At 63.9% G+C, this 57,513-nt stretch carries 51 protein-coding genes and 1 tRNA gene (2 of these 52 only partly in view); 34 read left to right on the top strand and 18 right to left on the bottom strand.

Annotation, left to right across the window (positions count from 1 at the left end; translation table 11 throughout):
• Positions 1-2,175: the 5' portion of a patatin-like protein gene (locus B2V17_RS11890; protein WP_292997929.1), read on the bottom strand. 171 nt of this gene lie to the left of the window's left edge; only the first 2,175 of its 2,346 coding nucleotides appear in the window; it begins with the start codon at positions 2,173-2,175; the stop codon falls past the left edge of the window.
• A 71-nt stretch (positions 2,176-2,246) separates the two neighbouring features.
• On the opposite strand from B2V17_RS11890, the gene radA reads away from it, so the two are divergent.
• The 6 genes from radA (at position 2,247) to phaR (ending at position 7,944) form a co-directional block, all read left to right on the top strand.
• Positions 2,247-3,614, top strand: coding sequence for a DNA repair protein RadA (gene radA, locus B2V17_RS11885; RefSeq protein ID WP_292997927.1), 1,368 nt, complete (start codon positions 2,247-2,249; stop codon positions 3,612-3,614).
• Between the two features lie 12 nt (positions 3,615-3,626).
• Positions 3,627-4,184: a CvpA family protein gene (locus B2V17_RS11880; RefSeq protein WP_292997925.1), complete on the top strand. Its 558-nt coding sequence runs from the start codon at positions 3,627-3,629 to the stop codon at positions 4,182-4,184.
• On the top strand, positions 4,181-4,600 hold the full coding sequence (locus B2V17_RS11875) for an iron-sulfur cluster assembly scaffold protein (protein WP_292997923.1): 420 nt from the start codon (positions 4,181-4,183) through the stop codon (positions 4,598-4,600). The genes B2V17_RS11880 and B2V17_RS11875 overlap by 4 nt, the downstream gene beginning before the upstream one ends.
• A 53-nt stretch (positions 4,601-4,653) precedes the next feature.
• Positions 4,654-6,276 carry an MFS transporter gene (locus B2V17_RS11870; protein ID WP_292997921.1) on the top strand — a complete coding sequence of 541 codons (1,623 nt, stop codon included), beginning with the start codon at positions 4,654-4,656 and terminating at the stop codon, positions 6,274-6,276.
• Complete coding sequence (alr, locus tag B2V17_RS11865) at positions 6,263-7,300, top strand: alanine racemase (RefSeq protein WP_292997919.1); 1,038 nt, start codon at positions 6,263-6,265, stop codon at positions 7,298-7,300. Before B2V17_RS11870 ends, alr begins: the two co-directional genes overlap by 14 nt.
• A gap of 86 nt (positions 7,301-7,386) precedes the next feature.
• Complete coding sequence (gene phaR, locus B2V17_RS11860; protein ID WP_292997917.1) at positions 7,387-7,944, top strand: polyhydroxyalkanoate synthesis repressor PhaR; 558 nt, start codon at positions 7,387-7,389, stop codon at positions 7,942-7,944.
• 3 nt (positions 7,945-7,947) lie between these two features.
• Here phaR and B2V17_RS11855 read toward each other — a convergent pair whose 3' ends face one another.
• Positions 7,948-8,523 (bottom strand): hypothetical protein, encoded by a 576-nt coding sequence (locus tag B2V17_RS11855; protein WP_292997915.1) that lies wholly within the window; start codon positions 8,521-8,523, stop codon positions 7,948-7,950.
• Complete coding sequence (locus B2V17_RS11850; protein WP_292997913.1) at positions 8,520-9,272, bottom strand: hypothetical protein; 753 nt, start codon at positions 9,270-9,272, stop codon at positions 8,520-8,522. The genes B2V17_RS11855 and B2V17_RS11850 overlap by 4 nt, the downstream gene beginning before the upstream one ends.
• Before the next feature lie 95 nt (positions 9,273-9,367).
• Between B2V17_RS11850 and B2V17_RS11845 the strand changes: the two genes are divergently transcribed.
• Genes B2V17_RS11845 through B2V17_RS11835 form a run of 3 tightly spaced genes read left to right on the top strand, consistent with a single transcriptional unit; the run spans position 9,368 to position 13,764 of the window.
• On the top strand, positions 9,368-10,900 hold the full coding sequence (locus tag B2V17_RS11845; protein WP_292997911.1) for an aminoacyl--tRNA ligase-related protein: 1,533 nt from the start codon (positions 9,368-9,370) through the stop codon (positions 10,898-10,900).
• A gap of 24 nt (positions 10,901-10,924) precedes the next feature.
• Positions 10,925-11,515 carry a DUF805 domain-containing protein gene (locus B2V17_RS11840; RefSeq protein ID WP_292997909.1) on the top strand — a complete coding sequence of 197 codons (591 nt, stop codon included), beginning with the start codon at positions 10,925-10,927 and terminating at the stop codon, positions 11,513-11,515.
• On the top strand, positions 11,512-13,764 hold the full coding sequence (locus B2V17_RS11835; RefSeq protein WP_292997907.1) for a ribonuclease R family protein: 2,253 nt from the start codon (positions 11,512-11,514) through the stop codon (positions 13,762-13,764). Before B2V17_RS11840 ends, B2V17_RS11835 begins: the two co-directional genes overlap by 4 nt.
• Here the strand turns inward: B2V17_RS11835 and B2V17_RS11830 are convergent.
• Positions 13,761-14,213 (bottom strand): universal stress protein, encoded by a 453-nt coding sequence (locus B2V17_RS11830; RefSeq protein ID WP_292997905.1) that lies wholly within the window; start codon positions 14,211-14,213, stop codon positions 13,761-13,763. The two genes, B2V17_RS11835 and B2V17_RS11830, sit on opposite strands and share 4 nt — an antisense overlap.
• 125 nt (positions 14,214-14,338) lie before the next feature.
• Between B2V17_RS11830 and B2V17_RS11825 the strand changes: the two genes are divergently transcribed.
• From B2V17_RS11825 to lpdA, 3 genes are read left to right on the top strand one after another with little or no spacing between them, the layout of a single operon-like run.
• Positions 14,339-15,610: a pyruvate dehydrogenase complex dihydrolipoamide acetyltransferase gene (locus B2V17_RS11825; protein WP_292997903.1), complete on the top strand. Its 1,272-nt coding sequence runs from the start codon at positions 14,339-14,341 to the stop codon at positions 15,608-15,610.
• Positions 15,611-15,630: 20 nt separating this feature from the next.
• Entirely contained in the window at positions 15,631-16,005 is a 375-nt protein-coding gene (locus tag B2V17_RS11820; RefSeq protein WP_292997901.1) for a hypothetical protein, read from the top strand.
• A gap of 8 nt (positions 16,006-16,013) precedes the next feature.
• Positions 16,014-17,426: a dihydrolipoyl dehydrogenase gene (gene lpdA, locus B2V17_RS11815; protein WP_292997899.1), complete on the top strand. Its 1,413-nt coding sequence runs from the start codon at positions 16,014-16,016 to the stop codon at positions 17,424-17,426.
• A gap of 5 nt (positions 17,427-17,431) precedes the next feature.
• Here the strand turns inward: lpdA and B2V17_RS11810 are convergent, their stop codons facing one another.
• Positions 17,432-17,758 carry a PilZ domain-containing protein gene (locus tag B2V17_RS11810; RefSeq protein WP_292997897.1) on the bottom strand — a complete coding sequence of 109 codons (327 nt, stop codon included), beginning with the start codon at positions 17,756-17,758 and terminating at the stop codon, positions 17,432-17,434.
• Positions 17,759-18,046: 288 nt separating this feature from the next.
• On the opposite strand from B2V17_RS11810, the gene B2V17_RS11805 reads away from it, so the two are divergent.
• From B2V17_RS11805 to B2V17_RS11785, 5 genes are all read left to right on the top strand, one after another.
• Positions 18,047-19,942, top strand: coding sequence for a proprotein convertase P-domain-containing protein (locus B2V17_RS11805; protein ID WP_292997895.1), 1,896 nt, complete (start codon positions 18,047-18,049; stop codon positions 19,940-19,942).
• 122 nt (positions 19,943-20,064) lie between these two features.
• Positions 20,065-20,973 (top strand): hypothetical protein, encoded by a 909-nt coding sequence (locus B2V17_RS11800; protein ID WP_292997893.1) that lies wholly within the window; start codon positions 20,065-20,067, stop codon positions 20,971-20,973.
• Between the two features lie 11 nt (positions 20,974-20,984).
• Positions 20,985-21,464 (top strand): hypothetical protein, encoded by a 480-nt coding sequence (locus B2V17_RS11795; RefSeq protein ID WP_292997891.1) that lies wholly within the window; start codon positions 20,985-20,987, stop codon positions 21,462-21,464.
• A 64-nt stretch (positions 21,465-21,528) separates the two neighbouring features.
• On the top strand, positions 21,529-22,602 hold the full coding sequence (locus tag B2V17_RS11790; RefSeq protein WP_292997889.1) for a hypothetical protein: 1,074 nt from the start codon (positions 21,529-21,531) through the stop codon (positions 22,600-22,602).
• Positions 22,603-22,664: 62 nt separating this feature from the next.
• Positions 22,665-27,704 (top strand): hypothetical protein, encoded by a 5,040-nt coding sequence (locus tag B2V17_RS11785; RefSeq protein ID WP_292997887.1) that lies wholly within the window; start codon positions 22,665-22,667, stop codon positions 27,702-27,704.
• Between the two features lie 139 nt (positions 27,705-27,843).
• Here the strand turns inward: B2V17_RS11785 and B2V17_RS11780 are convergent.
• A tRNA-Ser gene (locus B2V17_RS11780) sits at positions 27,844-27,933 on the bottom strand.
• Between the two features lie 160 nt (positions 27,934-28,093).
• Here B2V17_RS11780 and B2V17_RS11775 point away from each other — a divergent pair.
• From B2V17_RS11775 to mazG, 10 genes are read left to right on the top strand one after another with little or no spacing between them, the layout of a single operon-like run.
• On the top strand, positions 28,094-29,098 hold the full coding sequence (locus B2V17_RS11775) for a lytic murein transglycosylase (protein WP_414690809.1): 1,005 nt from the start codon (positions 28,094-28,096) through the stop codon (positions 29,096-29,098).
• Positions 29,082-30,038, top strand: coding sequence for a septal ring lytic transglycosylase RlpA family protein (locus B2V17_RS11770; protein WP_292997883.1), 957 nt, complete (start codon positions 29,082-29,084; stop codon positions 30,036-30,038). The genes B2V17_RS11775 and B2V17_RS11770 overlap by 17 nt, the downstream gene beginning before the upstream one ends.
• Before the next feature lie 46 nt (positions 30,039-30,084).
• Complete coding sequence (locus B2V17_RS11765) at positions 30,085-31,227, top strand: D-alanyl-D-alanine carboxypeptidase family protein (RefSeq protein ID WP_292997881.1); 1,143 nt, start codon at positions 30,085-30,087, stop codon at positions 31,225-31,227.
• On the top strand, positions 31,224-31,859 hold the full coding sequence (tmk, locus tag B2V17_RS11760) for a dTMP kinase (RefSeq protein ID WP_292997879.1): 636 nt from the start codon (positions 31,224-31,226) through the stop codon (positions 31,857-31,859). The genes B2V17_RS11765 and tmk overlap by 4 nt, the downstream gene beginning before the upstream one ends.
• On the top strand, positions 31,856-32,818 hold the full coding sequence (locus B2V17_RS11755) for an AAA family ATPase (protein WP_292997877.1): 963 nt from the start codon (positions 31,856-31,858) through the stop codon (positions 32,816-32,818). Before tmk ends, B2V17_RS11755 begins: the two co-directional genes overlap by 4 nt.
• A gap of 29 nt (positions 32,819-32,847) precedes the next feature.
• Complete coding sequence (metG, locus tag B2V17_RS11750; protein WP_292997875.1) at positions 32,848-34,404, top strand: methionine--tRNA ligase; 1,557 nt, start codon at positions 32,848-32,850, stop codon at positions 34,402-34,404.
• Positions 34,404-35,177: a TatD family hydrolase gene (locus B2V17_RS11745; protein ID WP_292997873.1), complete on the top strand. Its 774-nt coding sequence runs from the start codon at positions 34,404-34,406 to the stop codon at positions 35,175-35,177. Before metG ends, B2V17_RS11745 begins: the two co-directional genes overlap by 1 nt.
• Positions 35,174-35,944, top strand: a complete 771-nt coding sequence (locus B2V17_RS11740) for an MBL fold metallo-hydrolase (RefSeq protein WP_292997871.1) — start codon at positions 35,174-35,176, stop codon at positions 35,942-35,944. The genes B2V17_RS11745 and B2V17_RS11740 overlap by 4 nt, the downstream gene beginning before the upstream one ends.
• The gene (locus tag B2V17_RS11735) at positions 35,941-36,132 is read left to right on the top strand and encodes a hypothetical protein (RefSeq protein ID WP_292997869.1); all 192 of its coding nucleotides are present in this window, start codon (positions 35,941-35,943) and stop codon (positions 36,130-36,132) included. Before B2V17_RS11740 ends, B2V17_RS11735 begins: the two co-directional genes overlap by 4 nt.
• Positions 36,133-36,186: 54 nt before the next feature.
• Positions 36,187-36,981: a nucleoside triphosphate pyrophosphohydrolase gene (gene mazG, locus B2V17_RS11730; RefSeq protein ID WP_292997867.1), complete on the top strand. Its 795-nt coding sequence runs from the start codon at positions 36,187-36,189 to the stop codon at positions 36,979-36,981.
• On the opposite strand, the gene hflX is transcribed toward mazG, so the two are convergent.
• From hflX to dusB, 7 genes are all read right to left on the bottom strand, one after another.
• Positions 36,958-38,238: a GTPase HflX gene (hflX, locus tag B2V17_RS11725; RefSeq protein ID WP_292998222.1), complete on the bottom strand. Its 1,281-nt coding sequence runs from the start codon at positions 38,236-38,238 to the stop codon at positions 36,958-36,960. The two genes, mazG and hflX, sit on opposite strands and share 24 nt — an antisense overlap.
• A gap of 47 nt (positions 38,239-38,285) precedes the next feature.
• Positions 38,286-38,858, bottom strand: coding sequence for an RNA chaperone Hfq (gene hfq, locus B2V17_RS11720; protein ID WP_292997865.1), 573 nt, complete (start codon positions 38,856-38,858; stop codon positions 38,286-38,288).
• A 133-nt stretch (positions 38,859-38,991) separates the two neighbouring features.
• The gene (locus B2V17_RS11715) at positions 38,992-40,395 is read right to left on the bottom strand and encodes a sigma-54-dependent transcriptional regulator (RefSeq protein WP_292997863.1); all 1,404 of its coding nucleotides are present in this window, start codon (positions 40,393-40,395) and stop codon (positions 38,992-38,994) included.
• Positions 40,396-40,417: 22 nt separating this feature from the next.
• Complete coding sequence (locus tag B2V17_RS11710; RefSeq protein ID WP_292997861.1) at positions 40,418-42,637, bottom strand: sensor histidine kinase; 2,220 nt, start codon at positions 42,635-42,637, stop codon at positions 40,418-40,420.
• A 65-nt stretch (positions 42,638-42,702) separates the two neighbouring features.
• Entirely contained in the window at positions 42,703-44,106 is a 1,404-nt protein-coding gene (locus B2V17_RS11705; protein ID WP_292997859.1) for a sigma-54-dependent transcriptional regulator, read from the bottom strand.
• On the bottom strand, positions 44,103-45,188 hold the full coding sequence (locus B2V17_RS11700) for a two-component system sensor histidine kinase NtrB (RefSeq protein WP_292997857.1): 1,086 nt from the start codon (positions 45,186-45,188) through the stop codon (positions 44,103-44,105). Before B2V17_RS11700 ends, B2V17_RS11705 begins: the two co-directional genes overlap by 4 nt.
• Positions 45,188-46,204: a tRNA dihydrouridine synthase DusB gene (gene dusB / locus B2V17_RS11695; protein WP_292997855.1), complete on the bottom strand. Its 1,017-nt coding sequence runs from the start codon at positions 46,202-46,204 to the stop codon at positions 45,188-45,190. The genes B2V17_RS11700 and dusB overlap by 1 nt, the downstream gene beginning before the upstream one ends.
• 71 nt (positions 46,205-46,275) lie before the next feature.
• Here dusB and B2V17_RS11690 point away from each other — a divergent pair, with 71 nt between their 5' ends.
• From B2V17_RS11690 to B2V17_RS11680, 3 genes are all read left to right on the top strand, one after another.
• Positions 46,276-47,424 carry a bifunctional 2-C-methyl-D-erythritol 4-phosphate cytidylyltransferase/2-C-methyl-D-erythritol 2,4-cyclodiphosphate synthase gene (locus B2V17_RS11690; protein ID WP_292997853.1) on the top strand — a complete coding sequence of 383 codons (1,149 nt, stop codon included), beginning with the start codon at positions 46,276-46,278 and terminating at the stop codon, positions 47,422-47,424.
• A 156-nt stretch (positions 47,425-47,580) separates the two neighbouring features.
• Complete coding sequence (locus B2V17_RS11685) at positions 47,581-48,003, top strand: hypothetical protein (RefSeq protein ID WP_292997851.1); 423 nt, start codon at positions 47,581-47,583, stop codon at positions 48,001-48,003.
• Positions 48,004-48,007: 4 nt separating this feature from the next.
• Positions 48,008-48,505 carry a CinA family protein gene (locus B2V17_RS11680; RefSeq protein WP_292997849.1) on the top strand — a complete coding sequence of 166 codons (498 nt, stop codon included), beginning with the start codon at positions 48,008-48,010 and terminating at the stop codon, positions 48,503-48,505.
• On the opposite strand, the gene B2V17_RS11675 is transcribed toward B2V17_RS11680, so the two are convergent.
• Both B2V17_RS11675 and lipA read right to left on the bottom strand, forming a co-directional pair.
• Positions 48,466-48,927: a type II toxin-antitoxin system RatA family toxin gene (locus B2V17_RS11675; protein WP_292997847.1), complete on the bottom strand. Its 462-nt coding sequence runs from the start codon at positions 48,925-48,927 to the stop codon at positions 48,466-48,468. The genes B2V17_RS11680 and B2V17_RS11675 overlap by 40 nt on opposite strands.
• Positions 48,927-49,877: a lipoyl synthase gene (gene lipA / locus B2V17_RS11670; RefSeq protein ID WP_292997845.1), complete on the bottom strand. Its 951-nt coding sequence runs from the start codon at positions 49,875-49,877 to the stop codon at positions 48,927-48,929. Before lipA ends, B2V17_RS11675 begins: the two co-directional genes overlap by 1 nt.
• A 66-nt stretch (positions 49,878-49,943) precedes the next feature.
• Here lipA and B2V17_RS11665 point away from each other — a divergent pair, with 66 nt between their 5' ends.
• Positions 49,944-50,597: a carbonic anhydrase gene (locus B2V17_RS11665; RefSeq protein ID WP_292997843.1), complete on the top strand. Its 654-nt coding sequence runs from the start codon at positions 49,944-49,946 to the stop codon at positions 50,595-50,597.
• 59 nt (positions 50,598-50,656) lie between these two features.
• On the opposite strand, the gene B2V17_RS11660 is transcribed toward B2V17_RS11665, so the two are convergent.
• Positions 50,657-52,054, bottom strand: coding sequence for a hypothetical protein (locus B2V17_RS11660; RefSeq protein ID WP_292997841.1), 1,398 nt, complete (start codon positions 52,052-52,054; stop codon positions 50,657-50,659).
• A 301-nt stretch (positions 52,055-52,355) separates the two neighbouring features.
• Between B2V17_RS11660 and gyrA the strand changes: the two genes are divergently transcribed.
• The 3 genes from gyrA (at position 52,356) to B2V17_RS11645 (ending at position 56,377) form a co-directional block, all read left to right on the top strand.
• Positions 52,356-55,112, top strand: coding sequence for a DNA gyrase subunit A (gene gyrA, locus B2V17_RS11655; RefSeq protein ID WP_292997839.1), 2,757 nt, complete (start codon positions 52,356-52,358; stop codon positions 55,110-55,112).
• Positions 55,109-55,456 carry a DUF952 domain-containing protein gene (locus B2V17_RS11650; protein WP_292997837.1) on the top strand — a complete coding sequence of 116 codons (348 nt, stop codon included), beginning with the start codon at positions 55,109-55,111 and terminating at the stop codon, positions 55,454-55,456. Before gyrA ends, B2V17_RS11650 begins: the two co-directional genes overlap by 4 nt.
• Positions 55,457-55,525: 69 nt before the next feature.
• The gene (locus B2V17_RS11645) at positions 55,526-56,377 is read left to right on the top strand and encodes a TauD/TfdA dioxygenase family protein (protein ID WP_292997835.1); all 852 of its coding nucleotides are present in this window, start codon (positions 55,526-55,528) and stop codon (positions 56,375-56,377) included.
• On the opposite strand, the gene B2V17_RS11640 is transcribed toward B2V17_RS11645, so the two are convergent.
• A complete protein-coding gene (locus B2V17_RS11640; RefSeq protein WP_292997833.1) occupies positions 56,374-56,907 on the bottom strand; it encodes a hypothetical protein in 534 nt (177 codons plus the stop codon). The two genes, B2V17_RS11645 and B2V17_RS11640, sit on opposite strands and share 4 nt — an antisense overlap.
• A gap of 13 nt (positions 56,908-56,920) precedes the next feature.
• A protein-coding gene (locus B2V17_RS11635; RefSeq protein WP_292997831.1) for a tetratricopeptide repeat protein crosses the window boundary here: on the bottom strand, positions 56,921-57,513 show its 3' end. Its footprint extends 1,180 nt past the window's final position; only the last 593 of its 1,773 coding nucleotides appear in the window; the start codon falls outside the window, past its right edge — the gene reads right to left on this strand; it ends in the stop codon at positions 56,921-56,923.

The raw sequence follows: 57,513 nt of genomic DNA, 5'->3' as shown, positions 1-57,513 counted from the left end.
GGGCAGCGCCGAGGCGAGCAGGTCGATCATTCGTTCCGCGCCGTGGAGGCGGCCCCAGAGATAGTCGTTCTCGCGGTAGGCGCGGCTGAAGAAGGCGCCAAAGTTGTAGAATTCGGTCCCGCGCAGCACCTTGTGAGCGCCGCCGGGGCGGATCGAATTGCAGTCATCGGGTGAGATCCGGTCAACCTTGGCGGGTTCGAATTCGGTAAGGCCTTCACCGCGCAGCAGCGGCAAGGTGACTGTATCGTAGAACGGAAAGCCCAGGTAGGTCAGCAGGATCCGCCGCCGCAGCTCGCGCGGCAGCTTGCCCAGGCAATCGACCATCAGGGCATCAACCACCACGTCGGTCGCAGCCAGCTGGCGGCGCTGGGCAACTGCGTTCAGTACTGCGCCGGGTTCATCCATCACCCGCCGCGCGACCGATCCGAAATCGCGGCCAAGCGAGCCGCGTGCCTCACGGTCAAAATACATCGACAGGGCCTGATAGACCGTGGCCCGAGCCTGTTCCCGCGCTTCTGGTGCGGCCGCGTCGATATCTTCCCAATCTTCCGAGAGCCGCCGGGCGAGCAGGCGCAGGCGGCGGATGCGGAAGCCCAGATCGTGGTCGCGAAAAAAGTCAATTGCAGCCGGGCTCGCCCCGCCACGCGCTGCGCCGATATGGTCAAGCCCGTGCAGCGTTAGCCAGCCGAAGAGCCGGTCGGCAATCGGATCGGCGTTGGGCAGCATCAGCTCGGGCGCGGCGGCCAACACTGTCTCAGCCAGATCGGACAGGATCCCGGTAGCCTTGACCTGGCCATATGCCTGAAAGGTGAACCCGGCCTGTTCGGCGGCGGCCTGCTGGGCCTTGGCCCGCCACGCGCTGAGCCGCTTGACGCTGGGACTGTCGAAGAACAGCGTCCGCCCGAACAGCCGTTCAACCGCCTCCTCTACATCCGGACGCAGCGAATCGACGATCGCTTTCAATTTGCTGAGCTGGCGAGATGACCGCTCGATTTCTTCCAGATTGTCGCGCACCGGCTGCTCGCGCGGGATCGAAGAGAGCGAGCCGAAGATCACATGGAAAAAACCCGGCGGGCGCGGATCAGCATGGCGCTGGCCGCCGACTTCATCGGGATGGGGATCGATATAGACGAACCGGCGATCGACTTCGCGCTGGGCCGGGCGGTCGCGCAGCACCCGCATCGCCTCGGAAAAAGGGGCATTGACCAGCACCGATCCGTCGATCAGCGCCACCGCATCGGCGTCGCCGCGGTGGCTGTGCTCGGGCATGATCCGTTCGACGAAGGCAGTGCGGCTGTGCCAGGGATCGCCGTGTTCCTTGGCCAGTGCATCGATTTCGCCCAGTTGCAGCGCCGGAAAGGCTCCGGGAAAGCTGGCGGTCGCGCGGGCCGCGAAGACCAGCTCGATCGGATTGGCCAGGGGCTCCCCGCCGCTGGCCGGCGTTACCCCGTGGAACCCGATCGACAAGCGGTGCTCGCTTTCCTCGATCTTCTCCGGACTGTGGAGGTGCAGGGTCTGGGCATGGCCTTTGAAATCGGTTGCGGTGACGAACAGGTCGAGCGGGTGGCTGGCTGGCAGCAAGGGTGCGTCCGCGCCGCCCTTGCGCATTGCCCCAAGCGCTTCGCACAGCAGCCGTGAGAAGCCGAGACCGCCGAATGGGGGCTCGAACCAGCGCGATCGGATCAGGCGCGAGAGCTTGCTGCGCACTTCGCTGCGGGTTTCGGGGGCGACGCTGGCCGAAACGACGTTGCCGGGGCGCTTGAGCAGCCAGTAGACGATCGGCATCGCCCAGAACTTGGCGATCCGCGAGGCTGGGCGAGCATCGGGGTCGAGCAGCACATCAACATCAGCGCGTTCCAGCCACAGCTCGGTCAAGGGTTCGAGGCTTTGCCCCGAATGGATCGCCTGAGCCAGGAACACTCCGTTGATCCCGCCGGCGCTGGCCCCGGCGACGATATCGGGCAGAACCCGCAGGCGCAGCTTGAAGTGCCGTTCGATCCGTTCGAGCAGGGCGCGGTAGACAGCCTCGGTCCCGCCTTCGGCCGCCGCGCCACCGTGATAGGCTCGGCTGGCGCGGGCCAGCTTCCACAGCTCCTTGGTCACCCCGTGCATGTAGACCGCCAGGCTGACGCCGCCGTAGCAGACCAGGGCAATGCGAAGTTCTTTTTGACGCATGGTCCCCTCTTTCCACGCCAATAGCCTGCTGGCAATTGCGTTCTTCTTACGTTCTCTCTATGGGCAATTGCATGGCTAAACCAAAGCGACGCTACATTTGCCAGGCATGCGGCAGCGTGACGCACCGTTGGCAAGGGCAGTGCGCCGATTGCGGAGAATGGAACACGCTGGCCGAAGAAGCGCCGGCCACGGTCTTTTCGACCAAGCATGACTTGTCGAGCGGTGGGCGGGCGATTGCGTTCGAGGCACTCGACGCCCCCGGTGAGGTTCTGAAGCGGCGGACTACCGGACTGGCGGAGTTTGACCGCGCCCTTGGCGGCGGACTGGTACCGGGCTCGGCGGTCCTGATGGGCGGCGATCCCGGGATCGGCAAGAGCACACTGCTGCTGCAGGCCGCGGCGAAGATCGCGCTCGGCGGAGGCAATGCGGTCTATATCAGTGGTGAGGAAGCGGCGGGGCAGGTGCGGATGCGGGCCGACCGGCTGGGTCTGGCCAATGCGCCGATCGCGCTCGCCGCGGCAACCTCGGTCCGCGATATCCTGACCTCGCTGGCAACGATGCCGCCGCCGACGCTGCTGGTAATCGATTCGATCCAGACCATGCATTCCGACCAGATCGAAGGCGCACCGGGCACGGTCAGCCAGGTTCGCGCCTCGGCGTTCGAGCTGATCCGCTATGCCAAGGAAAACGGCGTGGCGCTGGTCCTGGTCGGCCACGTCACCAAGGACGGCTCGATCGCCGGGCCGCGCGTGCTCGAACACATGGTCGATGTGGTGATGAGCTTCGAAGGGGAGCGCAGCCACCAGTACCGGATCCTCCGCTCGATCAAGAACCGCTTCGGTCCGGTCGATGAAATCGGGGTCTTCGCGATGGAAGGGGCGGGGCTGGCCGAGGTCGGCAATCCCTCGATGCTGTTCCTCTCGGGCCGCGACACACCGGTTGCCGGCAGCGCGGTATTCCCGGCGATCGAGGGGACCCGCCCGGTGCTGATCGAGGTTCAGGCCCTGATCGTGCGCCTCGCCAGCGGGGCGACTCCGCGCCGCGCGGTGGTCGGGTGGGACAGCGGCCGGCTGGCGATGCTGCTCGCCGTGCTCGAAGCGCGCTGCGGGCTGAACTTTTCTTCGGCTGAGGTCTATCTCAACGTGGCGGGCGGATATCGCCTGACCGATCCTGCCGCCGATCTTGCGGTTGCCGCCGCGCTGGTCTCGGCGCTGGCGGACAAACCCTTGCCCTCCGACGCGGTCTGGTTCGGCGAAGTGTCGCTGGCTGGAGAGATTCGCCCGGTGGCGCATTCGCCGATCCGGCTGCGCGAATCCGCCAAGCTTGGCTTTGCCAGCGCCTTCGGTCCCGGCGAAGCGGGCGGGGCAGGCGGCGGTACGAAGTTTACCGCGCTATCGCTGCTGCCAAATCTCGTTGACCGGATCATGGGCGCAGCCTAGTTTCCCGCGAATATGACGGGTTTTGATATTGCAGTCCTGATCCTGGTCGGCCTCGGCGCGATCACCGGGTTCATGCGCGGCTTCATTCAGGAAGTCTTTGCGCTGGCCGCATGGGTGCTTGCGCTGGTCGCGATCAAGAACCTGCACACCCCATTGACCGCAGCGCTGCTGCCACACATCGAGACACAAAGCGGATCGGCCGTGCTGGCTTTCGCGATCCTGCTGCTGGTCCCCTATGCCATCGTTAAGTTGCTCTCGAACCGCCTGGGCGAAGCTAGCCGTAACTCGGTGCTCGGCCCGATCGACCGAGTATTGGGCTTCGGCTTCGGCGCTATCAAGGGTATGGTTATCGTGGTCATGGCCTTTTCGGTCTTGGCGCTTGGCTACGACACGATCTGGGGCGCGGCCGGCCGGCCGACTTGGATAACCCAGTCCCGGTCCTATCCGTTCGTCGATGCCAGCAGCCGCTACCTTGTCGGCCTGCTGTCCGAACGGCGCAAGAACGCGGCCGAGGCAGAAGCCAAGCGGCTGGGCACCGAGGCGGTCAAGACGAAGCTTTCCGGCAAGTGAGCAGCACCGCCGCGCTCTACACGCCCGAGGTACTCGGGCTGGCGACCAGTCTTGCCCGCTATCCACTCAACGACGGGCTGCCATTGCGCGGTTCATCGCGGGCGCCGGTTTGCGGTTCCACCATCGAGCTGGGCCTAGTTAGCGACGCCGAAGGGAGGATCACGCAGATTGGCCTAAAGGCGCATGCCTGCGCGATCGGGCAAGCCGCAGCGGCCCTGTTTGCCGAGGCCGCGCCTGGGCGGACCAGGGCAGAGCTGGCCGAAAGCCTGACATCGCTCGAACACTGGCTCGCCGGTCCCGATGCGCCATTTCCCGATTGGCCCGGCCTTACCGCAATCGCCGCCGCGCGCTCCTTTCCCGCCCGGCACGGTGCGATCCTGTTGCCGTGGAAGGCCGCATTGGCCGCGCTTCCCTAAGCTGCGCGGCGCGGCTAGAGCTAGGTCGACAACCAAACGGGGAGACTTGGTCCATGAGCGAAGCCGCAGCGCATCATCCTGAACCCAGCGCCAAGGAAATGCGCCTGGTGATCGGCGCATCGTCGGCCGGCACCGTGTTCGAATGGTACGATTTCTTTATCTACGGCACGCTTGGCGCGATCCTGTCGAAGACCTTTTTTCCCACTGGCAACGCCACGCTGGAAATGCTGCTGTTCTGGCTGGTCTTCGCGGTTGGCTTTGGCTTTCGCCCGCTGGGCGCGGTGCTGTTTGGCTATCTCGGCGACAAGCTTGGCCGCAAGTATACCTTCCTCGTCACCGTCACGCTGATGGGTGTCGCGACAGCCGGGGTCGGCCTGATCCCTTCGGCGGCGAGCATCGGGTGGTGGGCCCCGGCCATCGTGATCCTCCTCCGCATCCTGCAAGGATTGGCACTGGGTGGTGAATATGGCGGCGCGGCGATCTATGTCGCGGAGCATTCGCCCTTCGCCCGGCGCGGCTATCACACCAGCTATATCCAGGCGAGCGTGGTTGGCGGCTTCGTGCTGAGCCTGATCGTCGTGCTCGGCTGCAAAGCGGTGATGAGCCCAGAAACCTGGAACGCGTGGGGCTGGCGCGTGCCGTTCCTGCTCAGCCTGCTGCTGCTGGCGATCTCGCTGTGGATGCGCTTCAAGCTTTCGGAAAGCCCGGTATTCCAGGCGATGAAGGAAGAAGGCGAGATTGCCGGCAATCCTTTCGTCGAAAGCTTTACCTATCCCGGCAACAAGCGCCGGATCTTCATCGCCCTGTTCGGGATCGCCGCAGGGCTGACCGTGATCTGGTACACCGCGATGTTCTCAGGGCTCAGCTTCCTGCAGAAATCGATGCACGTCGATGATACGGTGGCGGAGATCATCGTCGGCATTTCGGCGGCACTGGGCATGGGGTTCTTCATCTACTTCGGAAAGCTGAGCGACCGGATCGGGCGTAAGAAACCCATCGTGATCGGCTATGCGCTGACCCTGCTGCTGTTGTTTCCGATCTATTGGTTCATCGGCTCGGCAGCCAAGGATCCGGCGCACACCGCTTCGATCGAATGGACCCTGCGCGGTCCGGACTGCAGCTATTCGCCCTTCGCGACCAAGCAGGAGACGCGCTGCGGCAAGCTGATGGGCGACTTTGCCGGCGCAGGCGTGCCCTATACGCTCGAAAAGAGTGACAAGCTGGAACTGGTGATCGGTGGCAGCAAGGTGATCCCGCTGGACGATATTGCGCTTGACGATGCCAAGGCCCGCAAGGCTGAGATCGAGGCGCGCGCCGGGCAGACCGTGTTCAACTTCGCCAAGCACACCCCCAGCTTTGGGCAAGGAGTGCTGATCGTCGCCGGCTTGCTGGCGCTGATGGCGCTTTCAGGGGCTACCTATGGGCCAGTTGCCGCGCTGCTGGCTGAAATGTTCCCGCCCAGGGTCCGCTATTCATCGATGTCGATCCCCTATCATATCGGCACCGGCTATTTCGGCGGGTTCCTGCCGTTCATCGCCAGCTTCATCGTCGCACGGACCGGCGATCCCTATTCCGGGCTGTGGTACACCTGGGTGGTGGTGCTGATGGCCTTGGTGGTAAGCTGGTGGGGCCTGCCAGACGGAAAGCCCAGCGACTTTGCCGATGACCCCGCCTGAGCCGCCGCTTCGCCTGATTCTCGATACCGACGCGCTGGTTCACAACTGGCGCGTACTTGACCGTCTGTCAGGCACGGCGCGGGCGGGGGCGGCGGTCAAGGCCGATGGTTATGGCCTGGGCGCGGTACGGGTGGTCAGGGCACTAGCTGCAGCCGGTTGCCGCGACTTCTTCGTGGCCTATCCCAGCGAGGCAGCCGCGCTTGAAGGGCTGGTTGATTCCGACCGCATTGCGATCCTGCACGGGCCGCAAAGCTTGGCAGAAGCGCAGTGGATTGCCGCACGTGGCTTCCGTCCGGTTATCAACTCGGTCCGCCAGGCCAGCATGTGGGCCGATGCCGGCGCCGGGCCATGCGATCTGATGGTCGATACCGGGATCAACCGGCTCGGCGTGGCCATGGCCGATCTTGCGGCACCGGCAATAACGACGCTCAATATCAGGACTGTCCATTCGCATCTGGCTTCTGCCGACGAGGACAGCCCGCTCAACGCGCAGCAATTGTCACGCTGGCGTTGGGCTTGCGCGCAAATCGGGCAGGGCGAGGTCAGCCTGGCAAATTCCGCCGGGATCATGCTCGGCAGTGACTTCCACGGTGATTTGACCCGGCCTGGGCTGGCCCTTTACGGGGGCGTTCCCAGTATCGCACTTGCGAGCGAGATCCGGCAAGTTGCGTTTCCGGAAGCGGCGATCATGCAGGTGCGCACTGTCAATGCGGGAGAGGGCATCGGCTACAATGCCACCTTTGTTGCAGAACGTGATATGCGGGTCGGCGTGGTCGCGATGGGCTATGCTGATGGCTATCTGCGCTGCTGGTCGGGCAAGGGTGTGATGCGGGCCGACGATGCGCACCTGCCGGTGCTGGGCCGGGTTTCCATGGACATGACCGTGATCGATCTCTCCGCCGCGCCGCACCTAGGTGAGGGCGACTGGGTCGGGCTGGACTATACACTTCCCGAAGCTGCACGGATCAGCGGCCTGTCCCAATATGAGCTGCTGACCCTGCTGGGCGGCCGATTTGCTCGGTAATGCTGCGCAGCATGGATTTGTTGCATTGCAACTATTGCAGGTGCTAACAAGGGCGGAAGGGGCCTTTCCCTGCGGGGTTTTGGAACATGAGCGACGCCAAGGGCGAAACCGTTGTCATCAAGAAGTACGCCAACCGGCGGCTCTACAACACCAAGTCGTCAAGCTATATTACGCTTGACCACCTCGCGAAGATGACCCGCGAAGGAGTGGATTTCAAAGTTCTCGACGCGAAGTCTGGCACCGATATCACTCACCAGATCCTGACGCAGATCATCATGGAAGAGGAAAGCACGACGGGTGAGCAGATGCTCCCGGTGAATTTCCTGCGGCAGCTGATCGGGATGTACGGCAATTCGATGCAGGGACTTGTTCCGCATTACCTGGAAGCCAGCATGGATCAGTTCCGCGCCAACCAGTCCAAGCTGCGCGAGGCGTTCGAATCAAGCCAGGCAGGCAATCCGCTGGCCAAGCTGGCGCAACAGAATCTGGCGATGTTCAAGGCCGCCGCTTCGGCCTTCGTTCCGGGCCTGGCCGATGACGGCAAGTCCGTTTCGAAGAGCGGCGGTCAGGACGATGAGATAGCCGCGCTGCGCAAGCAGATGGCGGAAATGCAGGCCAAACTCGACAAACTCGGCAAGGACTAGGCGCTAGTTCTGCTTCGAGCCCAGCAGCGATACGCCGGGTTTGAACTTCCTGCCTTTGCCGACTTTCCATTCAATCGGGTCAAGCCCGGAAGGGAATGTTGCCTGGCCGAACTTGAGCACGGCAGCTAGGCGGCACAGCCCGCCCGCGATCTCCACCACGCTGCCCTTGTCCAGCCCAACCTCGACCGCTTCGAATTCGGCCTTGAGGGTCAGCGTGAACTGGATCGGGCTGGCGGTCAGCCCCCAACCGGAAATTCCGAGGATCGGATAGAGATCGAGATCCTGTTCGAGCTTGCCGAGCCGGATGAAACGCGGCTCCCCCGTCGTTTCAGCGGCTTTGACGGCCTGTTCGATTTCCGGCGCTTTGCCCCAGCCCTTGATGAACAGCGGCATCAGGTCGATCTGCTTCAGCTTGGCATCGACCAGTGCGGCAATCCGCGGGCCAGCAAGCCCGGCCAAGGCCCGCTGCAGCCGGCCGCCGCCTTCTTCCTTCATTTCTTCGCGCGCGCTGGCCGCGGCTTCATCGAAGCGTTCCGGCGGGATCAGCGCGGCGAGTTCGATCTGACCCGGTTCGATCATGCTGGCTCTCCCAGAATTGCATTGCCGCGCGGTGGGCTGGCTTGACCCACCTCGATCCGCAGATCGAAAGTCGCCTCGGGTGCGCTGACCAGCGGGGTGGACATGGTGCCAAGGTTGCCCGGTCCGGTCTCGATTGTGCAACTCAACACCAGCTTGGGCCAGAACCAGCGGTAGAGCGCGGTGCCGATTGCCGCCGCAGCGGCGAGCAGGCCTCCGATCAGGGCCCAAGGCAGCGGACTGCGCTCTGGCGGCGGCGGAGGTGGCTCAACCAGGATGGGCGGCGGCGCTACAATTGCAGGCGGCGGCGGATCAGGTGTGTCCGGCGTTGCCGGCGCGCTTGGTAATGGTAATGGTATTGGGATCGCCGTTGCGGCGGGTTTTGAAGCAACTGGGGCCGGTTTGGCCGCTGGCTGGGGTTGCGTCGAAGCGGGGCGTGCTGTCGGGGTGGGACTTGGCCTTGGCGCGGGTGCCAACGGGGTGACCGTGGCGGGTGCGGTGGGTATCCCGGCTGCTGCAGTTGCAGTTGGTTCAGGAGTGGGTGTCGGTAAAGGCGTGGCGGTGGTTGCTGGCGGCTTCTTCTTGACCAGCTTGGATAAGGCGTCGAGCGTCTTGATGACCTGTTCCGGGGTGACCTTGGTTCCGGTCTGAGTGCTATCCGCGGGGGCGGTTCCCGCGGTATTGCGCGTAGCAACCTGAGCCTCGGCAAGCTGCACCGATGCCAGCAGCACGGCGGCTGCCCCGATTGCCAAACAGCGTTCCCCTTTCGCCATGGCGCAAGCATAACACCGATTGCGTCTGGCACAAACCTTGCCCCGCCATGCCCAAGCGGCTATCGCGCCGCCCCATGAAGCACGCCCTCTCTGTAACCCGTTCCGAAAACTTCGCCGCCTGGTACCAGGAAGTCATTTCCGAAGCCGAAATGGCCGAGGAAAGCGGCGTGCGCGGCTGCATGGTGATCCGCCCGTGGGGCTATGGCATCTGGGAACGGATTCAGAAGCTGATGGACGCGCGGATCAAGGCTGCCGGGGTCGACAACTGCTATTTTCCGCTGTTCATTCCGCTCAGCTACTTTGCCAAGGAAGCCGAACATGTCGATGGCTTCGCCAAGGAAATGGCGGTGGTCACCCACCACCGGCTGATCCAGGACAGCAAGGGCGGACTGGTGCCCGATCCCGAGGCCAAGCTGGAAGAACCGCTGATCGTGCGGCCCACTTCGGAAACCGTGATCGGCCAGGCGATGGCGCGCTGGATCCAGTCGTGGCGCGATCTGCCGCTGCTGACCAACCAGTGGGCAAACGTGGTCCGCTGGGAAATGCGCACCCGGATGTTCCTGCGGACCAGCGAATTCCTCTGGCAGGAGGGCCACACCGCCCACGCCGACCGCGACGATGCGATGGCCGAAACGCTCCGCGCGCTCGAGATGTACCGTGCCCATGCCGAAGACGAACTGGCCATGCCGGTCTTCGCTGGCGAGAAGCCTGAGAACGAACGCTTCCCCGGCGCCGTTGCGACCTATTCGATCGAAGCGATGATGCAGGATGGCAAGGCGCTGCAAGCCGGCACCAGCCATTACCTTGGCACCGGCTTCGCCGAGGCAGCGGGCATTCGTTATCAGGACCGCGAAGGTCAACAGGCGCTGTGCCACACCACCAGCTGGGGCGTTTCGACCCGGCTAATCGGCGGGGTAATCATGACTCACGGCGATGACGATGGCCTGCGCGTGCCGCCTGCGATCGCTCCGCACCAGGTGGTGATCCTGCCGATGCTGCGTGATGATGATGGCGACGAGGCGCTGCTCGCCTATTGCGAGGACCTGCGCCGCGCACTCGCCGCGCAGACCGCGCTGGGTGAGCCGATCCGCGTGCTGCTCGACAAGCGCGCCGGCAAGGCCACGCAAAAGCGCTGGGGCTGGGTCAAGAAGGGCGTGCCGCTCATTCTGGAGATCGGCGGGCGCGATGCTGCAAATGGGCAAGTCTCGGCCCTGCGCCGCGACCGGCTTTACCGCGAGGATGGCAAGGTCAATTTCGCCGGGCAGGATCGCGATGCCTTCCTCGCCGCGGCGGCCGCCGAACTCGAAGATATCCAGCGCTCGCTTTATGCAGAGGCCAAGGCCCGCCGCGATGCCAGTATTCACCGCGGGGTGACCGACATGGCCGGGCTCGAAGCCTATTTCGCCGAGGACCAGAAGTACCCGGGCTGGGTTGAACTGGGCTGGTCGCGACCCACCGGGGCCGAGCTGGAAACGGTCGTCGCCAGGCTCAAGGCGCTGAAGCTGACGATGCGCAATACGCCGCTGGACGCTGCGCCGGTTTCGGGTACCTGTCTGTTCACAGGCAAGCCTGCGGTCGAGACGATCTACGTCGCCCGGGCCTACTGACCGGCGAAGGAAGGGAACGCGGATATGTGGGGAGCCGTCAAGCACGCGCTGAGCAACCTGACCAACCCCAATGGCCGGGATGCGCGCCAGACCTTCTGGTACTGGGTGCTGGCGGTATTTGTGGTGCGCTATGCCGCCGGCATGGTCGTGTCCTTTCCGATGACGATGAAGATCATGAACATGACCATGCAGACGTTCGCTAGCGGCAAGCCTGAAGATGTCATCGCTATGCAAAGCCGGATGATGACCATGATGGCGGACGATCTTTCCCGGATAGTCTGGATCGGGGTTGCGATCGGCGTGGTCTCGATGCTGCTGGTGGTCTGCAGTACTGTCCGGCGGCTGCACGACAGCAACCTGTCGGGTTGGCTCGTGCTGGTCCCCGGAACGCTTTACGGAATCGCGCTGGCCCAGGCTCCGCGCCAGATCGAGGCTTCGGTCGCCATGCTGAAATCGATGAAGCCGGGGGCAACGCCGGACATGTCGCAGATGATGCAGTCGCAGAGCGGCCTTGGCCTGCTTTCCTGGGTGGCGATCGGCCTGGTGATCTGGATCGGTGTGCGCGACAGCGACGACGAACCCAACCGCTTCGGCGATGCACCGGTGCGGTTTTGAGCGGCGCCAAGCGCCCGCAGCCCGGCCTCCCCAGCCGCCAGCAGATCCTCGATTTCATCGCCTCCAGCGCTGATCCCGCCGGCAAGCGTGAGATCGCGCGCGCCTTCGGGCTGAAGGGGCAGGAAAAGATCCAGCTCAAGGCGCTGCTCAAGGATATGGCCGAGGAAGGCCTGATTGACGGCAACCGCACCGCCTTCCACCGGGTCGGCGGGGTCGCCAAGGTGACCGTGCTGCGGGTGATCGATACCGACGACGGCGAAGCCGTGGCGATCCCCGACAGCTGGAACCCCGATGACGCCACGCCGCCGCCGCGGTTGCGCCTGCGCGAAAAGGGCAAGGGCACCGCGCTGCGCAGCGGCGACCGTGTCCTCGCCCGGACCGAAGAAACCGCGACCGGGTGGATCGCTCACCCGATGAAGAAGCTGCCCAACCAGGCCGATCAGGTGCTGGGCGTGGTGGAGATCGATCGCAGCGGCAAGGGCTGGCTCGCCCCGGTCGACAAGCGGGTCCGCAATTCCTCGCCGATCGCCGATCTGGGCGGGGCCGAGGAAGGCCAGCTGGTCCTGGCCGAGCCCGCCGGGCGCAGTCCGCGCTCGGGCGTCAAGGTCACTGCGGTGCTGGGCGATCCGCTCGCGCCCAAGGCCTTCAGCCTGATTGCGATTCACAAACACGGCATCCCCTTTGCCTTCGATCCCGAGACGCTGGCGGAAGGCGAAGTGGCGGCGCGATTGCCGCTCAGCCCCGATCACCGCGAAGACCTGCGCCATCTGCCGATCGTCGCGATCGATCCCAGCGACGCGCGCGATCACGACGACGCGATCTGGGCCGAGCCGGACGGGCAGGGCGGTTTCCGCGCCCTGGTCGCGATTGCCGACGTCAGTTTCTACGTCCGCCCCGGCAGCAAGCTTGACCGTGAGGCTCGGCGGCGCGGCAATTCGGTCTATTTCCCTGACCGGGTCGTCCCGATGCTGCCCGAAGTGCTGAGCGCCGATGTCTGCAGCCTGCGCGCCGGCGAAGACCGCGCGGCGATGGCCTGCCACATGCAGATCTCCGCCGAGGGCAAAGTTTCCGACTGGCGCTTCACCCGCGCGCTGGTCCGCATTCATGAGGTCATCGCTTATGAAGAGGCGCAGCGCCGGATCGATGCTGACGAGGCTGCAGATAATCTGAGCAACCTGTGGGACGCCTGGCGCGCGCTGGAGAAGGCGCGCGACGCCCGCGATCCGCTCGCGCTGGAGCTGCCCGAGCGGCGCGTCGTGCTGGATGAGCAGGGCAAGATCAAAGAAATCGCGCTGCGCGAACGGCTTGATGCGCACCGGGTGGTCGAGGATTTCATGATCGCGGCCAATGTCGCGGCGGCGAAGGCGCTGGAAGCGAAGGTCAGCCCGGTCGTCTACCGGGTTCACGAGCCGCCCAGCCGCGAAAAGCTGGTCGCGCTCAAGGATTACCTTGCCACCTTCGATCGCAAGTTCGCGCTGGGCCAGGTGGTGACTCCGGGCCTGTTCAACCGGATGCTCAAGGATGTTGCCGATGAGTCTGAAAAGGCTCTGATTATGGAGGCAGTTCTGCGCAGCCAGACCCAGGCCTATTATGGTCCCCGAAATGCCGGCCACTTCGGACTGGCGCAGGGATCCTATGCCCATTTCACCTCGCCGATCCGCCGCTATGCCGACTTGCTGGTCCACCGCGCGCTGGTTGACGGGTTCGGACTGGAGCAGCCCAGACCCATCGGCGACCTGCCGCCTAGCTCAGGCCTCTCGGAACGCGATCGCGCTGATCTGACGCGTGTCTCGGAAGCGATCAGCGCGGCCGAGCGCCGGGCAATGGAGGCCGAGCGCGAGACGATCGACCGCTACGTCGCCGCCTGGCTTTCCGCGCGGGTGGGCGAAGTGTTCGAATGCCGGATTACCGGGGTTCAGCGCTTTGGCCTGTTCGCGACGATCATTGGACTGGGCGGCGATGGCCTTGTTCCGGTATCGGTACTGGGCGACGAACGGTTCTTCCATGATGAGAAGGCGCAGGCGCTGAATGGCGAGCAGAGCGGTGACCGTTTTACTTTGGGCATGATCCTACGGCTCCGCCTGGCCGAGGCCAATCCGCTGACCGGCGCCCTGAAGTTCGAGCCCGAGGCCGCCGAAGGCCGGATCGAACCGCGCGGGAAGCCGCTGCCGCTCAAAAAGAAAGGCAAACACTTTGCCAGTCCGCGCGGCCGCCCCGGCAATATCCGGCATCAGGGCAAGCGGCGCTAGCTCAGCCGTTCGAGGTCGGCGTCGTTCATCCCGCCGGGGATAATATAGACCGGGCAGGGCAATTGCCCTGACATCGCGGTGAAGTGCGCAATCAGCGGCCCCGGGCCGCCATTGGCCGCAGCGCCGAGCACCAGGGCCGAAACCTCCGGGTGTTCGGTCAGGTATTCGCGGATCACGCTGACCCCGTCGCCCTGGCGAACCGCAATCGCAGGCGCTTCGCCGGTGCCGGCCATCAGGCTGCCCGCCGCCGAAGTAACCAGCGCCTCGGCCCGGGCCCGGGCTTCCTCCTCGATCGTCGCCTGAATCCCGCTGAATGCAACGAATTGCTGGCGCGGGACCAGCGCGAGCAAGTGGACCTGTCCGCCGGTGCGCGCGGCGCGGCTCGCGGCGAAGCGTAGCGCGGTGCTCGCCTCTTCCGTTTCGTCCATGATCACCAGATAAACGCGCATCGCCGATCCCCCACCTATCCAGATATCCGATACAATCGTATTCGGCGCAAGCATCTTGCCGTTTCGCCAATTTCTGGCCAGAGACGTAACGACAACCACTCCCCAGTGAGGACCCGAAGGCAACCATGCCCATCGAAATCAAGATGCCCGCGCTCTCTCCGACGATGGAGGAGGGCACCCTCGCCAAATGGCTGGTCAAGCCGGGCGACACAGTCCGTTCTGGCGACATCATGGCCGAGATCGAGACCGACAAGGCGACGATGGAATTCGAAGCGGTCGATGAAGGCACGATCGTCTCGATCGCGGTGCCCGAGGGCAGCGAAGGGGTGAAGGTCGGCACGGTGATCGCGGTGCTGGCTGGTGAGGATGAGGATGCCGGGGCGGCGCCAGCAGCGAAAGCAACCGCGCCAGCTTCTGATTCCGCTCCTACCCCCGCTCGTGCTGAGCCTGTCGAAGCACCAAGCGCAACCGCCGCGCCAAAGGCTTCGACAAGCTCAGCCGGAGTTGGCGAAAGAGTCATCGCATCCCCGTTGGCCAAGCGGATTGCCGGGCAGAAGGGCGTCGATCTAAAGTCCATCAAGGGCAGCGGGCCCGGGGGACGGATCGTCAAGGCCGATGTCGAGGGTGCGCAGCCCGGCGCTGCCGTTCCGGCTGCAACTCCTGTCAGCGCTGCGCCTGCCGTTCAGGCACCGGTACCGGACTTCGGCATTCCTTATGAGGCCGAGAAGCTGGGCAACGTCCGCAAGGTCATCGCGCGCCGCCTGACCGAGGCCAAGCAGACCATTCCGCACATCTACCTGACGGTCGACGTCCGGCTCGATGCCCTGCTCAAACTGCGCGGCGAACTTAACAAGGCACTTGAAGCAGATGGCGTAAAGCTCTCGGTCAATGATCTTTTGATCAAGGCATTGGCCAAGGCGCTGATCCGCGTGCCGAAGTGCAACGTCTCCTTCGCTGGCGACGAACTGCGCAAGTACAGCCGCGCCGACATATCGGTCGCGGTCGCCGCGCCTTCGGGCCTGATTACCCCAATCATCTTCGACGCCGCCGTGAAGGGCGTGGCCCAGATCAGCACCGAGATGAAGGCGCTGGCCGACAAGGCCAAGGCCGGCAGGCTGCAGCCGCACGAATTCCAGGGCGGCACCGCCAGCCTCTCCAACCTCGGCATGTTCGGGATCAAGCAGTTCGACGCGGTGATCAACCCGCCCCAGGCGATGATCATGGCGGTCGGTGCGGGCGAACAGCGCCCCTACGTGGTCGACGGCGCGCTCTCGGTCGCCTCGGTGATGAGTGCCACGGGCAGCTTCGACCACCGCGCGATCGACGGCGCCGACGGAGCGCAGCTGATGCAGGCGTTCAAGGACCTCGCGGAGAACCCGTTGGGGTTGGTGGCGTGAAACGCATTGTCGCAGTCAGGATGGCGCTGACCGCGACGATTGCTTCCGTGCTTTCCGGGCTGCCGATGACAGTTCTCCTGACCAGCGGCGGCGATCCGGACTACATCCTGTCGGCCGCCACCGTGTACATGGGCTTGGCTTTTGCTGGAAGTTTCCTGATCGGCTTGCCTGTCGCTTTGTTGGTCTATCGCTTGGCGCGTGATTTTCAGGATTTCGGGCTGTGGCATTTGGCTGGACTGGCAAATGCGATCGCGCTGTGTGTCGGGCTTGTCCTGTTCACTGGGGGCGGGGCATTTGGTGTGATCTTCCTCGGAATTCCGATCCTGCTTGCTGCCAATGCCTTCGCAATTGCCGGTTGGTTCCTCGTTTTCAAGCCTGAAAGAGCAGGTGTTTAGGGTGTCTTATGTCTGATCAATATGACCTCATCGTCCTCGGTTCCGGCCCCGGCGGCTATGTCGCGGCGATCAGGGCGGCGCAGCTGGGGCTGAAGACCGCGATTGTCGAGCGCGAGAACCTTGGCGGGATCTGCCTCAACTGGGGCTGCATTCCGACCAAGGCGCTGCTGCGTTCGGCCGAGATCTTTCACTACATGAGCCACGCCAAGGACTATGGCCTCGCAGCCGAGAAGATCAGCGCCGACCTGCATGCCGTGGTCGCACGCAGCCGCGGGGTGGCCAAGCAACTCAACCAGGGCGTCACGCACCTGATGAAGAAGAACAAGATCGCGGTGTTCATGGGTGAGGGCAAGCTGCTCGCGCCCGGCAAGCTCGAGGTCAAGGGCGACAAGGGCACCGAGAACCTCACCGCCAAACACATCATCGTCGCCACCGGCGCGCGGGCGCGCGACCTGCCCTTCGCCAAGGCCGATGGCAATCGGGTCTGGACCTATCGCCACGCGATGACGCCGAAGGAAATGCCGTCAAAACTGCTGGTGATCGGATCGGGCGCGATCGGGATCGAATTTGCCAGCTTCTACAACGATATGGGCGCCGAAGTTACCGTCGTTGAGATGATGGACCGGATCGTGCCCGTAGAGGATGCCGATGTCTCCGCTTTCCTCGAAAAGGCGCTGAAGAAGCAGGGCATGACGATCCTGACCGGCGCCGGGGTCGAAAAGATCGACGTCACTGCCAGCGGGATCAAGGCCGCGATCAAGGGCAAGGACGGCAAGCTCGCCACATCGGACTTCAGCCACGTGATCGTCGCGGTCGGGATTGTTCCAAACACTGAGAACATTGGCCTTGAAACACTTGGAATCAAAGCCGAACGCGGAATCATTGCAATCGACGACTATGGCCGCACCAATGTGCCCGGGGTCTGGGCGATCGGCGATGTCACCCCGGGACCCTGGCTGGCGCACAAGGCCAGCCACGAAGGCGTGATTGCGGCGGAAAGCATCGCCCGGGAGCTCGGCAACAAGGAAGTCCACCCCCATGCGATGGACCGCCGCAATATCCCGGGCTGCACCTATTGCCACCCGCAGGTCGCCTCGGTCGGGCTGACCGAAGCCAGGGCCAAGGAGGCCGGCTACACGGTCAAGGCCGGGACTTTCCCGTTCATCGGCAACGGCAAGGCGATCGCGCTGGGCGAGGCCGAGGGCTTCATCAAGACGGTGTTCGACGCCAAGACTGGCGAATTGCTCGGCGCACACATGGTCGGGGCCGAAGTGACCGAGTTGATTCAGGGCTATGTCGTCGGCAAGACGCTGGAAACCACCGAGGCCGAACTGATGGCCACGGTCTTCCCGCACCCGACGCTATCGGAAATGATGCACGAATCGGTGCTCGCCGCCTACGGCCGCGCGCTGCACATCTGATCGGCTCAATTTGTCTGAGCTTTACGCACCAGGTGTTCAAACACAGCGACGTGCAATGGGGCGGTAAATTCGCAGCCGACAACTGGTCCGGCGACCCAGCAGAGCCGCGCTGTGAGGAGCTGCATCCGCGGCAAGCGGATCGACAGCGGCTTGGCTTGATCGGCGTGAGCGAGCCCGGAAATCCGGAATCCCTTGGGTGATAAGTCATCCAGAACAACCATTTGCCAAGGACGCGTGCCCTGACGGACCTCGCAGCGGATGCACAGCGTGGCGCGCTGGCTGGCGCGATTGGAGCTTGCCTCGTGTGTCGGGACAGGGGAAATCTGGTTCATCAGCATGGCCCGGGAACTAACGCCCGATCGGTTTCCAATTCGTAACCGCGTTCCGGAAATTCTCCTTATTCGCCTACCGCAAACTCGCCATCTCGGTGCCGGCAGCGCGGACGATTTGCTGGATAATCCCTAGTTCAAGATTACCCTAATTTAGCGGGTTTAACGATGGATTTACCAGTTTCGGTCATTAGACCTTTCATGGGGTCGCTCTCGCACCTGAATCTCGGCAAAGCCAAACTTGCACTTCACGCAGTGATGGCAGGCTTGTGCCTGCTTGCAGGACTGCTGATGTCGCCCTCCGCTGCGCTGGCCCAGACGGTCAACCAATACTCCAACACAACCGACAGCGCGACCAACGGGATCAACGAGACGGCCACGCCCTGCACGGCGCGCTTCACGCGCACCTTTGCTGTCGGCACGAGTTACACCGTCTCGGATGTCAATTTAGGGTTGCTGATGGCGCACACCTGGCGTGCGGACATCGAGGTGTATCTGGTTTCCCCAACCGGGACCCGAGTTCAGCTTACAGCCAGCCAGGGCGGCAATGTCGACAATTTCAATCTGACGTTTGATGACGAGGCGGCGGCTTCGGTCTCGACCTACAACACTGCGTCAACCGCCACCGCAACAACCGTCGTCCCGCCCTACAGCGCCAGTTTCCGGCCGCTGTCGGCCCTAAGCGCGTTCGATGGCCAGAATGCCAACGGCACCTGGACACTGGAAATTTGCGACAATGCCAACGGCGATAGCGGAACCTTCTTCCAGGCCGACCTTTACCTGACTCAAGCCGGTCCCTTTGCCAATTTGTCGCTTGCCAAGGCCGTCAGCACCACGGCTCCGGCCACCGGTTCGAATGTTACCTATACCCTGACAGTCGCCAATGCCGCCGGATCGACCAGTTCAGCCAGCGGCATCGTGGTGCGCGATGTGTTGCCAAGTGGGGTCAGCTTCGTCAGCGCCTCCGGCACTGGCACATACAATAGCAGCACGGGCGATTGGTCCGTTGGCACGCTTGCCCCGGGGCAGAATGCCAGTCTGACTATCACGGTAACCGTCACCGCCAATAGCGGCGTCACGGTCACCAATACGGCAGAGGTTACCGCTTCTTCGGTTGGTGACAGCAACTCTACGCCCAACAACGGCGTAACCAGCGAAGACGATTATGCCAGCATCGCCTTCACCGCCACTTCGACCCGCTCGGCCGGTATCGCGCCGACCCTGTCTTGCCCGGTTGGGACCCTGCTGTTCGACTGGGACGCGCAAACCTGGACCGCCGGCACACTGTCGAACAATTATTCGATTACCGGGATCGGCACAGTCGGCTTTTCGATCACCAATCCAGCCGTATTCCTCAACAACGCGGCGCTTGGCGGACAATCACCAGCCGAACAGACGACTGTTACCGGAGGATTTTCACCAGTCCAAAGCTCGCTGATGCAGCTGGTCGATATGGCAAATTCCAGCCAGACCGTCCAGACCACCATCAACCTCGGCACAGCCGTGCCCGGCGCCCAGTTCCGGATCTTCGATGTCGACTATGCCGCGGGCCAGTTCGCCGACAAGGTTACGGTGGTCGGCTATTATAATGGCTCGGCCGTAAATCCGACGCTGACCAACGGCTCCTCCAACTATGTCATAGGAAACAGCGCTTATGGCGATGTGACCTCGGCGGATGCATCGGCGAACGGCAACGTGGTCGTCACGTTCAGCGCGCCGATCGACCAGATTGTGGTCAACTATGGCAACCACTCGCTTGCGCCGGCCAATCCGGGGCAGCAGGGGATAACAATCCACGACATCACCTTCTGCACTCCGCGCGCGGTGCTGAACGTCAGCAAAGCCTCGGCCGTGATCAGCGATCCGGTCAACGGTACCAGCTTCCCCAAGGCGATCCCCGGTGCGCTGGTAGAATACTGCATCCTGGTCGCGAACACCGGGCCGGCCGCGCTGACCAACCTGACCGCTTCGGACGCGCTGCCCACTGGCTTCACCTATTCGGTCGGCACGCTGCAGACCGCGAACAGCTGCACCGGCAGCCCAACCAGTGAAGACGACAACAACACCGGGGCCGACGAGACCGACCCGTTCGGTGCCGCAATTTCGGGCACCACCATTTCCGGATCGGCATCGTCGTTGGCTTCGGGTGCAGCCTTTGCGCTCCGCTTTCGCGGCACAGTTAATTAATAAAAACAATTAGATCATGGGCATTGATAAGGGAAATTGAGATGAAATGTACAAACAGGTTTGAGTTGGGCAGGGCATCAAGCGCGCTTGCTCTTGCGATCGCAGCCCTTGCGGTACCGCAAATGGCCCAGGCTACCGGCGTCAGCGCCGGTACTCTGATCGAAAACACCGCTTCGGCAACCTACACATCGGGTACGGCCAGCGGAACGGTCCAGTCCAACACCGTGACGGTTCGGGTTGACGAGCTGCTTGACGTGGCCGTGGCCGGCTTGACCTCGACCCCTGTCAGTGCCGGATCAGGCACGGCTGTCCTGGCCTATTCGGTGACCAATACCGGAAATGGCCCCGAAGCCTTCAACCTCGCCATCAACCCTGCCGTCGCCGGAAACCAGTTCGATGCGACCGTCCAGCAGGTAGTGATCGATAGCAATGGCAACGGCACTTACGATCCAGGCGTCGATGCAGTCCTTCCGAGCGGCTCGCCGACCCCTTCGATCGCTGCAGACGGTTCGCTGACGGTGTTCGTTATTGTCAGCCTGCCGACGACCGCCACCGATGGCCAGACCAGCCAGGTCGAGCTTACCGCCAGCGCGGTGACTGGGACCGGTACCCCGGGAACCGCCTTTGCGGGCCAGGGCGCTGGCGGCGGCGATGCCGTGGTCGGATCTTCGGGCGCCGATGACAATGCTTTCGATTCGTTGATCGCTACATTGGCGACCGTCTCGCTGACCAAGGCGGCCTCGATCGCCGATCCGTTCGGTGGCAGCCAGCCGGTTCCGGGTGCAGTCGTGACCTACACCCTGACCGCAACGGTCAACGGCACGGGCCAGGTCGAGAACCTGCACGTAACCGACGCCTATCCCACCGGGACGACCTACGAAGCGAGCACGATGACCCTCGATGCCGCGGCTCTGACCGACGCGGCAGATGCCGATGCCGGCACCGCCAGCGGAACCGGGATCGACGTGAACCTTGGCACGGTTGCCGGGGGCACGACCAAGGTCGTCAAGTTCAACGTCAAGATCAACTGAGGAGAGCCGTGATGATCCGCAACTGGATTGCCAAAGTTGCCGTTACCCTCGCGTTCGCTGGATCAGCGATGAGTGTTTCGGCGCAGGCCGCACAGCCGATCGAGCTGATCGGCGTGGTCAAGGTCGATAAGGTCATCGTCGAGAACGGGAAAGAGAAGCACCAGCTGGAAGACCCGAAGGTCGTGGTCCCCGGTGACAAGCTGCTTTTCACCACCAAGTATCGCAACGCCTCGACCGAAACCGTGCGCAACTTCGTTGTTACCAACCCGGTACCGAACGGGGTCGCCCTTGCGAGCGATGGGGCTGATGCCCAGACCGTTTCGGTCGACGGCGGCAAGACCTGGGGCAAGCTTTCCACCCTGACCGTCAGTGACGGCAAGGGCGGAACCCGTCCGGCTACGGCCGCAGATGTAACGCACCTGCGCTGGGTGCTCGGCGTCGTCGCGCCGGGTGCCAGCGGGGCGCTCTCCTACAACGCAATCGTCCGCTGAAAAGCGGTGAACCGTCTCGGCCGGGACGGGTCTTCATTCGGCCAGTGAGAAGAAGGGAATGAACATGAAAGGGTATAGCAGACTGCTTGGGACGGTCGGTGCTGCTGTCGCCGTTTTCAGCGCCACACCGGCGCTGGCGAGTGGAACGGCGTCGGGCACGACCATCACCAACTCGGTAACCGTGAACTACCAGGTCGGCGGTGTTTCGCAGACCGCTACGGGGGCATCGAACAGCTTCAAGGTTGACCGCAAGGTCAACGTGACCGTGGCTGAAGTCGGCACCACCACCACGCAGGTTTCGCCGGGCCAGACCCAGGCGGTGACCACCTTCACGGTGACCAACAACTCGAACGCCACGCTCGACTTCGCGCTGACCGCCGCGCAGCAAGTGGGCGGCGCTGGCGCGCACTCAAACACCGACAGCTTCGACGTGACCAACGTCAAGATCTATGTCGATACGGACAACAGCGGCACCTTCAATGCCGGTGACACCGAAGTCACCTATCTCGATGAGCTCGGTGCGGATCTTTCAAGAACCGTGTTTGTTGTGGCTGATGTGCCGCTTGGCCTTTCCACTGGTGCGGTTGCCGCGGTCACGCTTACTGCTGCCAGCCGGGAAAGTGGGGCTTCGGGTAGTGTTGGCGCGGCGCTCAGCCAGACCAACACCGGCGCGCTCAACGAAGTTGATCCAAACTTCGTCGATACCGTGTTCGCCGATGTTGCCGGCGCCACCGATGGTGCCCGCGATGCCGCGCACTCGGCCAAGGACGATTACACCGTTCTGGCTGCTGCGTTGACCGTGCTGAAGACCAGCAAAATCATCAGCGATCCGCTGAACGGAACCACCAATCCCAAGGCGATTCCGGGCGCGACGGTCGAGTACTGCATCTCGGTTGCCAACGCCGCGGGCAGCGCGACTGCCAGCAGTGTGGCCGTCTCTGACCCGCTGCCGGCTACGGTGACTTACGATTCCGGTTACGGGATCTTTGTCGACGGTACGGTGACCAGCGGGGTCTGCAACTCCGACGGCAGCGCCGGTGGCAGCTACAACAGCGGCACGACCACGGTCAGCGGTTCGCTGAGCAACGTCGTGGCCGGGGCAACCCGCACTCTGCGCTTCCGCGCAATCATCAACTAACCAGGGGAGGGGGCGACCGGCTCAACCCCGGTCGCCCCCGCTTCCGCACAAGAAATGGGCCAATGAACTTTCTCCGCTACATCATGGTGACCTTTGCAGTGCTGCTTGCAGCGCTGTGCCTGGGTGCGCCAGTGGCGATGGCCCAGACGATTTCCAATACCGCGTCGGCCAGCTGGACCGAGCAGGGACAGCCTGCTGGAGCAACATCGAACACGGTGTCTTTTTCGGTTACGCAACAGCCGGTTACGATCGACACTTATGCCCCGGCATCGGGCGGTCAGACGATCACCTATAACGCCACAACTTGTGGCAGCACGGCTGGTGGTGCGGCGGGCGGAATTCCCAGCCTGCAGGCTAGTGTAGCGCCCAGCACCTCGATCCATATCGGCGAGGTTCTCTATTTCCGCGTCAGCGCGCCGGCGGCTAACCTGAGCCCCGCCGTTGTCGACAGCCTTGAAGTGACCGTCGCCAGCCAGAATGGCGATCGCGAAGTGGTCACCATCCACGAAACCGCAGCCAACAGCGGCGAATTTTTCGGATCGATCCAGACCCGTGCGGTTCCGCCAGCTCCGGTCCAGCTCGACTGCCGCCTGTCAATCACCAGCGGCGCGACGATTTCGATCACCACTGCACCGATTGGCAGCAATCAGACCGTGGTCAGCGCCCGGATCGACGTGCTGGCCGATCCTTATGGCCTGGTCTTCGACAGCGAGAACGGTGCTCCGGTGAATGGCGCGCAGGTGATGCTGGTCGATGCCGTCACCGGCGCTCCGGCACGGGTCTATGCGGACGATGGCGTTACACCTTGGCCCTCAATCGTCTATTCCGGTCAGCCGGTCACCGACGGAGCTGGAGTGGTGCACACCATGCTGCCGGGCGAATACCGCTTCCCGCTGGCTGCGCTGGGCACTTACCGGATCGTGGTTACGCCGCCCGCGCCCTATGCTGCACCCTCGACCGCGAGCCCGGCGCAGCTGGCAACGCTCAGCCGTCCCGATGGCAATCCGATGCAAATCCTGCCGGCCAGTTTTGGCCAAACCTTGACGCTTTCGGGCCCCGCGCCGGTCCGTGTCGACATCCCGCTCGATGCGCCGCCGGTCAGCGTGGCGATCAGCAAGACTGCTTCGCGCGCCGTGGCGCTGCCTGGCGATGCCGTGTTCTACACCGTCAAGCTGTCCAACCCCGATACGCTCCATACCAAGAGCGGCGTGACCCTGGTCGATACCCCGTCGCCACTTCTGCGTCTTCGGGCCGACAGCATCCGGGTCGATGGCGTGGCTGCGCCGGGTGCAGTCACGATCTCGCCCGATGGCCGGGTCCTGACCGTTGCCGTGGGCACCGTTGCCCCGGGCGCAACCCGCACGGTGACCTATGCGATGACGGTACGTCCCGGCGCGCCAGCAGGAACTGCGCTCAACACCGCCGTTGCTACCGACGATCGCGGCCGCACCAGCAGGGCCATCGCAACCGTGCGCATATCGCGCGAAGATCTGGCTGCTCGCGTTACCTTGATTGGCCGGATCACCGATGGCGGATGCACCGTCGATGGCGTCCACAACCCAATCCCTGGCGTCCGGGTGGTGCTTGAGGACGGCAGCTATGCCATCACCGATGCCGACGGCCGCTACCACTTTGAAGGTTTGGTTCCGGGATCCCACGTGGTCCAGGTTCAGACCAGCACTCTGCCCAAGGGCGGTCAGTTTACCGATTGCACCCGCTCGACCCGCAGCGCAGGCGGAGCCAGCTCGCGCTTTGTGATGGGGCAGGGCGGTCAGCTGATCGTTGAAGACTTCTCGGCAGTGCTGCCCGCCGGGGCACTCGCTCAGGCCGCGCAGCCCAGCCAAGCCGCGCTGGAAGGCGATGCCGAGGCTCGCGCTGCCGCTGAAAAGAAGGCTGCGGGTGCCGATATCGACTGGCTGACGCTGGGCGATGGCGAACCGGCATTCCTGTTCCCGGCACCCGAGCACAACCCCCGCGCTCCCGCCATTCGCGTCGCGATCCGGCACCGCGCCGACCAGAAGGTCGAACTCAAGGTTGATGGTCGTCCGGTCGATCCGATCGCCTTCGATGGCACCCGGCAGGCTCCCGGAGGACGTTATGCCGTCTCGATCTGGCGCGGCGTGCCGCTCGACGGTGAAGACACTCGCCTGGCCGCGACAGTTCGTGGTCCGAAGGGCGATGTTGCCGCCGAACTCACCCGCGACGTGCATTATTCCGGCGCTCCCGCTCGTATCGAACTCGTCCTCGCCAAGAGCCGCCTGGTCGCTGACGGTGCGACCCGGCCGGTTCTCGCGCTGCGGATCCTCGACCGTGCCGGCCGTCCGGTGCGCTCTGGCCTGACCGGCGAATTCCGCCTCTCCGCTCCTTACGAAAGCGCCCAGGCCAACGACGCGATGCAGGAACGCGCGCTGACCGGGCTTGGCCGCAATGCCCCGCGTTGGCACGTGATCGGCGATGACGGCATGGCCTATGTCGAACTCGCCCCGACCATGGCCAGCGGCAAGCTTCACGCCGAATTCGATCTCAGCGATGGCCAGCAGCGCCGCCGCGTCGAGCTGGACGCCTGGGTTGTCCCCGGCAAGCAGGACTGGACTATTGTCGGCTTGGCTGAAGGTGCCGTCGGTTCGAAGACCGTCGCAGATCAAATGCAACGCAGCGGCCGGTTCGACAGCGATCTGGGCGACAAGGCCCGCGTCGCGGTCTATGCCAAGGGTCCGATCACCGACGGGCTGGTCCTGACGGCTTCCTACGATAGCGCCAAGCAGCGCGACGATCAGGTGCTGATGGGGGCCGTCGATCCGCGCGCCTACTACACCGTCTTCGCCGACATCTCTGACCATATGCGCGATGCCCAGAGCCGCGAGAAGGTCTATGCCCGTCTGGAAGGAGCCGGCTTCTATGCGCTTTACGGAGATTTCGAATCCGGGTTCGATCAGACCCTGCTGGCCCGCTATCAGCGCGCCGCGACCGGGTTCAAGGGCGAAGCCAATTTCGGCAACCTGCTGGTGCAGGCTTTTGCCGCGAAGATCGCCTCGACCCATCGCCGCGACGAATTCCAGGGTGGCGGCCTCTCGGGTCCCTACCGTCTTTCGACCCGCGAAATCATTCCGGGCAGCGAAGTGGTGGTTATCGAAGTGCGCGACCGGTTCCGTTCGGACGTGATCATCAACCGCCGCACTCTCAGCCGCTTCGTCGATTACGATATCGACTTGCTGTCAGGCACGATCACCTTCAAGCAGCCGCTGCTGAGCCGCGATCCCGATCTCAACCCGCAATTTGCAGTGATCGATTTCGAAGTGGGTGAAGACGCCCGTGGCGGCGATCTTAATGCCGGAATCCGCCTCAGCTATCAGGCTGCGAAGGGCCGGTTGCGCCTTGGTGCCAGCGCGATCAGCGATGCCGGACTGCCGGGGCAGGGCCGTCGCAATCTCGCAGCTGTCGATGTCCGCGCCAAGATCGGCAAGGATTCCGAAGTGCGCGCCGAAATCGGCTCCAGCTTCCATCAAGGCCAGCAGGCGGTCGCCTGGCTGATCGAAGTCGAACACCATGACGGCAAGTTCGATGCCCTGGCCTATGCCCGCTATGCCGAGGCCGAATATGGTCTGGGCCAGAACAACGGTGCCGAACTTGGCCGCCGCAAGTACGGGATCGATGCCCGCTACCGCGTCAGCGAAGCTGTGGCTTTGACCGCCGCCGCCTGGCGCGACGAAGATCTCTCGGATCCGGCCCGCCGTACCGCCGTACAACTCGGCGCGACCTGGCGGACCCGCAATACCGATGCCCGCATCGGTCTCGCCTCAATGCATGACCGTCTGGCCGATGGCACCAGCGCTAGCAGCACCCTGCTCGAAGGCGGGCTGACCCAGCGGCTGTTCAACAACAAACTTGAGCTTTCGGCTGCTACCAGCGTCGCGCTTGGCAAGGCCGGCTCGGTCGATCTGCCCGAGCGTCACCGCCTGACCGCGCGGTATAGCGTCTCTTCCGACGTTCGCCTGGTCGGCAGCTATGAAATCGCCAAGGGTGAGGGAATCGATGCCCGCACCGCTCAGGTTGGCGTTGAACTGACGCCCTGGAATGGTGCACGGATAACGACCGGGCTGGGCCAGCAGAATATCGCCGAACTGGGCAAGCGCAGCTATGCCGCATTCGGCCTCGCTCAATCGATCCCGATCAGCAGCAAGCTCACGCTTGATGCAACGCTGGATGGCAACCGCACGCTTTCTGGCTTTGATCCGGCGCGCCTGATCAACCCGGCGCACCCGGCATCGAGCGGCGGCAACCTGGGTGAAAATGGTTCTATTGCCGAAGACTATACCGCGGTTACCCTGGGCGGCAGCTGGCGCGACGGGCGCTGGTCGGCCACGCTGCGCGGCGAATGGCGCGATGGCGAACTGGCCGACCGCAAGGGTGTGACCTTCGGCGCAATCCGTCAGCTTGGCGAAGGCCAGATGGTCGGCACCGGCTTCACCTGGACCCGCGCCAAGGCCAAGACCGGCGCTTCCAGCGAAGTGTTCGACGCGGCAATTGCCATGGCCAGCCGTCCGGCCGATTCAGATTTTGCCTACCTCGCAAAAGTCCAGTTCCGCGGTGACCGGGTGACCAATGCTGTCGCCGGGGAAGCCGGTCCGGCCGGACGCGGTGCGCTGACGATCAATGGCGATGGCCGTTCGGACCGGATTATCGGTTCGGTCTCGGCCGACTGGCGCCCACGCGGCAAGGACGATGGTCAGTTCGTGCAGCGTCACGAAGTCGGCGTGTTCGCTGCCGTGCGCCACAACTTCGACCGGTTCGAAGGGTTCGACCTGGCCGGCACCACGCTGCTCGGCGGGATCGATTTCCGGCTCGGCATCGGTGAGCGGGTTGAAATCGGCGCCGTGGGTACGGTCAGCACCAGCCTGACCGACAAGACCACCAAATACGCGTTCGGCCCGCAGATCGGCTTTACCCCGACCAAGGATGTGCTGGTCACAGTCGGCTACAACTTCACCGGCTTCACTGACCCGGACTTCAGCGCTGCGCGCCAGACCGACAAGGGCGTATTCGTGGCGGTGAAGATGAAGCTGGACGCCGATACCTTCGGCTTCCTGGGGCTGCGCAACTAAGGGGGTGGCGGACAGGGTGGGATTGACCGGCGCTTCGCTCCGGTCGCCGCCGCCCCGCTCCGGCTCGAAAGGCTCCGTTCACCGCACCCCGAACCCGCCACCATCAAATAGGGCCGCTCGCGGCGGCCCACATTTATAGTGGCGGACAGGGTGGGATTCGAACCCACGGTGAGCTTGCACCCACGGCGGTTTTCAAGACCGCTGCCTTAAACCACTCGGCCACCTGTCCTTGCCGCGAGCCGCTAGCGGCAAAGCGCGCGTTTGTCACGCCCTGAGGATTTCCCGAATCGCGAGGCCTGTGGCAAGGTCCGGCGATGGAATTTCTGCGCAAGATCAGACTGGCAACTCCGCTCGGCCTCGCCGTCGCCCTGCTTTCCGCGCCGCCGGCGATGCTGACGGCGCAGGATGTAGCCGTACCGGTGGTGCAGCAGCTTCCGGCTGCAACCAGCTCCGCGGACGGATTTCTGGGCTATCTCCAACTGGTCGGCGCCAAGGCGCGGGGCGAGGGGGTTAGCCAGCGGGCGATCGATTCGATCACCTATGGCCTGACCTATAACCCGCGGGTCGTCTCGCTTGACCGGGCCCAGCCTGGATCGACCCCGGGATCGCCCCCGGCCTTCTGGTCCTATTACAACCGCCACATCGGGGCAGAGCGGATAAATCTTGGCCGCGCGGCGCTGGCTGACAATGCCGGACTCGTCAGCCAAGCCGAGACACAATACGGCGTGCCGCGCAAGATGATCATTGCGATCTGGGGCAAGGAAACCTTTTACGGCCGGATCAAGGGCGATTTCGATCTGGCCCGATCGCTGGCGACGCTGGCCTATGAAGGCCGCCGCCGCGATCTGTTCGAGGGCGAATTGATCGCTTTGATGAAGATGGCCGATCGCGGTGTGCCGCGCAGCCGGATGCTGGGCAGCTGGGCCGGGGCCTTCGGCAATCCGCAGTTCCTGCCCTCGGTCTACCTGCGCGTGGCGCGCGATGGCGATGGAGACGGCGATGCCGATATCTGGAACAGCCGCGCCGATACCTTTGCCTCGATCGCCAACTACTTCAAGGATGCCGGCTGGCGTCCTGGCGAACCCTGGGGTGTGCGTGCCAGTTCGCCCGATTCGCTTGATCGCCGCCTGCTGACCAACCGGCTAGAATCGCCCAGCTGCCCGGCCGTTCACAACCGCCATTCGGTTTGGAAAACCGTGGGAGAATGGCGCGCGCTGGGCGTCGTGCCGCAGGCTCCGATCGCGGATTCGACCATGGCAGTGCTGTTCGAACCCGACGGCGTGGGGAATGGTGCCTTCCTGTTAACCGGGAATTATCGCGTTATCCTGCAATATAACTGCTCGAACTACTACGCACTGTCCGTGGGGTTGCTTGCAGATGAGATTTCGCGTTGAAAAAAGCCTGCCGCTTGCGGCGCTGACCCTCTTGGCTGCTTGCGGCGGCGGGGGCGATCGCCCGCTGAGCGCCTCGGCTCAAATCCCGGCCAACAGCCCGGCTTCCGATTACCCGATGGTACTCGGCCCGGCCTTTACCGTTGACGGGGAGACCTTTGTCCCGGTCGACAAGATGAACTACGATGCGGTCGGCCATGCCGTGGTCGGAGCGGAAGGCGGCACTGCCGTAACCGCCGCGCACCGCACCCTGCCGCTGCCCAGCTATATCGAAGTGACTGCGCTCGATACCGGCAAGACCATTCTGGTCCGGGTCGAACGGCGCGGACCGATGAGCGGCAAGGGTCTGGTCGAACTTTCGCCTGGGGCTGCTGCCCAGCTTGGCGTGATTGGCCGGCGCGATGCCCCGGTCCGGGTGCGGCGCATGAATCCACCCGAACCGGATCGCGCCGCACTGCGCTCGGGCATGCCGGCAACGGCGCGGATGGATACGCCGAAATCGCTGCTGGCCGTGTTGCAGCGCAAGCTGGACCAGCAGGAAGGCGTGATCACGCGCGAACCTGCGACCGAGCCAGCCGTCGCCGCTGCCACGCTTCCGCCCAAACCCGAAGCGAAGGGCAAGGCGAAGCCAGAGGCCAAGGCAAAGACGCCCGCGGTCAAGCCCAAGCCACCCGTCGCCGTGGTCACCTCCAGCCCAACCCCGCCGCCAGCTACTTCAGCCGGCACCAGCGCCAAGGGCAAGTACCTAGTCCAGGTCGGGGCCTTCGCAAGCAAGGCCAATGCCGATAACGCCGCGAAAAAATCGGGCGGCACGGCAGTTCAGGCCGGCAATTTGTGGCGGGTCAGGGTCGGACCCATTGCCAGCGAAGCCGATGCCAAGGCCGCCTTGGCGAAGGCCAAGGGCGCAGGCTATAGCGACGCTCGAATCCAGCGCGCCGACTGACATCTTCCCTGTCGGCGGCGCAACGGCCGTTTGACGGGGACCTGCCTTGAAACCAACGCTTGGCGTGCTGTTGCTGGCCTTTGCCGCAGTATCCGCGCGCGCCAGTGATCCGCGCCCGCCAGCGCCGCAGCAGGCTCCGATCGCGCTGCTGGTCGATCTGTCCGCCGGGCAGACCTTGTTTTCGCGCAGCGCTGACCAGCGTTTTCTCCCCGCATCGATGACCAAGGCGATGACTGCACTGGTCGCTTTCGACCTGATCCGGGACGGGAAGCTGCGTGAGGATGCGGTATTCACAGTGCGCCCGCAGACCTCCGCGCGCTGGTCGGGCAAGGGCACATCGCTATGGCTCAAGCCAGGCGAGCAGGTCCGGGTGTCCGATCTGCTTCGCGGCACTGCCACGGCCAGCGCCAACGATGCTGCGGTTGTGCTGGCGGAAGGCGCGCTGGGTAGCGAGGCGGCATGGCTGGCGGCGATGAATGCGCGGGCGAAAGCGCTCGGGATGAACAGCAGCCATTTCGCCAGCGCCAATGGCCTGCCCGATGGCGGCAAGACCTATGTCACCGCGCGCGACATGGTGCGTCTGGCCCAGGCACTGGTAACCGAGCATCCGGAGCTCTATCACCGCTATTTCGGCCACCGTGCTTTCCGCTGGCGCGGGCAGGAACTGGTCAGCCGCAATCCCTTTGCAGGGATCCTGCCGGGCGCGGACGGGATCAAGACCGGCCATACCCGCGAGGCTGGATATACCTTCCTCGGTGCGGTGGAACGCAATGGACGGCGGCTGGTGCTGGTGGTCGGCAAGGTACCCAGCGAGGCCGGCCGGGCTGCGGCCTCGCGCGATCTGGCCGAATGGGGCTACGGCGCCTGGGATAGCCGACCGTTCCTTGCTCCGGGCTTCGTGGTCGGCACGGTCAAGGTGCAGGACGGGGACGCGCGTGAGGTGCCGGTTACGGTCGCGCGCCCGTTCACCATCACGGTTCCCAAGGGGACGCAGCCCCGCATCTCGGCCCGGATCGTCTATGACGGGCCGATCCGGGCACCGATTGCCAAGGACACGCTGGTCGGCGGGCTCGAGGTTTCGATCGAGGGGCAGCCGGTGCACTATCTGCCGCTGATGTCGACAAGCGCGGTCGGCAAGGCCGGGCCAATCGACAGGCTGGTCAATGCCCTGCTAGGGCTGCTGGCATGACGCAGGGGAAATTCATTGCCTTCGAAGGCGGGGAAGGGGCGGGGAAAAGCACCCAGGCCCGCATGCTCGCCGCTGCGCTGGAGGCGCGCGGGATCGAATGCGTCGTCACGCGCGAGCCCGGCGGTACTCCCGGAGCCGAGGCGATCCGCGCGCTGCTGCTCGGGACCGAGGGGGAGGGCTGGCATCCGCGCGCCGAGGCCATGCTGTTTGCCGCTGCCCGATCCGATCATGTCGAACGGCTGATCCGGCCCGCCGTTGCAGCCGGCAAATGGGTGATCTGCGATCGCTTCGTCGATTCGAGCCGGGCCTACCAGGGCGGGGGCGGGGGCCTCTCGGATGCCGAACTGTGCGAGCTGCACCGGATCGGGAGCCTCGGCCTGCTGCCCGACCTCACCTTGTTGGTCGAGGTCTCGCCCGAAGTGGCGCGCGAACGGGCAGCCCTGCGTGATGTCGACGGGGCCGACCGGATCGGCGGGCGCGACGAAGCCTATCATGCAAAGGTCGCCGCTGCCTTCGCGCGGATTGCCGAGGCGGAGCCGGCGCGGTTTGCCCGGATCGATGGGAACGGGAGGGCCGAAACGGTCCATCAGGCCATCCTGGCTGTCTTGACGCCGATGCTGGCACCGCTGTGACAGACCTGTTCGGCCACGATCCGGCCTGGCGCGAATTTCGGGCTGCAATTACCAGCCCGCGAATGCACCATGCCTGGATGCTGACCGGGCTCAAAGGGCTCGGCAAGGGCCTATTCGCGCGCGCTGCCGCTGCCGAGCTGGTGCGTGAGCCGGATCTGCCGCAGCCTCCGATCGAGGCCCATCCCGATATCCTGATCCCCGAGCATCCGCCCGAGAACAAGGAAGAGGCCAAGAAGCGCGAGGATGGCGGCGAATACCGCCGCAAGCGCTCGATCCCGATCGACGAAATCCGCGCGCTGACCAACCGGCTGCACACCCGCCCGACGCTGGGATCGCGCCGCGTAGTGATTATCGATCCGGCCGACGATCTGGAGCGCAACGCCGCCAACGCGCTGCTAAAGGCGCTGGAAGAGCCGCCTGTCGGCACGTTCTTCCTGCTGGTGACGCACCGTCCCGGCCGGCTCTTGCCGACCATCCGTTCGCGCTGCCGGGTGCTACGCTTCGCGCCGCTGGAAAATGCCGCGATCGACCGGATCCTGTGCGATATCGCGCCCCAGGCCGATGCGGCAGCGCGGGCAGCCGCCGTGGCTGCGGCGGAGGGATCACCGGGAGCGGCGCTGGAATTCGTCGAGCAGGATCTCGGCAAGCTTCATCAGCTGATGGTCCGTCTGATTGCTGAGGGTGACGAGCATTTCGCCCTGCGCGGCGCCTTGGCTGAGGAAATCGGCGCAAGGCCCGACCGCGAGCGTCAGCAGGCCGCGGTCGATCTGGCCCGGGCAGTGGTCGCGGCCGAACTGGGCAAGGGCGACGGCGCGCGCAACCAGCAGGTGATCGCCGCGCATGGCGAACTGGTCCGTCTTTCCGCACAGATGCCGACTTACAATTTCGATCCGGCCCTGGCGGTGATGGAAATCGGAGCCTTGCTGGCCTCGCTCGCCATGCCTAGAGAGGCCGCCTGACCCTGCGAATTGAAAGACAAAACCCGGCCATGGCCGAACCATTCTATATCACCACTGCCATTTCCTATCCCAACGGGAAGCCGCACATCGGCCACGCTTATGAGGCGATTGCCGCCGATGTGATCGCGCGGTTCCAGCGGCAGATGGGCCGCGACGTCCGGTTCCAGACCGGTACGGACGAGCATGGCCTGAAAATGGCCCAAAAGGCGCGGGACCTGGGTATCACTCCGGCACAACTTGCGAGCGAGATGTCGCAATATTTCATCGATATGTGCGATGGTCTTAATGTTTCCTATGACGTTTTCCAGCGCACCACCGAACCGCGCCATCATGCCGCAACGCAAGAACTGTGGCGGCGGATGGAAGCCAATGGCGATCTCTACCTCGATCGCTACGAAGGCTGGTACTCGGTCCGCGACGAGGCCTATTACGACGAAAGCGAACTGGTGGCCGGGGAGGGGGGCGAAAAGCTTTCTCCGCAAGGAACCCCAGTGGAATGGACGGTAGAGGAAAGCTGGTTCTTCCGCCTGTCCGCTTATCAGGACAAATTGCTGGAATTGCTGGAAAGCCCCGGCTTTCTGCGCCCGGAGAGCCGCCGTAACGAGATGATCGGCTTCGTCAAATCGGGGCTGCGCGATCTCTCGATCTCGCGCACCAGTTTCGATTGGGGCGTCAAGGTTCCGGGCAGCGAGAACCATGTGATGTATGTCTGGGTCGATGCCTTGACCAATTACATAACAGGCCTCGGTTTCCCCGACGAAACTGGCGATTACGCGAAGTACTGGCCGGCCGATCTGCACCTTATCGGCAAGGATATCGTCCGCTTTCACACGATCTACTGGCCAGCCTTCCTGATCAGCGCTGGCCTGGCCCTCCCAAAGCAGGTGTTCGGCCACGGCTTCCTGCTCAACCGCGGGCAGAAGGAATCGAAGTCGCTCGGCAATGTCACCGATCCGATCGCGCTGGCCGGGCAGTTCGGGGTCGACAGCCTGCGCTATTTCCTGATGCGCGAAGTGGCCTTCGGGCAGGACGGGTCCTATTCGCCCGAGGCGATCGTCACCCGCTGCAATGCTGAACTGGCAAACAGTTTCGGCAATCTGGCCCAGCGTACACTGTCGCAAGTCTTCAAGAACTGCGACGCCTATCTCCCTGAGATTTCGGGGCATACTACCGAAGATCTGGAGCTGTTCGCGACGGTCAACGAGGCGGTCACCAGGCGCGTACCCGAATGCTTTGAAGCGCTGGAGTTTTCGGTCGGTCTCGAACACTGGATGGCGGCGATCTTTGCCTGCAACCAGTATGTCGACGCCCAGGCACCCTGGACGCTGCGCAAGACCGATCCGGCCCGGATGCAGACGGTATTGGCCACGCTCTACATCGCGATTGCCCAGCTCGCGGTGGCGGCGATTCCGGTGATTCCGGCCAGCGCGGCGAAGCTGCTCGATCAAATGGGTATCCCGCCGGAATTACGCGATTATCAAGCGATCCAGTCGCACTGGTATTCGGCGCTGGCGGAATCCGATTTCCGCCTTTCGCAGCCCGTCGGCGTGTTCCCGCGGCTCGAACTGCCGGCCGAGGACGCCTGATGCTGATCGATTCCCACTGCCACCTTGAATACAAGGGGCTGGTCGAGGACCAGCAGGCAGTGCTGGCACGCGCGCGGCAGGCCGGGGTGGGGGGCTTCCTCTCGATTTCGACCCGCCAGCGCGAGTGGAATCAGGTGATCGCCACTGCAGAACGCGAAAGCGATGTCTGGGCCAGCGTCGGGATTCATCCGCACGAAGCCGATGGCCATGCCGACATGGGCGAGGCTGCCTTGCTCGAAGCAGCGGCGCATCCCCGGGTGATCGCGATCGGCGAAACCGGGCTTGACTACTATTACGACCATTCCGACCGGGAAACGCAGAAGGCACTGTTCCGGCGGCATATTTCTGTGGCTCGGGAAACCGGATTGCCGCTGATCGTCCATACCCGCGATGCCGAGGATGATACCTACGCGATCATGGCAGAAGAAATGGAGCAGGGGGCCTATCCGGCGCTGATCCATTGCTTCACCGCCTCGCAAGACTTCGCTCGCAAGGTTCTTGCGCTGGGATTAACCATATCCTTGTCCGGTATCGTTACGTTCAAGAATGCCAGGGACTTGCAGGCAATTGCTGCCGAACTTCCCGAAGATCGCATCCTGGTTGAGACCGACGCGCCGTTCCTGGCGCCGGTGCCGCACCGCGGCCAGGTTTGCGAGCCGGCCTTTACCGCCGATACCGCGCGGTTCGTGTCAGCCTTGCGTGACACCACGCCCGAGGCACTGGCCGACGCAACCACCCGCAACTTCTTCAAGCTGTTCGGAAAAGCCGCGTGAAGTTGCTGGTTCTGGGCTGCGGAACCAGCACCGGGGTGCCGCGGATCGGCAATGATTGGGGCGCCTGCGATCCCGAAGAACCGCGCAACCGCCGCAGCCGCGTCTCGATCCTGGTAGAAAGCGCCGATGGCAGCCGCCTGCTGGTCGATACCTCGCCGGACCTGCGCAACCAGTTCCTGGCCAACGGAATCGATCGGATCGACGCGGTATTCTGGACTCACGATCACGCCGATCACTGCCACGGGATCGATGACCTGCGGGTGCTGCGCTATGGCCGCGCCGGGCCGATCCCGGCCTATGCCGACGATGAAACCGTGCGGCGGCTGCGCCAGCGGTTCGGCTACGTCTTTGCCGGACAGGACGGTTATCCGACCTTACTGTCGCTCGACAGCCTGGACCGTGTGCGGATGTGTGCCGGAATTGGCGTGCGTCATTGTCCGATGCCGCACGCGCCTTCGATGGGAAGCACTGCGTTCCGGTTCGATTGTGACGGAAAATCGGTCGGTTACGCGGTAGACTTCAATTCAATTACGCGTGAAATGGTCGATCTGCTGAGCGGCGTCGACGTGCTTGCGGTCGATTGCCTGCGCCACGATCCGCATCCGACCCATGCGCATCTGGCGATGTCGCTGGAGCTGATCGACGCCGTCCGCGCCGGAACCGGGATCCTGACACATCTCGACAAGTCGCTCGACTATGCTGCATTGCAGGCTGAGGTTCCGGCCCATGTATTGGTCGGATATGACGGTCTGGAGGTTCTGGCATGAACATGAGCACTGGAGACACTATTGCCGCGATCATCGGTGGGTTGATGGTACTGGCGCTCAATCTTTATGCGTTCCGGTCCGATTCCGATGCCGCCGGACACGGAAGAAGACAGAAGCTGCAAATGTTGGCTATCTGGGTGACGATCTTTGTTGGTTTGACCCTCGCGATAGGGCTGTTCCGCCCGTGAGTGGGCTTTCCTGGCTTATCTTTCATTTAACATAATATATATTATCAATCTTAAATGACCGAGCCCACCGTGCCCCCACTCGACCGCCTCCTCTCGATCATGGCACGGCTGCGCGATCCGCGGCGCGGCTGTGAATGGGACTGTGCGCAGAGCTTTGCCACGATCGCGCCGTACACGATCGAGGAAGCCTATGAGGTTGCCGACGCGATCGCGCGGGACGATCTGGCAGCGCTGAAAGACGAGCTTGGCGACCTGCTGCTCCAGGTCGTGTTCCACGCCCGGATCGCCGAGGAAGCCGGACACTTTGCTTTCGCCGATGTCGCTGCCGCAATCAGCGACAAGATGGAAGCGCGCCACCCGCACATCTTCGGCGAAGCACCCGACCAAGGCCAGTCACGCGAGGATCGCTGGGAAAGCCTCAAGGCGAATGAGCGCGCCGCCAAGGGCGCCGCCAGCGCGCTCGATGGCGTCGCCCTCACCCTTCCCGCCTTGCTCCGCGCCGAGAAGCTGCAGAAACGCGCGGCGCGGGTCGGGTTCGATTGGCCCGATACCAAGGGGCCGGCCGACAAGCTGGCCGAGGAAGTGGCCGAACTCGCTGCCGCTGGAACGGAAGCGGAACGCATTGAAGAGGCAGGCGATCTGCTATTCGCCGCGGTCAATCTGGTTCGCGCCTATGGAGTGCCGGCAGAAGAAGCGCTGCGCGCGGCCAATGCCAAGTTCGAACGCCGGTTTCAGGCAATGGAAGCGTTGGCCGCGGATCGCGGCCAGGATTTCACAGCACTGTCACTCGACCAGCAGGACGCGCTGTGGAACGACGTCAAGGCATCAGAGCCGGGTAAAGCGCCCTAGCTCACGCGGCTCGAGCCGCACTTCCAACCGGCGCAGCGGACCGCGCTCGTCCTCGCCAGCTTCCATTTCGCTGACCACTTCACCGTGGGCATGAAGCCACGCCAGCCGCTGCCCGTCGCGGACCGGCAGCACAAAGGAATGGAGCCGCGCGCCCTGGGTCAAGAGCTTGCCGACAGCTTCGAGCAACTCGTCACAGCCCTGCCCGGTGAGCGCTGATACCGGAACGATCACCGCGTCACGCTGCGCTGCGATCTGCTCGGTCAGGTCGGCGGCGCGATCGGCGTCGAGCAGGTCCCACTTGTTCCAGGCTTCGACGATCGGGATCGTCGGGGCGGCACCATCGGCTTCGACCAGCCCCAGTTCGGCCAGCACGCCGAGCACTTCGATCTTCTGCTGCGCGGTATCGGGATTGGCGATGTCACGGACGTGGACGATCACATCGGCGGCGGTGACCTCTTCCAGCGTCGCGCGGAAGGCGGCAACCAGCTGGGTCGGAAGGTCGGAGATGAACCCCACCGTGTCGGACAGGATCGCCTTGTCGACGCCCGGCAAGCGGATCCGCCGCATCGTCGGATCAAGCGTGGCGAACAGCAGGTTTTCCGCCATCACATCGGCGCCGGTCAGCCGGTTGAACAGGGTTGACTTGCCGGCATTGGTATAGCCGACCAGCGCGATCACCGGCCAGGGCGCCTTTTCGCGCCGGCTGCGGTGCAGGCCGCGGGTGCGGCGGACCTGGTCGAGCTCCTTGCGCAGCCGGGCCATCCGGTCGCGGATCATCCGGCGGTCGGCCTCGATCTGGGTTTCGCCGGGGCCGCCCAGAAAGCCGAAGCCGCCGCGCTGCCGCTCAAGGTGAGTCCAGCTTCGCACCAGTCGCCCGGCCTGATAATCGAGGTGCGCCAGTTCGACCTGCAAACGCCCTTCGGCAGTCGCGGCGCGCTCCCCGAAGATCTCGAGGATCAGGCCGGTCCGGTCGATGACCTTGCGCTTGAGCTTTTCTTCCAGGTTGCGCTGCTGGATTGCGCTGAGCGAACCATCGACGATCACCAGTTCGGCGTCGTCCTGGTTGCAGGCGACGTCGATGTTCTGGATCTGGCCTTCACCGAACAGCGTCCCGGCCCGCGCTTCGCGGATCGGGATCGCGATCGCGTCGACTACCTCAAGCCCAATCGCCAGCGCCAGGCCGCGCGCTTCCTCGAGCCGAGCCGCGGTATCGATCGCGGCGGCGGCCCTGCCCCGGAATTCCGGGTAAACGATCAGCGCCCGCGCCCCGCGGGCTACTTCTTCGCGGCTGTCTTCCAGAAAACTCAGTCGTCCTCGCCTTCCTCACCCTCCCAGCCATCGCCGGTCAGATCGATCGGGGAAACGGGCTGGATGGTTGAGACTGCGTGCTTGTAGGCCAGCTGGACGTAGCCCTCGCGCTCAAGCAACATGCAGAACAGGTCGAACGCAGCGACGCGGCCCTGCAGCATCACGCCGTTGACGAGGAACATGGTGACCTGGACTTCGGAATTGCGGACGCTGGTCAGGAACACGTCCTGCAGCAGGCGGACTTTCTTGCCCCCTTCCCCGCTCCCGCCGAACTGGCGCGCATCGACTGGCTGGCTGGGCATGATGGTGGAGACCGCATGCTTGTAGACCAGCTGGCTCTGGCCATCGCGGCGCAGCAGGATCGAGAAGTTGTCAAACCAGGTAACGATACCTTGCAGCTTGACGCCCTTGACCAGGAACATGGTCACCGGAATTTTGTTCTTGCGCAGCAGGTTGAGGAACTGGTCCTGCAGGTTCTGTCCCTTGCCTGCGATCACGGGGGGAGCTTCGCTTGCTTCGGCTTCGGCTTTTTCTGCGCGAGGACGCGCGGTGAGGGTACGTGAGGTCATCGGCCTTCTCCTTCTTGTTGGCGGCTGCTGGAACAGTCCGCAATCTGGCCGGTTCGCCCGAACCGGCCGGAACTCATGCCCGGCATATTAAACCGAACCGTGATTCGCGTAAACGCCGAAGATTGCAGTCGCATTACGCCTGAGCTTCAGCTTCGTCCTCCTCTTCGCCCTCGCGGCGTTCGGCCATGCCGAGCAGCTTGAGTTTGCGATGCAGCGCCGAGCGTTCCATCCCGATAAAACTCGCCGTGCGGGAAATGTTGCCCGAAAAACGCTTGATCTGAACCCGCAGATATTCGCGTTCGAAGTTCTCTCGCGCCTCGCGCAGCGGAACGCCCATCAGGCTGGGCATGCCGTTATCGCTGCTGATCCGCCCTGAGTGGACCTCACTCGGCAACATGTCGGCTTCGATCCGGGCCAGTTGATCGCGCGGGGTAAGGATAATCATGCGCTCAACAACATTGCGCAATTGGCGGACATTCCCAGGCCATTCGTAACTCTGCAGCGCGGCCATTGCTTCGTCGGAAACGTCAGGCGACGGGACACCTTGATCAGCGGCAAAGCGGGCAAAGAAATGATCGACCAGGGTTGGGATATCGTCTCGCCGTTCGGCAAGGCTCGGTATCGTGACCGGAACCACATTGAGCCGGTAGAACAGGTCCTCGCGGAACCGGCGCTCGGCGATCTCCTTTTCGAGATCGCGCGCCGTTGACGATACCACCCGCACGTCAACCCGGATCTGGCGATGCCCCCCAACCCGCACAAATGCCTGCTCGGTCAGAACCCTCAAGATCCGAGCCTGGGTCGATTGTGGCATGTCGGCCACCTCATCGAGGTAGAGCGTACCACCGTCGGCCATTTCCAGCAGGCCGGCCCGGACCAGCTTGCCGTCGGATTCTTCGCCGAACAGTTCCTGTTCGAACCGTTCGGGGGTGATCCGCGCGGAATTGACGGTGACGAAGGCATTATCGGCGCGCCCGCTCCACGAGTGGAGCAGCCGCGCGGCCACTTCCTTGCCCGATCCCGCCGGGCCACTGATCAGCAGCCGGCTGCCGGTGTTGGCAACCCGCTTTAGCGTGGCGCGGACCGTGTTGATCGCGCTGGAATTACCGGTGAATTCGTCGGCGGTGACAAAGCCTTCGCGCAGCCGGGCATTCTCGCGGCGCAAACGTTCGGTCTCGGTCGCGCGGGCCACCAGCAGCAGCAGGCGCTCGGCCTCGAACGGCTTCTCGATAAAGTCCATCGCCCCGCGCCCGATCGCCGAAACGGCAGTGTCGATATTGCCGTGGCCGGAGAAGATAATCACCGGCAGTTCGGGCTCTCGCGCCTTGATCGCATCGAGCACTTCAAGCCCGTCCATCGGACTGCCGTGCAGCCAGACGTCGAGCAGGACCAGGCTGGGGCGGCGTTCGTCGATCATCGCCAAAGCCGAGGTGCTGTCGCCCGCAGTCCGGCACTGAAAACCTTCGTCACTCAGGACGCCGGCGACCAGCTCGCGAATGTCGCGTTCATCGTCTACAATCAGGATATCGAGCGCCATTCCAACCTACCTCAATGCAAATTCATTCAGCCGCTTCGGGGGCGCGCTGCCCCGAAAGCGGATCGCGTGCGAACCGCATGGTCACGATCGTGCCGTCGATCTCTCCAGCCGCGAAGCTCATCTCGCCCCCATGCTCCTCGACGATCTTCTTGACGATCGCGAGGCCCAGCCCGGTCCCCTTTTCACGGGTGGTGACATAGGGCTCGGCCAGGCGCTCCTTGTCCTGCGGCAGACCGATTCCATTGTCGCTAACCGCAACCACCACGTCTTCGCTGTCACCACCGATGGTGACGCCGATCCGACCGCGATAATCGGCATCGCTGATTTTCTGGCGGGCTTCGATCGCCTCGACGGCGTTCTTCAGCACGTTGGTCATAGCCTGTCCAAACTGGTGCCGGTCGCAGGCAATGATTCCCAAGTTCTGGTCGGCCGCGAAGGCAAAATTGATATCGGGGCGTGCGACTTCCTGCAAGAACAGCGCCTGCCGGGCGAGATCGACCGGGTCTTCGCCGCGGAACATCGGCTTTGGCAGCCGCGCGAAGGACGAGAATTCATCGACCATCCGCCGCAGGTCTCCGACCTGGCGGATTATCGTTCCGGTCAATTCCTCGAACAGCTCGGTATCTGCCGATACCAGCTTGGTATAGCGCCGCCGCAACCGCTCGGTGGCGAGCTGGATTGGGGTCAGTGGATTCTTGATCTCATGGGCAATGCGGCGCGCCACGTCGGACCAGGCCGCCTGACGCTGGTCGAGCAACTGGCGGGTGATGTCTTCGAAGGTGACCACGGTGCCGGTGCTGGCCTTCGTCGCCTTGACCGCTAAGGTCAGCAGTTCGCCGCCACGCGAATATTGGACGACACCGTCCTGGCGCTCTCCAGCTGCCAGCGCAGCGATATCGGGGGCAACGTCTGCCAGCTTCTTGCCGATCGGCGGGCGGCCTTCGCGTTCGAGCAACAGTTTTTGCGCCGACCCGTTGATCAGCTGGATCCGCCCTCGCGCGTCGGTCGAGATGATCCCGGCGGTAACCGATTCCAGCACGGCCTCGATGAAAGCGCGGCGCTCCTCAATCTGCTGGTTTGCGCCAACCAAAGCCTGAGTCTGCCGGTCCAGCTGCTGTGTCATCCGGTTGAAGGCGCGGTTAAGTAGGCCGATCTCATCGGTCCCTGTGCGGCCCTCGACCCGCATCGCAAAGTTGCCTGAACCGACCTCCTTGGCGGCATCGACCAGATCATAAAGCGGCTCGACCTGCCGGTCGGCGAAGCGCAGGGCGAACCAAACCGCCAGCCCGACCAGCGCCAGGCTGACAACGAACAGCGCGACGTTGACGCGCAACTGTTGGATCCGGGCGCGCTGGGTGGTCTCCTCATAGGATCGCAGCACGTTCTGAGCGTAGCCGAGCGAAAGCAGATCCGACTTTCGGGCGGTATAGAGAAAAATTCCGGTTCGCCGGTCGATCGGAGTCACAGCCTGGATCGAGTTGCCGGTGGAACTGACCACGATCCGCGCACCGCCATCAAGCTGGCGCAGCACCGAGGCCGAAACCTGCTCGGACAAGGGATCGACGCCGCGGGCCAGGGCAGCACGATGCAGAACGCCGTCACTGCCCTTCTGCAGAATCGTCGATTCATCGAGTTTGCGGTTGTGGACCTGGTACGAATAGTATTCCGGGAAGGCCGGGCTGGAGAGCGGCTCGCGGCTTAGAAAATCGCCGAGATCGGCGGCCATGGCGAGCGACTCGTACTCCATGTCGCGCTCGATCTGCTCGCGATATCCCAGCGCCAACTGGTTGGCGTTCTCGATCAGACCGCGCGGCTTGTCGGAGAACCAGAACTCGACCCCGGTCTGAAACAGGATCGAAGCGAAGATCACGACCAGCAGCGTTGGGACCGCCGAAATCAGCGAGAACAGGAAGACCAGGCGGACATGGAGCTTGCCGCCACCGCCACCGTCGCGCTCCGCCGCGCGGCGCAAAGCGAGACGCCGTCCCAGCAAAACCAGAATCGCGAGCGCCGGTACCAGCGTGCCAACCAGCAGTGAGGCAGTCAGCCCGGTGGAAACCATTTTGTCGGGCGCGCCGGAACCGGCGAACTTGAACCAGGTAAAGCCGGTCATGACCAAAAAGGCGACAACCGAGCCGATCTCGAGGATCGGAATCAGGTTAGCCCGGCGGATGGATACCTGCAGACGGCGCCACCAGTTTGGCCAGTGCTTGACGCGCATCAGGGAACTAGGCTCAGCCATCGTTGCGTGATTACAACACTACTGTTGCAAATTTGCAAGGCGTTTTGGCGTACGTGGGGTGCAGGCTATCGCTGCAGTATCAGCGGATCGATGGCCAGATCGGTCAGGCGTTTGCGCAAAGTGTTGCGGTTGATGCCCAGCAGCTGCGCTGCCTTAAGCTGATTGCCCTGGGTTTCGCGCAGTGCCGCGATGAACAGGGGGCGTTCGAACGCGGCCAGGGCCTCGTCATAGACCCGGCCCGGTCCGGGTCGCTCATTGGCCCACCATTGTTCAATAGCGGGGGCAATTCCGGCATTGCCTGCACCGTCATCGCCGAGAGACATCCCCGAGAGCATCGGTTCGATCGCAGCGATATCGATCCGGTCTTCGCGGGCCAGCAGAGCCAGCCGGTAAATGAAGTTGCGCAGCTCGCGCACGTTGCCGCGCCAAGGCTGGCGTGACAGCAGCGCAGTGGCATCGTCGCTCAGGCTGTGCCGCGGAAGCCCCTCTGCGGCTGCAAGCTGGAGGAAATGCCGGGCCAGCGCCGGAATGTCGTCGGCCCGTTCGCGCAGCGGCGGCAAGGTGATTGGTACAACGTTGAGGCGATAGAACAGGTCCTCGCGGAACGATCCGGCGGCGATCATCGGCGCCAGGTCTTTGTTGGTCGCGGCGACAATCCGGACGTCGACGGCAATCTCCTCGCGCCCGCCGACCCGGCGGATATTACCCGATTGCAGCGCCCGCAGTAGCCGGGTCTGCGCCTCGAGCGGCATGTCGCCGATCTCGTCGAGGAACAGCGTCCCGCCATCGGCCTGCTCGAACTTGCCGGCATGGCGCGCGACCGCACCGGTGAAGGCGCCTTTCTCGTGCCCGAACAGTTCGCTTTCGATCAGCTCAGCGGGGATCGCGGCGGTGTTAACCGCAACGAACGGCCCGGCCTTGCGGTGGCCAAGCTGGTGGATCGCCTCGGCCACCAGTTCCTTGCCGGTTCCGCTTTCGCCCAGCACCAACACGGTCAAGTCATTGCGCAGGACCCGGGTGATCATCCGGTAGACCGCCTGCATCGCCGCCGACCGCCCGACCAGCGGCAGACCGGCGACCGGGGCTTCTTCATCGCCCTCACCCTTCGCTTCGGCATTGCCGACGGCCTGGCGCACGGTGCGCGCCAATTCGTCAATGTCGAACGGCTTTGGGAAGTATTCGAAGGCTCCGGTGTCGCTGGCGCGCACCGCGGTATCGAGGGTGTTCTGCGCCGAGAGGATGATGATCGGCATCTGCGGCGCCGCTGCACGAACCGCTCCGATCGTCTCAATCCCGTCGCCATCGGTCAGCATCACATCGGTGACCAGCGCGTTGAACGACTGCCGGGCAAGCAGGCGGTCCCGCTCGGCGATCGAATCGCAGCAGGTTACTTCAAAGCCTTCCGCCTCCAGTGCGGCGGTGATCACCAGCGCGATCGAGGGATCGTCTTCGACCAGCAGGACGCTCATGCCGCTACCTCGTGCAAACCGGTGGCACCTTCGCGGGCGACCGGCAGATGGACCCGGAAATGGGTCAGTCCTGCAGCTTCCTCGCGGTCGTGATTGATCCGTCCGTTCATGTCGCGCAGCAGCCGCCGGACCAGCGCGAGACCCAGCCCCTGCCCGCTCTTCTTCGATGTGACGAAAGGCTCGAACACGTGCTCGCGCAGATCGGCGGCGATCCCGGGGCCGTTGTCGCTGACCCGCAGTTCGATCGGCAGCCGCAGCGCCCGGCCATCGGCGCTGGTGTGGAGCTGCAGCCCGCTGGCAAAGCGGGTGCGGATCGCAATCCGGCGGTCGGCCTGGCCGACGGTCGCGTCGGCGGCGTTGGCAAGCAGGTTGATCAGCACCTGGACCAGAGCGTCGGCGTTGCCCAGCACCATCGGCAGCGACGGATCGAATTCCTCGATAATCTGCGGGGCCCGGCCCCCGGCCTCGATCACGGCCCGCGCCCGGCGCACCGCTTCATGAAGGTTGCACGGGGCCAGTTCCAGCGCGGTCCGGCTCGACAGCGACTGCATCTGGTCGATCAGTTTGGCGATCCGGTCGACCTCGTCGGCAATCAGGTCGGTCAGTGCCAGATCTTTGCCTTCCAGCTTGCGGCCGAGCAGCTGCGCCGCACCGCGAATGCCGGCCAGCGGGTTCTTTATCTCATGCGCGAGGATTTCGGGTGCGCGCAGCACACCGCCCTCCCCCGCGACCGGAGCATCGCGCAGCGCTTCGGCTCCGCCGATGTCGATCAGGGTCATGACCTGCCAGCCGGGCTGGTCAATCACCGGAGCCAGCGTCAGGTCGACCTTGCGCGGCGGCTGACCCGGAGCGGCGACCGTGGTGGCCCGGGCCGAAAGCTGGGCATCAGCCTCGTCCAGTCGCTCGGCGATCCGGGGTTCTTCGAAATGGAGGATCTGCCCCAGCATGCGGCCATTGAGCCGACGAAAGCTCTGCCCCAGCAACTGTTCGGCGGCCGGATTGGCACCGGCCAGTTTCTGCCCCGGCGCCAGCAGCAGCACCGCAAAGGGCAGGCTCGCCAGCTGGCGCTGAGCCTCGGCCATCAGGCGGCGGCCCGTTCCAGGAACGGATCGTAGAACTCGCGCAACGACCGCATCACCTCGTCGGCGTCGTCGACGAAATTGATCCGGTTGCGGAACGTGGCCGAGCTGTGCAGCCCGCGGGTGTACCAGCCAAGATGCTTGCGGGCCATCTTGACGCCGGTATCGCTGCCATAATGATCGAGCATGGCCTGGTAGTGCTCAAGAATGACAGCCAACTGCGTTTCCAGTGAAGGATCGGCCAGTTGCTGACCGGTCTTCAGCCAATGCATCACCTGCGCTAGAAACCACGGCCGGCCATAGGCCCCGCGTCCGATCATGACGCCATCGGCGCCGGACTGGTCCAGCGCCGCCGCGACGTCGGCAATCTCGCAGATGTCGCCATTGACGATCACCGGGATCGAAACCGCCTGCTTGACGCTGCGCACGAAAGCCCAGTCGGCGCTGCCCTTGTACATCTGGTTGCGGGTGCGGCCGTGGATGGTGACCATCCTGGCCCCCAGATCTTCGGCAATTCGCGCCAGTTCCGGCGCGTTGAGGCTGTCATGGCACCAGCCCATCCGCATCTTGACTGTCACCGGCACCTTGACTGCCTTGACCGTCGCCTCGATCAGCCGGGTCGCCAGCGGAATGTCACGCATCAGCGCCGAGCCGGCATCGCCGCTCACCACCTTGCGGACCGGGCAGCCCATGTTGATATCGATGATCGCCGCGCCGCGATCCTCGACCAGCTTCGCCGCCTCGCCCATCTGCGCCGGATCGCAGCCGACCAGCTGCATCGAGACCGGCTCCTCCGCCGGATCCCACATCGCTTTTTGCAGGGATACGCGGGTTTCCCGGATCATCGCCGGGCTGGCGACCATCTCGGTCACATTGAGGCCCGACCCGAAGCGGCGAACCATCTTGCGGAACGGCAGGTCGGTCACCCCGGTCATCGGCGCGAGGATAACCGGGCAATCGATCGTCACCGGACCGACGGCAATGGGTGCAAGCCCGGGGGACGGAGGAAGCTGGTTCATCTGGGTGTGCCTAAAATTTGGGCAGCACATAGGGAATTGCCCAGCTTGCCGCAAGCCTTTACCGGGCAGCCATGGCCACCAGCCCTTCCCGCCCCGGTACCGCCGCCGTGATCGTCGCCGCCGGACAGGGCCTGCGCGCTGGCCAGCCGGTGCCCAAGCAGTTTGCGATGTGGCGCGGCAAGCCGGTCGTGCGCCACTCGGCCGAGGCACTGGCGGGCGCAGGAATTGCTCCAATCGTTGTCGCCATACCCGCGGGCGCCGATGCCATTGCCGCAGCCGCACTCGACGGGATCACCGGGATCCAACTGGTGACCGGCGGCGAAACCCGGCAGCAATCGGTGCGCAAGGCACTTGAGGCACTGGACGGCACTGCGCCGGAGCTCGTTCTGATTCACGATGCCGCGCGGCCAATCCTGCCCCAATCGGTGATTGACCGTCTGGTTGCGGCGCTGGCGGCCCATCCCGGGGCAATACCGGTCCTGCCTGTGGTCGATAGCCTTACACAGGCCGAAGGCGAGTTGATGGGCGCTCCTGCACGGCGCGAAGAGCTGCGCCGGGTCCAGACCCCGCAGGCTTTCCGCTACCCTGAGATTCTGACCGCACACCGCGGCTGGAGCGGCGCTGCCGAAGCGGGAGACGATGCCCAGGTTGCCCGCGCTGCCGGATTGGCGATCGCCCTGGTCGAAGGAGACGAAGCCTTGCACAAGTTGACCTTCGCCAGCGATTTTGCCGCTGCCCGCCCGCCGGTCCGGATCGGTATCGGCTATGATGTCCACCGCCTGGTACCCGGCGAAGAGCTGTGGCTGTGCGGCGTCAAGATCGACCATGACAAGGGTCTGGCCGGACACAGCGATGCCGACGTCGCGATCCATGCGCTGGTCGATGCGATCCTTGGCGCGATTGGCGCGGGCGATATCGGCAGCCATTTCCCGCCCAGCGATCCGCAGTGGAAAGGGGCAAGCTCCGACCGGTTCCTGACCCATGCGGTCGGGCTCGCCGCCGGGGCCGGTTACCGGATTGGCAATGTCGATCTGACCCTGATCTGCGAGGCCCCCAAGATCGGCCCTCACCGCGAAGCCATGCGCGCACGGCTGGCCGCGCTGCTCGGCACCGGGATCGACGCAGTCAGCGTCAAGGCCACGACCACCGAGAAGCTGGGCTTTGCCGGCCGCGGCGAAGGTATCGCCGCCCAGGCGGTCGCAACGCTGCTGGGCGGTTAGACGAATTCCGCTGGATTTTGCTTTGGCCATGCCCCAGAGGCCGGCCCGATTCTGATCAAAGGAACCGCACCGATGCGCAAATCCCTGTTTCAGGCCGCTGCCATGCTGGCCTTGCTTTCTTCGGTCGAGGCGCAGGCTGCCGCGGCCAAGCAATGCATGACCCGGGCCGAAGTGCACGGCATGGTTGGTTATTTCCTGCCCTCGGTGCTCGATTCCACGATCCAGACCTGCGCTTCGCAATCAGGCGGCGAATCGTTTCTCCGCACCCGCGGCCCGCAACTGGTCACCGAACTGAACCTGAGCCGCGAAGCATCATGGCCGATGGCGCGGGCGGCCTTTGGCAAGTTCGCCGGCAGCGATGCCGATCTGGAAAAGGTCCCGGATGAACTGATGAAGCCGATCATCGACGAGGCGGTCAGCGGCGAGATCTCGAAGAAGATCACCGCCCGGAACTGCGCGGATGTTGAACGGGTGCTTGGCCCGCTGGCGCCGCTGCCGGCGCCTAACCTGGTGGATTTGATGACCGAGCTGTTCGTTGTAGCCATGCGCAACGACAAACAAATGCCCACCTGCGGCTGATCCCATGACCAAATCGCTACTCCCTGCCGACCTTGCCGCCCTGGCGGAACGGGTCGTCACCGCCAATCGCGAGGCGGGGCGTACGCTGGCGCTTGCCGAAAGCTGCACTGGCGGACTGGTTGCGGCTGCGCTGACCGAAATCGCCGGCTCCTCGGCCGTGCTTGACCGCGGCTTTGTAACATACTCGAACGAATCAAAGCACGAACTGCTCGGCGTTTCGAACGAGATCATCGAAACCTTCGGCGCCGTTTCGATCGCCTGCGCATGGTCGATGGCGCAAGGCGCGCTCAAGCATAGCCGTGCGGATGCGGCGGTGGCTATCAGCGGGGTTGCCGGCCCGGATGGCGGGACGCCGCAAAAGCCGGTCGGCACCGTGGTCTTTGCCCGCGCGGTGCGGGGCAGCGACGAGATCATTGTCGAAGAACGCTTCCTCGATGGCGGAAGCCGCGATGAAATCCGCCGTCAGGCCGCGCTGGTCGCGCTGGAACTGTTGCTGCCGTAAAGCTTCTCCGCGCGTTCCTCGAAGGCCCCGATCATCTTGCGAAAGGCCCGGTCGAAATACTGGCCGGCGAGCGCTTCGAACATCGCGTTGCGGAAGGTGAAATCGACCCGGAAATCGATCTCGCAACCACCGCCTTCGAGAGGCCGGAATTGCCAGACATTATCGAGATCGCGCATTGGCCCGTCGATGTAGATCACCTCAATCCGGCTGGGGCGGTCCTTCAGCACCCGCGAAGTGAACTTCTCCCGCAAGGCGTTGAAGCCGACCAGCATGTCGGCGACCATTTCTGTCTCGCTGTCCGACTTGACCCGCGTTGCCACCACCCAGGGCAGGAATTCGCCATAACGGCCGACATCGGCGACCAGATCGAACATCTGCTCGGCGCTGTAGGGCAGGCGGCGGATTTCGTGACTGCCGGGCATCAGCGGCGGGCGCTGCCGATCTTGGCCTGGCGCATCCGGTCACCCTGAGCTTGGCGAAGGGCGCGCATCTGGGCAAAGTCATCGCCCGCATGATAGCTCGAGCGGGTCAGCGGGCTGGCCGCGACCTGCAGGAACCCCTTGGCGCGGGCAATCGCGCCATAGGCGTCGAAGGTTGCCGGCGGCACGAATTCAACCACCTTGGTGTGCTTCGGCGTGGGCTGCAGATACTGGCCCATCGTGATGAAATCGATCCCGGCGCTGCGCATGTCATCCATCACCTGGTGGACTTCCAACCGCTCCTCGCCCAGCCCCAGCATGATCCCGCTTTTGGTGAAGACCAGCGGATCGTGGGCCTTGACCTCTTCCAGCAGGCGCAGCGAGGCGTAGTAGCGTGCGCCAGGCCGGATCGTGGGATAGAGCCGCGGCACCGTTTCCAAATTGTGGTTGTAGACATCCGGCCCGGCGGCGACGATCACCTCGACCGCCTCGCGCATCTTGCCGCGGAAATCGGGGGTCAGAATCTCGATCGTCGTGCCGGGCGTATTGGCCCGCAGCGCCTTGATCACCTTGACGAACTGCCCGGCCCCGCCGTCCGGCAGGTCATCGCGGTCGACCGAGGTGATGACGATATGTTCCAGACCCATCTTCGCAGCGGCGATCGCTACATGTTCAGGTTCTAGCGGGTCAACCGCGCGCGGCATCCCGGTCTTGACGTTGCAGAAGGCGCAGGCCCGAGTGCAGACATCGCCCAGGATCATCACCGTCGCGTGTTTCTTGGTCCAGCACTCGCCGATGTTCGGGCAGGCCGCTTCCTCGCACACGGTATTGAGCTTGAGGTCACGCATCAGCTGGCGGGTTTCGCCATAGCCCTTGCTGGTCGGTGCCTTGACGCGGATCCAGTCCGGCTTGCGCTGGCGCTCTGGCTTGGGCGGGGAAGAGAGATCGTTCATGGCGCCCAGATAGGCGCTTGGGCCTGCGCTTGCCAGCCGGAATTTCAGCGTCCATTAGCCCGCTCCATGAGCAGCGATTCCCCGAGTGGCCTCGATCGCCTGGTTGCCGGCTACCGGCGCTTTCGCGCAACCGGATGGGCCCCCAATCGTGAACGCTGGGCGACCTTGCGCGACGGCCAAGAGCCCGCTGTCATGGTCATTGCCTGCAGCGACAGCCGGGTCGATCCGGCACAGATCTTCGATGTCGATCCGGGCGAGATCTTCGTGGTCCGCAATGTCGCCGCAATGGTCCCGCCGTTCGAGACCACGCCAGGCCATCACGGTGTTTCCGCTGCGCTGGAGTTCGCGGTTCAAGTCCTCAAAGTCCGCGAGATCGTGGTGATGGGACACGGGATGTGCGGCGGCTGCAAGGCGGCTCTGACCCGGGAGATGCACGGCACCGAACCGGGCGAAGGCGGCTTCATTGCCGACTGGATCGCCCTGCTCGACGATGCGCGTGAGAAAGTGGCCCACACCCATGGCACCGAAGGCCGAGTGGCCGAACGTGCGATGGAGCAGGCCGGGGTTGAGGTCAGCCTGGCCAATTTGCGGACCTTTCCCTGCATCCGCCGCAAGGAACGCGATGGGGAACTTCAATTGACCGGCGCGTTCTTCGCGATCTCCGACGGCATCCTGCATCTGCTGGATGAGACCAGCGGGACCTTCGCCCCGGTTGAATAGGCAAAGGAAAAGGGCGGCCGTTGCCAGCCGCCCTTCCCTTCGAGTTTATCGCCTAAAGCTTACTGCGCGGGCGCGGCAGCCTTGCTCTTGGCATAGGCGGCCCACAGTGCCGCGATCGGGGCGCGGACGCCGCCAACCTGGGCAAGGGTCGCCTGAGCATCGACATACTTGCCAAGATCGGACTGTGCGATCCCGAGACGGGTCAACACGCGGTCCTTGTCAACGCCCGGCTTGGTCAACGCGATCTTGTAAAGCTCTTCCGCCTTGGTGTTTTCACCATAGCTCAGGAATGCGTCTCCGGCGGCCGAAGCAGTTGCTGCGGTTGCTGCGGGAGCGCGAGCGTCGCGTTCAAGCCCGGCCAGCGAAGCCTTGTCGGCTGCAATACGGCCTGTGGCAATGCTCTTGGCATCCGAGACGGCGATGTCGCCGGTTTGCAATTTGCCGGTTGCGATTCCCAGATCGATGATCTTCAGTGCTTCTCCGGGCAGACGGCGGGGATCCGCTGCCTGGATGTATTCGAAGAAGTCGCGCGGCTCTGACCAGGAATTGGTCCGGTCCATCAAACGCATCAGATCGAGCTGTTCCTGATTCTGGAACTTGCTCATGTCGCGCACCACGGCGATCGCCAGCGCCCAGTTTTCCTTCGTCGGATAACCCCGAACCAGCTTGGTCGAGAACGAGATCGCCTGTTCAGGCAGCTTGTTCTTGTAGGCAACGACGATGCCCTTGCGGATCAGGTCTTCCGGTGCGGCAGGACCAGCCTTGGCCACGGCAGTCTCAAGCACCTTGAGCCCTTCGAGCGGTTGGTTGTCATTGATATAGGCATCGGCCAGGAAGGGTTCGACCGGGCGTTCGGTATAACCTCCAGCGATCGCCGCCTGAAATGCCGTGCGGGCGCCGGCATAGTCCTTCATGTCGGAGGCAAGGCCGCCGATGAAGTAGCTGAACTTGGCAGCATCGGCGGCAGAAACCTTACCGCTGTCAACCATGCCTTGCAGGCCGGCGCGTTGCTGGACCTTGCTGTAGGACAGCTGGCCAAGGCTGAAGGTCAGCTGGCTGGCGACAAACTTGTCGTCGGCGGTGGTTGCAGCCGCATTGGCCTTGTCGATCAGCGCGGTTTCAGGCGCAACGAGGGTGCCGAGCGCGGCAACCGTTGCATCGTAACGGGCACGGGCCTCGTCGCGGGCTTTCTTGCCCGAAGCGCTGCGATAGGCATTCTCAGCAGTGGTGACTGCAGCGCGAGCATCGATAACGTCCTGCCGTTTGGCGGCATTATCGATAGCAGTCTTCGCTGCCTGATAGGAGGGAATGAACGCCTTCGAGAGCTGGATCTTAGGCGCTTCGGCCTTCTTTTCCTTTTCCTTGGCCATCGCGGGCGCGATCACGCTGCCGCCTGCGACGCCCATAGCCAGCGCCAGACCCAGGGCGGTGCGGGCAAAAAACTTGGCTCGGACCATATCAACTCTTCTCCTTGGCAACCGCCGCTCAGGGACAATTCGGCCCTGCCCGGCGGGCGACTTCCTCTGCTTCGCCATAGGCGTTTGGGCGCCCCCTTGGCAACAGTCGAGCGCACTAGGATCAGCCGGTTGAACGGCGATTGAATGCTGCAGCGACCAGCCGTTCAGAATTGCCGTTCAAAGTGTGGAAAAGACGCCCGGCATACCCGCTTATCGCACCCCTGCGCTGGCCTTGCTGCGGGCATTGGCCTAGGGCCGTCAGACCGTACCAAATGCCAATAGAACAAGTGATCAGAACCGCGTGAGCGACGACACCGAAATCCCCGATTCCAGCCCCGAACCGACCGACCTTCAGCCCGGTCCGATGGGTGAATTCCAGCGCATCGACATCGTCGATGAAATGAAGACCAGCTATCTCGATTACGCAATGAGCGTGATCGTGGCCCGCGCCCTGCCCGACGTGCGCGATGGTCTGAAGCCGGTGCATCGCCGAATCCTGTTCGCCAGCCAGGAAGGCGGCTTTGTCGCCGGACGGCCCTATCGCAAGAGCGCCAAGATCGTCGGCGACGTGATGGGCAACTATCACCCGCACGGCGACTCAGCGATCTACGATGCGCTGGCGCGGATGACACAGGACTGGTCGATGCGGCTGCCGCTGGTCGATGGCCAGGGCAATTTCGGCTCGATGGACCCCGATCCGCCGGCCTCGATGCGATATACCGAGGCGCGGCTGGCGCGGGTGGCGAACTCGCTGCTGGAAGACCTCGACAAGGATACGGTCGATTTCGTCGACAACTATGACGGATCGCGGCAGGAGCCGTCGGTCCTGCCGGCGCGCTTCCCCAACCTGCTGGTCAACGGCGCGGGCGGGATCGCGGTCGGCATGGCGACCAACATTCCGCCGCACAACCTGGGCGAAGTGATCGATGCCTGCCTGGCGACCATCGAAAACCCCGCGATCAGCAATGAAGACCTGATCGCGATCATCCCAGGGCCCGATTTCCCCACCGCGCCGCTGATCCTGGGCATGGCCGGAGCGCGCAAGGCCTATACCGAAGGCCGCGGCAGCATCATCATGCGCGCTCGGCACGAGATCGAGCAGGGACGCAACGATCGGCAATCGATCATTCTGACCGCGATCCCTTATCAGGTCGGCAAGTCCGGCCTGGTTGAGAAGATCGCCGAAGCCGCCAAGGAAAAGCGGATCGAGGGTATTTCCGACATCCGCGACGAATCGAGCCGGCTCGGCGTGCGCGTGGTGATCGAGCTCAAACGCGATGCGACGCCCGAAGTCGTGCTCAACCAGCTGTGGCGCAATACTCCGGCGCAATCGAGCTTCCCGGCCAACATGCTGGCGATCCGCGGCGGCCGCCCCGAAGTGCTGACGCTGCGCGATATCATCACCAGCTTCATCTCTTTCCGCGAGGAGGTAATTACCCGCCGCACCAAGTTCGAGCTGAACAAGGCGCGCGACCGGGCCCATATCCTGCTCGGTCTGGTGGTCGCGGTGACCAACCTCGATGAAGTCGTGCGGATCATCCGCGGCTCGCCCAATCCGGCGGCGGCGCGCGAGACCCTGGTGACTCGCGACTGGCCGATTGGCGAGATCGCGCCCTACATCAAGCTGGTCGAAGCGATCGAGCCCAGTGCCGAGCAGGAAGGCGGTACCTATCGCCTGTCCGAAACGCAGGTGAAGGCAATCCTCGATCTGCGCCTGCATCGCCTGACCGCGCTGGGCCGCGACGAGATCGGCGGCGAGCTCAAGGAACTGGCCGCCGCAATTGCCGAATTCCTCTCGATCCTGGGCGATCGGGTCAAGCTCTATGGCGTGATGCGCGACGAGCTCGTGCTGATCCGCGAGGCCTATGCCACCCCGCGCCTGTCCGAAATCACCGCAGCTGCCGACGGGATCGAGGACGAGGACCTGATCGAGCGCGACGAGATGGTCGTGACCGTGACCATGGACGGCTACATCAAGCGCACCCCGCTTTCGACCTTCCGCGCCCAGAACCGCGGCGGCAAGGGCCGCGCCGGAATGGCGACCAAGGACGAGGACGTGGTGACGAGCATGTTCGTCACCAGCACCCACAATCCGGTGCTGTTCTTTTCCACCGCCGGCAAGGTCTATCGCCTCAAGGTCTGGAAGCTGCCTGAAGGCGGTCCGGCCACGCGCGGCCGCCCGATCGTCAACCTGCTCCCCGCGCTCGATCAGGGCGAGACAATTCAGACCGTGCTGCCGCTGCCCGAGGACGAGGCCGAATGGGCCAAGCTTTCGGTGGTATTCGCCACTGCCAAGGGCAACGTCCGCCGCAATTCGATGGAGCTGTTCACCAACATCCCGTCGAATGGCAAGTTCGCGATGCGGTTCGAGGATGACAGCGACGATCGCCTGATCGGCGTGGCCCTGCTTGAAGCCAGCGATGACGTGCTGCTCGCCACCCGCGCAGGCAAGGCGATCCGCTTTGCCGGCGACGAAGTGCGCGAGTTCCAGAGCCGCACCTCGACCGGGGTGCGCGGCATGACGCTGAAGGGTGATGACGAGGTTATCAGCCTCTCGATCCTCCACCGCGTCGGCACCAGCAGCGAAGAGCGTGAGGAATACGTCAAGTATGCTCCGTGGAAGGGTGAGAAAGAAGGCACGCCTTCGCTTTCGCCGGAACGCATGGCCGAACTGGCAGAACGCGAGCAGTTTATCCTGACGGTCTGCGCCAACGGCTATGGCAAGATGAGCTCCGCCTACGAATACCGCCGCACCGGACGCGGCGGCCAGGGCATCACCAATATCGACAACATCGCCCGCAATGGCCCGGTTGTTGCCAGCTTCCCCGCCATACAGGCCGACCAGCTGATGCTGGTGACTGATCAGGCAAAGCTGATCCGTCTGCCGCTTGGCACGATGCGGGTCATTGGTCGCAACAGTGCCGGTGTCCGCCTGTTCAACGTCGCCGACCAGGAACATGTCGTTTCGGCAGTGCGCCTGGCCGAGGAAGAAGGCGGCGATGAAGCCGAGGCGGAAGTTGGCGGGTCGGACAACGAAGCGCCACCGGCTGAAGAGTGAGCACCCTGCCCGACCACGCCTGGAAGATCCTGACCACGGAGCAGAAGGACAGTCTGCTCGCTGAAGGCATCTTTCATGGCGCGCCGGTCGATCTGGCGGATGGCTATATTCACCTTTCGGCCGAACCACAGGTTGTGGGAACGCTCGACAAGCATTTTGCCGGGCAGACCGGACTGTGGCTTGTCCGGGTCGATCTCGTAGCAATGGGCGAGGCGGTCCGGTGGGAGGTTTCGCGCGGTGATGCCCTGTTTCCGCATATCTATGCCCCACTCCCGCTGAGTGCGGTGACGGCCCTGGCGCCGCTAATCCGCGGCGAGGATGGCACAGTTGCCTATCCCGGCTGAGTCGGTTTGGCTTGCGGAGCGGCGCAATCGGGGTGAAAGTATCCCAAAGCTGGGACAGGATCGAAAGCAATGGGATTGAAGGTTGAACCTTCCGGGCAAGCATGCGGAGCGCGCGTTACGGGATTGAACCTCAAAGCCGATCTCGACCCTGAGCTGGTAGCCGAGCTTCGGACGATCTGGCTTGAACACCATGTCCTCGCCTTTCCGGGCCAGTTCCTTGGTGATGACGATCTGGAACGCTTCACCCTGGCAATGGGCGGGTTCGGCGAGGATCCGTTCTTTGCCCCGATCCCGGGCCGGAAACATATCGCCGCGATCCGGCGCGAGGCGGATGAGGAAAGCCCGCTGTTTGCCGAAAACTGGCATGCCGACTGGTCATTCCAGAAGTACCCGCCCGCCGGGACCTGCCTAAATGCCATCGAGATTCCCCCGCTGGGTGGTGACACCCTGTTCGCCAATCAGCACAAGGCCTGGGAAGCGCTCAGCGCCGAGCAGCAGGCGCGCTATGCCGATCTGGTTGCGATCCACTCCGCCAAGCTGCCCTATGCGCCTGACGGAACCTATGGTGCCAAGGACAAGGGTCGTTCGATGGACATCCGCCCCAGCGAGGCCGCGCTGGCCGAGCAGACCCATCCGCTGGTCCCGGCCCATCCCGAAACCGGACGGCGCGGGTTCTATTCAACGCTGGGCTATATCATCGGCATCGAGGGGATGGAGCAGAGCGCGGCGATCGCAATGCTGATGGAACTGCAGCAGTGGCAAGGTGATGCCCGCTTCACCTACACCCACAAGTGGGAACCGGGCATGTTGATCATGTGGGACAACCGCTCGGTCCTGCACCGCGCCACCGGCGGCTATGAAGGCCACCGGCGCGAACTGCACCGCACGACGATCGCGGCGTGGACTGGTCATCTCACCTAGAACACCGCCGTCCCGCCGTTGCGCTTCACGCAGCCGGTGAGGAAATTGTACGCATAGTTTTTCATACTGCTCGGCGATTGCTGGATCGGGATCGGGCCGTATTTGTTGCCGGCGAATTCGACATTGACTGTGGTCCCGTCCTTCAGTGCCGACAGCACGGGCAGGCCATTCTTCGAATCGCTCCACCAGCCGAGGTACTTGTAATAGTAGCCCGAGCGGAGCGAGCCCTTGTCGGTCTTGATCTTGTTCTTCTTGCCGAAGGTCAGTTGCACCGGTGCTTCGCTCTTCTCCAGCTTGGGCGTGGCGAGCACCGTCGGCAGTTTGGACATGCCGACATTGACGTTGCCATTCTTCGCCAAAACGCTGATCTCCAGCTCCGGCCCTTCGAGGTTGTTCGGATCGGCGGGCAGATAAACATAGCAGACCCCGCCGCGTTCGTTGGTGCCGACCGTGATCTTGAAGCTGATCGTCTCCGCCGCGGCGGGTCCGGCGACGGCGAGCAACAGCAGGCTCACTGCGATAGTGCGCATTCCAAGGTCTCCTTCAGCAATAGGGGTTTGAAGACGAGCAGACGGATGTCCCGCCCGAGTAGTAGCTGATCGCGTTATTGAAATTGTGGGTGTCATAGATCTGCGAGACCGATGGCCCGCCATAGCTGGGCGTCGGATTGTAGCTGGTCGACGGTGCGGTCCATGTGCGCGAGAACATCGAGGCCGGACTGGACCAGAACGCCTGGCTTTGCGCGGCCCACTCCTCATACTGGCGTTGCCTGCGGGCATTCTCCTCACGGATTGGCTCGTTCTTCATCGAACGCAGGATCGCCACGGCCTTGGGATCGCCGCGCGATGCAGCAATCGCCATGTATTCCTCTCCCTTGGCGCGGTTGAGCGGGACATCCTGGCCATACCAATAGGCCATGCCCATATAGATCGCGGCATCGACATGGCCGACCCGCGCGGCATTCTCAAAAAGGATCAGTCCGTCCGCCTTGCGTTCGGTTCCGAATACGCCGGGCAGCCCGTAATACATCCAGCCGCCCAGCAGCCAGGCCGCATCCTCGTTGCCCTCGTGCATCAATCGGGCCACGGCACCGAGCCCGGCGTTGCGGTCGCTGCCGCCTTCGACCATGGCCCGGG

The organism is Novosphingobium sp. UBA6272, assembly GCF_002440635.1.
Taxonomy (GTDB): Bacteria; Pseudomonadota; Alphaproteobacteria; order Sphingomonadales; family Sphingomonadaceae; genus Novosphingobium.
This window is presented reverse-complemented; position numbering and strand designations above follow the sequence as displayed.

Coding starts and splice junctions, on each gene's coding strand:
- B2V17_RS11840 (WP_292997909.1), top strand. CDS start 10,925: ATGTGGGGAGCCGTCAAGCACGCGCTGAGCAACCTGACCAACCCCAAT.
- B2V17_RS11665 (WP_292997843.1), top strand. CDS start 49,944: ATGAGCAGCGATTCCCCGAGTGGCCTCGATCGCCTGGTTGCCGGCTAC.
- B2V17_RS11855 (WP_292997915.1), bottom strand. CDS start 8,523: ATGATCGAACCGGGTCAGATCGAACTCGCCGCGCTGATCCCGCCGGAA.
- B2V17_RS11790 (WP_292997889.1), top strand. CDS start 21,529: ATGAAAGGGTATAGCAGACTGCTTGGGACGGTCGGTGCTGCTGTCGCC.
- radA (WP_292997927.1), top strand. CDS start 2,247: ATGGCTAAACCAAAGCGACGCTACATTTGCCAGGCATGCGGCAGCGTG.
- B2V17_RS11675 (WP_292997847.1), bottom strand. CDS start 48,927: ATGCCCGGCAGTCACGAAATCCGCCGCCTGCCCTACAGCGCCGAGCAG.
- hfq (WP_292997865.1), bottom strand. CDS start 38,858: ATGACCTCACGTACCCTCACCGCGCGTCCTCGCGCAGAAAAAGCCGAA.
- B2V17_RS11880 (WP_292997925.1), top strand. CDS start 3,627: ATGACGGGTTTTGATATTGCAGTCCTGATCCTGGTCGGCCTCGGCGCG.
- phaR (WP_292997917.1), top strand. CDS start 7,387: ATGAGCGACGCCAAGGGCGAAACCGTTGTCATCAAGAAGTACGCCAAC.
- B2V17_RS11690 (WP_292997853.1), top strand. CDS start 46,276: ATGGCCACCAGCCCTTCCCGCCCCGGTACCGCCGCCGTGATCGTCGCC.
- tmk (WP_292997879.1), top strand. CDS start 31,224: ATGACGCAGGGGAAATTCATTGCCTTCGAAGGCGGGGAAGGGGCGGGG.
- B2V17_RS11830 (WP_292997905.1), bottom strand. CDS start 14,213: ATGCGCGTTTATCTGGTGATCATGGACGAAACGGAAGAGGCGAGCACC.
- B2V17_RS11715 (WP_292997863.1), bottom strand. CDS start 40,395: ATGGCGCTCGATATCCTGATTGTAGACGATGAACGCGACATTCGCGAG.
- lipA (WP_292997845.1), bottom strand. CDS start 49,877: ATGAACGATCTCTCTTCCCCGCCCAAGCCAGAGCGCCAGCGCAAGCCG.
- B2V17_RS11660 (WP_292997841.1), bottom strand. CDS start 52,054: ATGGTCCGAGCCAAGTTTTTTGCCCGCACCGCCCTGGGTCTGGCGCTG.
- B2V17_RS11870 (WP_292997921.1), top strand. CDS start 4,654: ATGAGCGAAGCCGCAGCGCATCATCCTGAACCCAGCGCCAAGGAAATG.
- B2V17_RS11775 (WP_414690809.1), top strand. CDS start 28,094: ATGCTGACGGCGCAGGATGTAGCCGTACCGGTGGTGCAGCAGCTTCCG.
- B2V17_RS11680 (WP_292997849.1), top strand. CDS start 48,008: ATGACCAAATCGCTACTCCCTGCCGACCTTGCCGCCCTGGCGGAACGG.
- B2V17_RS11805 (WP_292997895.1), top strand. CDS start 18,047: ATGTCGCCCTCCGCTGCGCTGGCCCAGACGGTCAACCAATACTCCAAC.
- B2V17_RS11700 (WP_292997857.1), bottom strand. CDS start 45,188: ATGGCCGAGGCTCAGCGCCAGCTGGCGAGCCTGCCCTTTGCGGTGCTG.
- B2V17_RS11645 (WP_292997835.1), top strand. CDS start 55,526: ATGGGATTGAAGGTTGAACCTTCCGGGCAAGCATGCGGAGCGCGCGTT.
- B2V17_RS11770 (WP_292997883.1), top strand. CDS start 29,082: ATGAGATTTCGCGTTGAAAAAAGCCTGCCGCTTGCGGCGCTGACCCTC.
- dusB (WP_292997855.1), bottom strand. CDS start 46,204: ATGAACCAGCTTCCTCCGTCCCCCGGGCTTGCACCCATTGCCGTCGGT.
- B2V17_RS11640 (WP_292997833.1), bottom strand. CDS start 56,907: ATGCGCACTATCGCAGTGAGCCTGCTGTTGCTCGCCGTCGCCGGACCC.
- B2V17_RS11705 (WP_292997859.1), bottom strand. CDS start 44,106: ATGAGCGTCCTGCTGGTCGAAGACGATCCCTCGATCGCGCTGGTGATC.
- B2V17_RS11785 (WP_292997887.1), top strand. CDS start 22,665: ATGAACTTTCTCCGCTACATCATGGTGACCTTTGCAGTGCTGCTTGCA.
- B2V17_RS11810 (WP_292997897.1), bottom strand. CDS start 17,758: ATGAACCAGATTTCCCCTGTCCCGACACACGAGGCAAGCTCCAATCGC.
- lpdA (WP_292997899.1), top strand. CDS start 16,014: ATGTCTGATCAATATGACCTCATCGTCCTCGGTTCCGGCCCCGGCGGC.
- B2V17_RS11735 (WP_292997869.1), top strand. CDS start 35,941: ATGAACATGAGCACTGGAGACACTATTGCCGCGATCATCGGTGGGTTG.
- mazG (WP_292997867.1), top strand. CDS start 36,187: ATGACCGAGCCCACCGTGCCCCCACTCGACCGCCTCCTCTCGATCATG.
- B2V17_RS11825 (WP_292997903.1), top strand. CDS start 14,339: ATGCCCATCGAAATCAAGATGCCCGCGCTCTCTCCGACGATGGAGGAG.
- B2V17_RS11820 (WP_292997901.1), top strand. CDS start 15,631: ATGGCGCTGACCGCGACGATTGCTTCCGTGCTTTCCGGGCTGCCGATG.
- alr (WP_292997919.1), top strand. CDS start 6,263: ATGACCCCGCCTGAGCCGCCGCTTCGCCTGATTCTCGATACCGACGCG.
- metG (WP_292997875.1), top strand. CDS start 32,848: ATGGCCGAACCATTCTATATCACCACTGCCATTTCCTATCCCAACGGG.
- B2V17_RS11795 (WP_292997891.1), top strand. CDS start 20,985: ATGATCCGCAACTGGATTGCCAAAGTTGCCGTTACCCTCGCGTTCGCT.
- B2V17_RS11845 (WP_292997911.1), top strand. CDS start 9,368: ATGAAGCACGCCCTCTCTGTAACCCGTTCCGAAAACTTCGCCGCCTGG.
- B2V17_RS11800 (WP_292997893.1), top strand. CDS start 20,065: ATGGCCCAGGCTACCGGCGTCAGCGCCGGTACTCTGATCGAAAACACC.
- B2V17_RS11745 (WP_292997873.1), top strand. CDS start 34,404: ATGCTGATCGATTCCCACTGCCACCTTGAATACAAGGGGCTGGTCGAG.
- B2V17_RS11685 (WP_292997851.1), top strand. CDS start 47,581: ATGACCCGGGCCGAAGTGCACGGCATGGTTGGTTATTTCCTGCCCTCG.
- B2V17_RS11710 (WP_292997861.1), bottom strand. CDS start 42,637: ATGGCTGAGCCTAGTTCCCTGATGCGCGTCAAGCACTGGCCAAACTGG.